This is a genomic window from Nonomuraea sp. NPDC059023 (assembly GCF_042740095.1).
Lineage (GTDB): Bacteria > Actinomycetota > Actinomycetes > Streptosporangiales > Streptosporangiaceae > Nonomuraea.
The window spans coordinates 56100-111964 of sequence record NZ_JBHYIO010000042.1; the positions used below are offsets into that span (position 1 = coordinate 56100).

Genomic DNA, 55865 nt, shown 5'->3' on the forward strand with positions numbered 1-55865 from the left:
ACTGCACGGCCTGGATCAGCAGCCCGGCCACGGCCACGTGTACCAGAGCCCGTCCGCGCGGCCACGGCACCCGCCTGACCAGCGCGTACGCGCCCAGCAACAACCCGGCGACGGCGAACCGGGCGAACATCAGCAGCAGGGGCGGCGCCGCCTTCACCCCCGGGATGCCGGCGATGAACGCGCTGCTCCACAGCACGACGAACACGGCGGGCGCCGGCGACCACCCGGAAGGCCACCGGACCCGCCGCGCGGGCGCGGCCTCCCGCACGGGGGCAGAGGTCATCGCAGGAGTCCTTCCACGAAACACGAACGCGGTTCTCAGGAGGCGTGCAGCGAGGAGCGGCGCAGGTCCCACAGCTCCTCGTCGGAGGTGCACACGCCGACGGCCCCGTGCTTCAGCGCCGCCACCACGTCGTCCGCGCTCTGCACGAACCCCGCGGCCAGGCACGGCACCCCGACCTCCCTGATCTGCCGCTCGACGTGCCGCAGCACCATGGCCGGCATGACCTGCACCAGGTCGGGCTGCGAACGGGTGATGGACTGCAGGCTGCGCCGCAGGTTGGACCGGTCGGTCACGAACACCTTCTGCATGGTCAGCAGCCCCATCCCGGTGGCCCGCTCGATCATCGCCTGCCGGGTGGAGCAGATCCCGACCGCCCCGATCCCCCGCAGGTACGCCAGCGCCCCCGGGTCGTGCCCCAGCCCCGGCGTCGAGTCGATGTTGACGAACCCGATCTTCCCGGCCTCCACGGTCAGCCCGACCGTCGCCGCCAGGTCGCCGAGCGGGATCGAGGCCAGGATGCCGAGCGGCGTGGCGGTGGAGGAGGTGAACCGCTCGGCCATCTCCACGCCGACCAGCGACGCCATGACGGGATGCTCGGCCAGTGCGGCGAGCAGGCGCCGGTCCATGGGGCGCTTGTGGCGAGAGTTCACCGCATCCACCTTAGTGCGCCGTGTTTTCGAAGGGTCCGGGCAGGCCCAGCTTGCCGGGGTTCATGATGCCGCGCGGGTCGAGCGCCCGCTTGAGCGCCACCAGGGTGTTGTGGCCCTCCCCCAGCGCGTCCCGCATGTACGGCGAGCGCAGCAGGCCGACTCCGTGGTGGTGGCTGATCGCCGCGCCGTGCTTGATGAGCACCTCGGCGGCGGCGTCCCAGGCGGCCCGGTACCAGTCCCGCCGCCGGTCGCGTTCGACGTCGCCGCGCAGCGAGAAGTACAGGCAGGCGCCGTCGGTGTAGGCGTGCGACTGGTGCGCGGAGGCGCGCAGGGTGCCGGGTACGGCCTCGATGGCGGCCACGACCTCGTCGTACAGGGTGGGCAGCGCGGCCCAGGGCCCGGCGATCTCGCAGGTGTCGGAGACGAACCCGGGGCCCCTGACGAAGCCGTCCGCGGCCTTGCCGACGATCATCCGCTCGTCCAGCCAGCGGGCGAGGATCGCGTCGCCGTCCAGGGTGACCGACGCGCGTTCCGCGCAGACCTCTTCCGCCACGGCCATGACGGCGTCGACCAGCAGCGGGTCGCCCTCGTCCGCGATGAGCAGCAGGTTGGTTTCCGGATGGCCGAAATGGGTGCCGCTCTCGTGCGCGTCGTACAGGCGCAGCGCGGCCGGGGTGGCGCCGCGCTGCAGGATCTCCCGGCACGCGTCGAGCCCGGCGGCGAAGGTGTCGAATCCGTAGGCGATGCCCGCGGCGTAGTCCGGCAGCCGGTGGGTACGCAGCCGCAGCCGGGTGATGACGCCCAGCGTGCCTTCCGAGCCGATGAACAACTGCCGCAGGTCGGGCCCGACCGCGGCGCGCGGGTAGGTGCCGTAGCTGGCGGTGGTGCCGTCGGGCAGCACCACGTCCAGGCCGACCACCATGTCCTCGATCTTGCCGTAGCGGGTGGAGAGCTGGCCGGCGCCCCGGCAGGCGGCCCAGCCGCCGACGGTGGAGATGGCGAACGCCGACGGCCAGTGCCCGGTGGTGGCGCCGTGGGTCTCCTGCAGTTCCTTCTCGAACAGGTCGCCGAACATGCCCGCCTGCACCTCGACGATCATGGATTCCGCGTCGTAGGACAGGATGCGGTTGAGCCGGCACACGTCCAGCACCACACCGCCGAACACCGGCAGCGCGGCACCCAGGACGTTGCTGCGGCCGGCCGAGACGGTCAGCGGGATGCGGTGCTCGTGGCAGATCCTGACCACGGCGGCCACCTGCTCCTCCGCGTCCACCTCGACCACGACCGCCTCCGGGGTGGCCGGACGGCCGTCGGTCTCGCCGATGGAGGTGCCCGCCCACCAGTCGCGGGTGCGCAGGATCACCTCGTCCCTGTCGGTGTGCACGGCCGCGCCGACCGCCCGCAGCTCCGCCACCACGCTTCCGGGGACCGGCACCACCCGGTCCTGCAGGCTGGCCGGGCCCGTCCCCGGCGGGCAGTCGGCGGCCCAGCGCGGCGGGGTGGGCGCGCCGACCACGTAGTCGCCCCGGTTGAACGGGTGGGTGACGGTCTGCCTGCTGATCATGAAAGTCCCTCCATCAGTACGCTCTTCTCGCGGTCCACGCCGCGTACGTAGTCCTCGAGCTGCCTGGCCACCTCGTCGTCGGACAGTCCCAGTTCGCGCTGGAGCAGCCGGCCCACCTCGGGCGCCGCCTTGACCGACAGGTCGCGGGCGAAGATCCGCATCCGGGTGCGCCGCGACAGTACGTCGTCGACGTTCCTGGCCAGCTCGTACCTGGCCGCGTAGACCACCTCGGCGCGCAGGTACTCGCCGCCCTCGATGAGCGGCCCGGCCAGCGACGGGTCCTCGGCGATCAGGTCGGCGACGAAGCGCGCCTCGGTGCCGTACCGCTCGCCCAGGTGGGCGCCGAGCCCGCCGGTCGCGGTCGTGGCCTCGGCGTCGTAGCCGGCGCCGCCGAGCAACGGCAGCTTGGCGGTACGGCAGCGCGCCTGGCGGCCGAGCACCTTCAGCGCCCGGTCGACCACCAGTTCGCCCATGTGCCTGCTGGTGGTCAGCTTGCCGCCGGTGACCGTGACCAGGCCGAAGGAGTCGGTGGTGATCCGGTGGTCGCGGCTCATGTCGAGCGTGGCGCCCTCCTTGGAGCCGACCAGCGGGCGCAGCCCGGCGAGGGAGCCGACCACGTCGTCCGGGGTGAGCTCGGCGTCGAAGGCGGTGTTGGCGCCGTCGAGCAGGTACCGCATCTCCTCGCGAGTGCACAGCACCTCGTCGGGCGAGCCGTCGTAGTCGGTGTCGGTGGTGCCGACCACGACCACGTCGCCCCAGCGGGTGCAGGTGGCGCGGCGGGCCCGGCCGGGCACCGGTACGGTCACCGTGCCGTCGATCGGCAGCCGGGTCCACGGCACCACGATGTGCACGCCCTTGGCCGGACGCACCCGTGCCCGGTGCGCCGGGTCGGACAGGGCGTCCAGGGTGTCGGACCACACGCCGGTGGCGTTGACGACCACGCCGGCGCGCACCTCGACCGTGCGGCCGTCCACCTCGACGCGGGCGCCGCGCACCCGGCCGCCCTCCTTGACCAGTTCGCGGCAGGTGGCGCCGTTCAGGACGGTGGCGCCGAAGTGGGCGGCGGTCCTGGCGATGGTCAGGGTCAGGCGGGCGTCGTCGGTGCGGCTGTCGTAGTAGAGCAATCCGCCCTTGAGCCGGTCGGCGCGCAGCCTCGGGGCCCTGGCCAGCACCTCGGCCACGCTGAGCCGCCGGTGCAGCCGGCCGATGCGCCAGCCGCCCGCCAGGTCGTACGTCCACAGCAGGCCTTCGAAGGCCTTGGCGACGCGCGCGTCGAACACGCCGTCCTGGGTGAGGATCGGCAGCACGAACGGCAGCCGCCTGACCAGGTGCGGCGCGTTGCGGCGGAAGCGCTGGCGTTCCAGCAGCGAGCGGCGTACCAGCGGCAGGTTGCCCTGCTCGATGTAGCGCAGGCCGCCGTGCACCATCTTGGAGGACTTGGAGGAGGTGCCCGAGGCGAAGTCGTCGCGTTCCACCAGCGCCACGCTCAGCCCGCGGGTGACGGCGTCCAGCGCGGCGTAGCAGCCGGTGATGCCGCCGCCGACGACGAGCACGTCCACCGGCCTTGCGGCCAGCCGCTCGATCTGCGCCTGGCGGTCCAGCCGCAGCGGGGTGCGCCGGATGGCGCTCCTGGTCTCCGATCGGGGCTTGCGTCCTGGAAGCCGGATCACGAGGGGGATTCCTCCTGTACGTACGAGATGTGCCGGGTGAGCAGGTCGCGCCAGCCGGCACGGGCCTCCTCGCGGGCGGCGTCGGGCAGCGTGGGCTCGAAGACGGGAACGTCGCCGAGCCCGGCGAGCGCGGCGGGCAGGTCGGGCCAGAGCTGGGCGCGCACGCCGCCGAGGTAGGCGGCGCCGCGCAGGCTGGCCGTCTCGTTGGCGCGGGCGCGGCGCACCGGCCGCCCGATGAGGTCGGCCTGGGCGGCCATCAGCACGTCGCTGCTGGCCAGCCCGCCGCCGCAGAACAGATCGGTGACCGGCTCGCCCAGCGCCCGCTCCACCCCGTCGAGCAGGTCGCACACCGAGTGCGCGATGCCCTCCAGGACGCCGCGGGCCAGTTCGGCCCTGGTCGTGGACAGGCTCAGCCCCGTCAGCGCGCCGGTGGCCTCGGGTGACCAGACCGGGGTACGCATGCCGGCCAGCGCGGGCAGGAAGCGTACGCGGCTGGGCCCGGGATGCTCGCGGGCGAGTGCGGCGAGCTGGGCGGGCGAGTCGAACAGCCCGATCTCCTCGCACAGCCAGCGCACCGCGGAACCGGTCGTCGCGGCGTAGCCCTCCAGGCTGAACACCGCCGAGCCGCGCGAGCGCCAGCCGACCAGCGTCAGCACCCCCGGCACCGCCCGGCGGTGGGCGGGCGGCCGGTCACCGGCGACGGCGTCCAGGAACGTTCCCGTGCCATGCACGCACATGGCCTGGCCCGGCCGGTGCGCGCCGAGCGCGATCATCGCCGCGTGCTGGTCGCCCATCACGGACAGCACCGGCAGCCGCACGCCGAGCACCGACGGTTCGGTGTGGCCGTAGTCGCCGTCCTCGTCGAGGATGCGGGGCAGGACCTCGCGCGGGCAGCCGAGGAAGCCGGCCCACGGCTCGTACCAGTCGCCGGTCCGCAGATCGTAGGCGCCGGCGGCGACCGCGTTGGTGGCGGACATGACGTGCCGGGCGCCGCCGGTGAGCCGCCACACCAGCCAGGTGTCGATCGACCCGAACGCCACGCGGCCCGCGTCGTGCGCCCGGCGGACGGCCGGGTCGTCGCGGATGACCTCGGCGGCCCACAGCAGCGGGGCGCGCGAGCCGACCGGCCGGCCGGTGTGCTCGATCAGGCGGGCGTCCCAGGCGGGTTCCCACGCGCGCAGCCGGGCGGCGTAACGGCGGTCCTGCCAGACCACGGCGGGGGTGAGCGGCTCGCCGGTGACGGTGTCCCACAGCAGCACGGTGGCGCGCTGGGTGGCGATCGACACGCCGGTGACCTCCACCCCGTGGGCGCGCGCCCACGCCAGGGCCTCCAGGCAGACCTCGGCGGTCTTCTCCCAGATCTCCATGGCGTCCTGCTCGACCCGCAGGTGGTCGGGCGAATGGACGGAGATGGGCCGGTACGCGGGCGGGGCCGCGCTGCCGTCGTCCAGGACGACGGCGGCGCGGGTGCCCGTGGTGCCCTCGTCGACGCTGAGGACGCCGCGCCGGGTTACGCCGGTCATCGGCTCCCGCCTCCGGTCGGCAACGCGATCGCCTCCTCTTCCAGGTTGACCTGCACGCGGGTGGGGTCCCACTTGATCAGCAGGCAGGTGATCAGTCCGGCCAGCGGCACCACCGACAGCACCATGAGGCTGGCGCCCACCCCGATGCCCGCCTGCAACTGCGGGAACAGGTACAGGCCCGCGACCGAGCCGAAGCTGCCCAGCATTCCGGTCACGCCGGTGCCCAGGGTGCGGACGTCACTGCGGTAGGACAGCGCGGCGATCGACTTGCCGTTCGGGCCCGGACCGGCGGAGTGGAAGAAGATGAACAGCGCGGGAAGCAGCGCGGCCAGCGCGATCGGCAGTTCCTTGAACGTCGCGCCCATCACCAGCAGGACCGCGAACACCACCGCGTAGCCGGTCATCGAGCTGACCCGCAGGCCGAGGCGGCGCCCCGCGTAGGCCGACAGGCAGCCGCCGACGATGCCGACCGCGTTGAACGCCATCGACCCGATCGTGGCCTTCTCGAACTCCCTGCCGAACAGCTCCAGGCTGATCACCGGCAGGTACCAGCCGACCGCGAAGTACTGCATGGCCTGGGTGAGGGAGATGACCGTGGACAGCACCGTGCGCGGCAGATACGGCTTGCGGAACAGCACGCCGGCGTCACGCATCCCCACCTGCCGCGCCTGCGGGGCCGTACCCCCTGCCTGCGGGGAGTCTTCCTGTACGGCGAAGCCGTACATGTGCCGCAAGGCCGCGGCGGACTCGCGCAGCCGGCCCTTGGCGGCCAGCCACGTCGGGCTCTCCACCAGGAACGTCAGCTGCAGGATCAGCAGCGCCAGGGCGAAGGCGGCCGAGGAGCCCACCGACCAGCGCCAGATGTCCGCGCCCACGTCGAAACGGTAGAACACCAGCGTGAGCAGCAGGTTCGTGGTGGTGGCCGTGTACCAGACGCCTTGCCAGAAGTTGAGCCTGCCCTTGAGCGAGGCCGGCGTGTACTCGGCCAGCAGCGCCATGGCCACCGCGAAGTCGATGCCGTAGGCGATGCCGACCAGCGCGCGCCCGGCGAAGACGGTCTGGAAGTCGGAGCCGGTCGCGGTCAGCAGCGCGCCGAGCCCGAACACCACCTTGGTCAGGAGCAGCGGCTTGATCCGGCCGATGCGCGCGGCCAGCCAGCCGCCGAACGGGTTGGAGACGATGGCGACGGCCGGCGCCATGGCGGTGAGCAGGCCCACCTGGCCCGGCGAGAGGCCGAGCTGCTTGACCATGGGAGACAGGCCGGCGCCCAGGGCGGCGTTGGAGTAGGCGTCCAGGAACAGGCCCGCCAGGGCGAGGAACCAGATCCAGTTCGCCCTGCGGGGCAGGCTTTTCAGGGTGTCGATGACGTCGGCCGCGTCGGCTGCGTTGCGGATGCGGGTCATCGCGGTGTTCACGGGGGCGTCGCTCATGCCCAGCCGCCTTTCAGGGGGGTGTAGTCCCTTGCCAGCGGTCCGGAAATGACAAAAGCACAGACGAAGACCACTGACAGGGATGTCTTCGTCTGTGCCTGCCGATTGACCGGACACTATTCACCAGGTGTCCGAAATGTCAAGAAAGGGACCGTAAATCGGCCCGCACCATCAGGAGGCCGGCTCCCCCTGATCGCCGGTGGTCCCCGCCGATCCCTGAGCCGTGGCGGACCTGCGGAGCGGCATCCAGAAGGTTCTTTGGCCGATCCGATAAGCCGGGCGGCTCCGGGTTTGGCGATCACCCCAAAGCCGCACACCAGGGAGCGCTCTCACACTGGTGACGTGTTCTTGTCCGAGGTCCTGTGCATTCCCCTCCAGAAAGGAACGGGCAGCCATGCCGGCCACCAGAACCCGAGCGCTCCTGGCCCTCGTCAGCCTCACCGGGCTCCTCGTCACCGCCGCCCCCGCCACCGCGGCCACCTCGGCCCGCTCGGGCGCCGGCCTGAGTGACGCGCTGGACGCGGCCCTGGCCGAGGGCGCCGCCAAGGCGGGCGACCCGGGCGTCCAGGCGGTCATCCTGCGCCACGGCCGGCTCGTCTGGTCGGGCAGGTCCGGCAACGCCGTCGACGCCCCGCCCGCCCCCGTCACCGACGACACGATGTTCGGCTTCGCGAGCTACAGCAAGCTGCTGCTGGCCGCCTACGCGCTCAGCCAGGTCGAGGCCGGCGAGCTCGCCATGGACACCCCGATCAGGGCCTACGTCGGCAACACCGTGCCCGGCTCCGGCGTGGTCACGCTGCGGATGCTGCTCACCCACACCGGCGGCTATCCCGACGTGTACGAATCGCCCGAGCTGGCCCCGCTGATGCCCGGTGGTGACCGGTATCGGCCGGGCGTGCCGTACACGTGGCGGATGATCGCCCGCGGCCTGCGCGCGCCGGTGAACCCCGGCAAGGCGTACAGCTACTCCAACACCGGGTTCCTCATCCTGGCCCATGTGCTGAGCGTGCGCGCGGGCGGGGACCGGAAGCTCACCGCCGCCGTCAACGCCTTCACCGCCCGCGCCGGCTCCGTCGTGCCCGAGGACGGCAGGGTGCTGACGATGGAGCGTAAGCGGTCCGACTACTCCCGCTTCGCCCACGGTTACGAGGACCTCCCCGGCCTGGGGAAGGTCGACATGTTCACCCACCACGGCGACACCGGCATCCCGGCCGACATGTTCGGCCTGCCCTGGGGCGACGGCCTGTTCGCCGGGACCGCGCTCGGCGGCGCCCAGTTCATCGACGCGCTGTACGCGAGGAAACGGCTGCTGAGGCCGGCCACCGTACGGGCGATGATCAAGCCCACCCCGCAGTCCGTCGCGGCGCAGGAGCCCTACGGGATGGCCACGGAGATCTTCGAGGTCGGCGGCCGCTCCTGGCTCGGGCACTCGGGCGCTTACGGCGGGTTCAACACGCTGGGCGGCACGGACCAGGCCCGCGGGGTGACGCTGATGGTCGTGACCAACCGCCTCGGCACCCGCGCCGCCGACACGATCTTCAAGCAACTCGTCAAGGCGTACACGAGCTCCGACGTCAGCTTCCGCAGAACGCCCTGACGCGCATGAAGGAGTCCTCGTCGATGATGTTCTTGACGTGGACGGTCCAGGTCGTCCCGTCCGAGCTCGGGTAGGTGTCGGTGATCAGGTTGCCGCCGCGCGGGGCGGAGTCGCCCCCGCCGCTCAGCACCTTCGACCCCGCCGGGCAGGTGACCGAGGTGTTCGCGCGACCGCCCTTGGCGACCTTGACCGTGTCACTCAGCTGAAGGGACCTGGTGACGCCGCTTCCGCAGATGGTGAAGAGCGTGGTGCGCAGATCCGAGGTCAGGGAGAGGTTGTGGACCGTGCTCTGCCAGTCGTTACCGCCGCCCGGGTAGGAGTCGAGCAGCCTCAGCCCCTGGGGTCCGTCGCTGCCGCCGCCCAGCGTCAGCGAACCCGCCGGGCAGCCGAGCGAGAACTCCTTGCGGGTACGGCCGCGCGGGACGAGCTGGTCCCGCAGGAGGTTGAACTCGTGCCCGGTGATCCCGCTGCCGCAGACCGCGTGCGTGCGAAGAGTGACGGGAAGCAGTTGCGACCCGTTGTGGAAGCTGGTGATCCACCCGTTGTTGTAGATGTCCGGCTTCGAGGAGGTGAGCTCGGCCCCGGTCGGCAGCAGCACGGTGTTCGACTCGCCGCCGCCGAGCACCACGGTTCCCGCCGGGCACCTCGCGAACGACTGCCGGCCGTCGCCCGGGGCGGCGGTGACCGGCTCACCGGTGACGACCTGGTACGTGGCGAGAGCCCGCACCCGCGCCTTCGCCTCGACCGGCGCGGACCCGGCGACGGGGAGCGCCAGGGCCATCGCGGCCGCGCCGAACCGGACACTCAGCATGGACTACCTCCTCGTACGGCGACCAGCCCTTCCCAAGCATGCCCCGCACGTCGCTCTGTCACCGGGAACACCACGGGTAACGTCCGGTAGCAGTTGCCTTACCGGCGGGTCGCGAACGATCGTGTCAGGGGTTCAGGGTGCGGGCGGTCAGGGCGGCTTCCAGGAGGCGGGCCTCGGCGGGGACGGTCAGGTCCAGGCCGGTCAGCGCGGCCACCCGGTGCAGCCGGTAGTCGAGGGTGTTGCGGTGGATGTGCAGGTCCAGCGAGGTCTGGCGGCGGTTGTGGCCTCGTCTGACGTACGCGCGCAGCGTCTCCAGCAGGTACGGGTGCTCGTCCAGCGGGTCCAGTTTGGCCGCCAGGCGCGTCAGGCCGTTGCCGGGGCGGGCGAGCTGGTACTCCACCAGCACGTCGTCGAACCGGTAAAGGCCGGGCGGGCGGCCGAGGCGCTGGACCAGTTCCAGGACCCTGCGGGCCTCCTCGGCCGCCTCCGGGACACCACCCAGGCCGGTGGCCGCGGCGGCGCTGAGCAGCGCGTTGCCGCCCACGGCCGCGGTCAGCGTCTCCCACAGCGCCGCCCCGGCCGAGGGGAGCAGGGCGATGCCCTCGGTGTGGTCGGCCAGGACGAGCGTGCCGGCGTGGGCGTCCAGGGCCGACTGCACCAGTCGCGGGGGCGGCGTCTGGTCGAAGGCGAAGCAGACCACCTCGTGCGCCTGCCCAAGCTCGACGCCCGCCGCGCCGGCCAGCGCCTCGTGCGGGCGGCCGCCGAGAAGGGCGGCCAGCAACGCGCGCCGTACCCTCTTGTCCTCCCCGCTGATGTCCTCAAGCGCCTGCTGGTGGGCCAGGGCGACGGCGGGCATGGCCGTGCGCAGGCAGCCGAGCAGGCCCGCGCCCGCCTCGGCCAGTTCGTGCGGCTCGGCGGCGGCGCCGAGCGCGCGCCACCACGTCTCGGCGCCGATCAGGTACGCGGCCAGCGCCGCCTCCAGCGGGACCCGCTGCTCCGCCCGCCGGGCCGACCACTCGATGAGCCTGGCCAGCTCACCGGGCCCGACCGCGTCCTGGCGGCGTAACGCCCGCAGGAGCAGGCCGAACACGGCCGTGACCGATCGGGTGACCTCGCCTTCCAGCACCTCGCGCGGCAGGTCCCGGTAGAAGGGCAGTTCGGCGGCGCAGCGGGCGACCACCTCGCCGGTGAGCTCGCGGACGCGCGGGGCCATGCGGGTGTGCAGATCTGCCATCAGCGGATCGTCACATTGCACAAACCGCACCGTCAATGATTGCCGCATGTGCGGACTGACGGCGGGCGCCGTCGCGGCCACGATCGAGCAAACCCCCCAGCCTGGAGGACGCCGTGTTCCGCCGCCTGCTCGTCGCCTTGCTGGCGTTAGCCGCCGCCATCACCACCGCCCCCGCCCATGCCGGCGCCGCCTTCCCGTCCGCGGGCGGCGACTGGGGCGCGCCGGGCCCGTACGCGACCGCCGTCGAGATCGGCGCGGTCAACACGCTCTACTACCCGCGCGACATCGCCCGCAGCCCGCTGCGCCACCCGGTGATCGTCTGGGGCAACGGCACCGGGGCCGTGCCGCTCGTCTACCGTGAGCTGCTGCTGCACTGGGCCTCGCACGGCTTCATCGTCTCGGCCGCCAACACGCCCATGTCGAACCTCGGCATCTCCATGCGCGCCGGGATCGACGGCCTGACCGCCCGCGACGCCGACCCGTCCAGCGTCTTCCACGGCCGCGTCGCCCTCGACCGCATCGGCGCCTCCGGCCACTCCCAGGGCGGCGCCGCCGCCATCGTGGTCGGCGCGGACCCGAGGGTGGACACGATTCTGCCGATCCAGCCGGGGCCGCTGGCCGACATCGACGCCGTGCGCGGACCCGCCTTCCTGATGGCCGGGCAGTACGACAGCATCGTCTGGCCCGCGCTCGTCAAGGCCTTCTACAACGACGCCGACCACATTCCGGCCCTGTACGGCGAGGTGAGAGGGGCCGACCACATCACGGTCGCCGGCGACCCGGGCCCGTTCGCGGCGCCGACCACGGCCTGGTTCCGCCTGCAGCTCATGGACGACCCCGAGGCGCGTCCCGTCTTCTACGGCCCGGACTGTGGCATCTGCACCGATCGCCGCACCTGGTCCGACGTGCGCCGCAACCCGCGCGTGCCGTGATCTGACCCCGGCGTCACGCGCTCTTCGTCTCCGACCAGGTCGTGCCGTCTCCCGTGCTTCCTCATACGGCCGGCCTGGTCCCCACACGCCGGACCCTCCTGCGCCGTTCGGCATCACAGAATAGCCCTCTCCATCACCGAACACCGCGGTTGACAATGCTTTCCGGATTCGGACACGCTTGTTCGGTGATGACGAACGAACTGGACAAGCGCTACGAGGTCCGCAGCGTCTCGCGCGCGGTCGAGATCCTGGAGTGCCTGGCCCAGCGCGACGGCCGGACCGTGACCGAGATCTCCCGCGAGGTCGGCGGTTCCAAGAGCGCGACGTTCTCCACCCTGCAGACCCTGGAGATGCACGGCTTCGTGGCCTCCCAGGGCGAGGGCGCCTCGCGCCGCTACCGCCTCGGGCTCGCGCTCGCCCGCCTCGGCGAGAACGCGATGGCCCAGGTGTCGCTGCGCAACCTGGCCCGCCCGGTCCTCGACGACCTGACCGCCGAGACCGGGATGTCCTCGCGCGTGGCGGTTCCCGAGAACGGCTTCGCCGTCATCGTCGGCCGGGTCGACGCCCCCTCCGCGGTCCGCTTCGACCTGCACATGGGCCACCGCGAGGCGCCCCACTGCACCGGCCTCGGCAAGGCCCTGCTGGCGGAGCTGCCCGAGGCCGACTCCGCGCGCATCATCGAGCAGTACGGCCTGCCCGCCCGCACCGCCCACACCATCACCGATCCGGCGGCCCTCGTCGCCGACCTGACCGAGATCCGGCGGCGCGGCTACTCCGTCGACGACGAGGAGGACGCGGAAGGCGTCTTCTGCGTCGGCTCGGCCGTCCGCGACCACCGGGGCGAGGTGGCCGGCGCGATCAGCGTGACCGGCCTCAAGCTCGACCTTCCCGTGTGGCGCATCCACCAGATCGGGGACACCGTCCGCGCGCACGCGGCCCGCCTCACCGCGCTGTACAGCGGACGCTAGGCTTACCCGGCGAACTACGTTTTGCACTACCGAACGGAGTCGCTGTGACCCGCCGCCCCGCCCCCGCCCGCCGTGCGTCGTTCGTGTTCCCGGGCCGCCGCGATGGCTGACCTCGCCGCCGCGCTGCGCGGCGCCGTCCCCGGCCTGACCGTGCTGGACGACGCAGACGTCATGGACTCCTACCGCCGTGACCAGGCGCCCGGCCTGCCCGCCGGGCTGCCGGCCGCGGTCGCCATGCCCGAGGACACCGCCCAGGTGGCCGCCGCCGTCGCCACCGCCGCCGGGTACGGCGCGCCGATCGTGGTCCGCGGCGCGGGCAGCGGCCTGGCCGGGGCGGCCAACGCCGTCGACGGCTGCCTGGTGCTGTCCACCCAGCGGATGAACCGCATCCTGAGCGTCGACCGGGCCGAGCGGCTGGCCACCGTGCAGCCCGGCGTGATCAACGCCGACCTGCGCAAGGCCGTGGCCGAGCACGGCCTGTTCTACCCGCCCGACCCTGGCAGCTACGAGATGTGCACCGTGGGCGGCAACGCCGCCACCAACGCGGGCGGCATGTGCTGCGTGAAGTACGGCGTGACCGGCGACTATGTACGCGGCCTCGAAGCGGTGCTCGCCGACGGCTCGGTGCTGCGCACCGGCGGGCGCACGGTCAAGGGCGTCGCCGGCTACGACCTGACCAGCCTGCTCGTCGGCTCCGAGGGCACGCTGGCCGTCATCACCGAGCTCACGCTCGCGCTGCGCCCGGCTCCGGCGCCGCCGCGCACGATCGTGGCCCAGTTCGACTCGGCCGCGGCGGCCGGGGCGGCGGTGACGGCCGTGCTGGCCTCCGGCGCCGAGCCGTCGATCCTGGAGATCATCGACGCCACGACGCTGCGCGCCATCGAGGAGTGGCAGCCGCTCGGCGTCGAGGCGACCACCGCGGCGATGGTCATCGCCCAGTCCGACTCGCCGCACGAGGAGGACCTGCGGCGCATCGAGGCCGCGTGCGCGGGGGCGAGCGAGGTCATCGTGGCCGACGACGCCGCGGAGTCCGAGATGCTCATGCAGGCCCGCAGGCTCGCCTACCCGGCGCTGGAGCGCCTGGGCGCGACGCTGCTCGACGACGTGGCGGTGCCGCTGCCGAGGCTGGTGGAGCTGATCGAGGGCGTCGAGGCCATCGCGAGGGACCGGGACATGACCGTGGGCCTGTTCGGCCACGCCGGCGACGGCAACATGCACCCGACGGTCGTCTACCCGCACGGCGACGCCGGCGCCGAGGTCCTGGCCTTCCAGGTCTTCGACGAGATCGTCGCCCTGGCGCTGCGGCTCGGCGGCACGGTCACCGGCGAGCACGGGGTCGGCCTGCTCAAGCGGTCCTGGCTGGAGCGGGAGCTGGGCGAGCCGGCCCGCCGTACCCAGCGGGCGATCAAGGCGGCGCTGGACCCGCACGACCTGCTCAACCCCGGCAAGGCCATCGCCTGACCATGGGGCCGGCGCGCGCCGGCCCCATGGTCAGTCCGCCCACTCCTTCTTGCGCGAGAGCGTGAACGCCACCGCCGCGCCGCCCAGCGTCAGCGCGCTGACGACCAGCAGCCCCCACACGGCCGTGCCCGTGGTCTCGCTGATCCACCCGATGGCGTACGGCCCGGCGAACCCGGCCAGGTTGCCCACCGAGTTGATGAACGCCAGCCCCGCCGCGGCGGCCGTACCGGTGAGGAACTTCGGCGGCAGGCTCCAGAACAGTGGCGTGGTGGAGAACAGCGCCGCCAGCCCGACGCTGATCGCCGCCAGCGCCAGCCAGGGCACGTCGCGGGCGGCGACGGCGGCCAGCAGCGCGAGCGCCGTGACGGTCAGCGTGATGCCGGCCTGGCGCGGGATGTTGCCCCGGCGTCTGGCGAAGCGTTCCCAGGGCAGCATGACCAGCGCGGCGAACAGGTTCGGGATCATGACCAGCCAGCCGGTGACGGTCGAGGAGTAGCCGCCCATGCCCTTGACGATCGTGGGCAGCCACAGGCCCAGGCCGTAGGCGCCGAAGACGACGCCGAAGAACAGGAAGATAAGGCTCCACAGCCGGCCGTTCCCGAACACCGCGCCCACGCCGAGGCGGCCGTGGCGCCTCTCGGTGGCCGCCTGTTCCTCGGCCAGGGTGGTGGTGATCCAGGTGCGCTCGGCGTCGTCCAGCCAGCGCGCGTCCTGCGGCCGGTCGGGCAGCCACCGGTAGGTGACGAAGGCCAGCAGGACGGCGGGGATGCCCTCCAGGACGAAGACGAGCTGCCAGCCTTGGAGTCCCCACAGGCCGTGCAGGTCCATGATCCAGCCGGAGATGGGCGCGCTGATCGCGTTGGCCAGCGGGTTGGAGACCGCGAAGATCGCCAGGATCGTGGTGCGGTACTGCTGCGGGAACCAGAACGTGATGTACAGGAGCACACCGGGGAAGAAGCCCGCCTCGGCCACGCCGAGGATGAAGCGCGCGACGGTGAACTGGGTGGCGTCGGTCACGAACGCGGTCGCCACCGCGACGATCCCCCAGCTCACCATGATGCGGGCGATCCACTTGCGGGCGCCGAAGCGCTGCAGCATCAGGTTGCTCGGCACCTCGAACAGCAGGTAGCCGATGAAGAAGATGCCGGCCGCCAGCCCGAAGGCCGACTCGGTGATGCCGAGCGCCGTGGTCATCTCCAGCTTGGCGAAGCCGGCGTTGTTCCGGTCGATGTAGGCGATGAGGTACAGCAGGCCGAGGAAGGGCCCGAGGCGCCACATCGCTTTGCGCATGGCGCTCGCGGCGACGTCTGTGGTGGTCGTCATGTGATGCACTTCCCCACTTGTTCGGTATGACCGAACGCTGTTCTGTGTTGAGGTATGCTCGTAGAACAGCAGGTGAACCGTCAAGAGCTACCGCGGGAGTTTCAGTACGCCGCCCTGCGTGTACCGCGAAAGCTTCGGGCACGGTCAACCCCCTGGTAGATGTGCGCGACAAAGCCACGAACCTAGCCTTCCGTGATGTCGGGCGCGGCCCACCCGCCGCGCCGGTTCCTCTCGGAAAGGAGTTCACCGGTGAGCGTTACCAGGGTGATCGGAGCACTGGCCGTGGCCGCCGGGCTCGCGGCCGTGACGCTGCCCGCGGGTCAGGCGGGCGCCGCCGTTTCCGTGGAAGCCGTGGAGTCGGCCGCCCGTCCGTTGCCTTGCGGGGGCGGTTACGTGCGGATGGCCGCGCCATGGCGGAGCGGGGCGTACATCAAGATCTCCACGATCGCGCACTGCGACCGTTACAGCGGGCCCATCGGGCGCAGCGGGTACGTCGACGCCCGGCTCGACCAGTACCGGGGCCTGGGGGTCTGGCGGAACAAGGCGTACACGCGCCGGCACTTCACCCGCGCGGCCGTCACCCTCACCATGCAGCCGGCCTGGAGATGCTCGGGCGGCAACCAGCTCTACCGCAACCACACCAAGGGCTGGATCGCCCAGGGCGGCAGCGGCACCCGGTCGTTCGGCTACACCGAGCAGCGCCGGATCTCCTGCTGACCCCCGCCGGGGTGCGGCCCGCACCCCGGCACCACTCTCGTGGAGGAGCGCATGGACGCGCGTGTCGTCTTCGGCGTCGTCATCGTCGTGGCCGCGGCGCTGCTGCCGTCCTCGCAGGACACCCTGGCCGCCAAACGGCGCTACGTCGCCGCGGCCGAGGCCGCCTGCCTGGCTGCCGGGCGGCAGACCGACCCGGAACGGTATCCGGTGAGCACGGAGCAGGAGGACGTCGAGGAACTCGACCGCGCGGCGCGGGTCATGCTGGCCACGGTCGAGCGCATCGCGGCGATCCGGCCGCCGGAGGCGGACGCCGCGACGCTGCGTGCCCGGTTCGTCGAGCCGGGCAGGCTGCTGGCCGGTCGGCTCGGCGGCCACGCCGCGCTGGCGCGCGCGGCGCTGGCCGCCGGGGACACGGGAACGGTCCGGAACCTGGTCGAGGCGTCGCTGCGGCCCGATCCGGTGGAGGCCTCGATGCGCACCTTCGCCCTCTCGTACGGCTTCGCCGCCTGCGCGGGAGAACAGCCCTGACCGTGCGGGTTAGGCTGTAGGAACGTAGGCGGGAAGGATTCGATCACCATCAGCGACTCCTTGCCCCTGCCGGACCGGCCCCCGCGGCGCCGGCGCGTCGTCGAGGCGGCGGCGCTGGGTGAGCGCGAGCAGAGCCGGGCGGAGGCCGCCCGGTGGACCTGCCCGCACGGCAGGCACGCCGGGCGCGGCTGCGTCACCTGTTACGAGGAGTCGGCCGAGGACGATCCGGCCCTGCACCTGTGGGAGGTCGCGGCGTGGTTCACCACCGCGCGCCCGATTCCCATCAAGACCCTGCAGGACATCCACCGCCACGGCCGCGGCTTCGGGATCGCCCAGCCGTCCACGCCGCTCGTCTACCTCCTGAGCGGGCAGGTACGGGCGGCTCTGGCGGCGCAGGCGGTGGCGGGCGTGATCGGGTTCCTGCTGCAGAACCGGCACGTCGTCGACGCCTTCACCGTGACCGAGATCCGCGCCACCCACTCCTAGGCACCCGGGCGGAAAACGGCTGGACACCACGACGTTCCCGCTGTTAGCGTGCCGCGAACCGTGAAAGAACCCGAGGAGGTGAGACCCATGAACGCTGCATCGATGTGGGTGCTCCCTCTCGTTGTCACGGTCGAGCGGCTGACGTAGGTGTCGCCGGGAGCGCCTCGACTGGGCGATCCCGAAAGGCGACAACCTATGAACTCCACCTCCGGCATGAGCATGCATGCCGTATCCATCAATCGGGTCGCGCCGGCGCAGTGGCATGCCGTGGAGGACGACCTGACGGTCGGCCGCGGCCACACCTCGCGCAGACCCGACGGGCGGATGTTCCTCAGCATCGACGCGTGGCACGACGCCGCCTTCGACCGGCTCGCCGGCGCCATGCTGGCGGACCTGCCGAGGCCGCTGTTCACGGTGGTCGACGAGCCTGATCTCGACCTGGCGTCCCGGTGGGAGCGAGCCGGCTTCACGATCCGGCGCCGTGAGTGGGAGTGTCTCGTGCCCACCGATCCGCGTATCACGGGACTCGGCACGGCGCCGCCGCCGCCGGACGTGACGATCGTGCCCGTCGGCCGGGCGCAGGAGGGTCCTCTGCGCGCGCTGGACCGCGTGATCCGCGATGAGGTCGAGGCCTCCATCGGCTGGCGGGAGATGCCCGCCGAGATGCCGCCCCGCCCGGACGGCCTCGCCGCGATGAACCCGTCGGAATACGCGGTGGCGGTACGGGCAGAGGCGTACGTGGGAATGGTCCGGGTGACGACGGTGGCCCGGCGGCCCCAGTGCAGGCGGATCGGGCTGATCGCGACCCGGGCCGGCCAGCAGCGCCGCGGCATCGCCAGGGCGCTGCTCGCCCATGTCCTGGGTTCCCTGCACCGGTGCGGGATCGAAACCGTGTCAGCCGACGTGAACGAGTCCAACCCGGCCGCCGTCGCCCTGATCGAGAGCATCGGCGCCCGGCGCGTGAACAGCAACCTCGAACTGGTGCTGCGCTGACACCGTCAGCGCGACCGGACAAGGATGAGAACTTTGGCAAGAACAGCAGGTGGCATCGAAGTCGAAGGCACCGTCGTCGAATGCCTGCGCAACGCCACCTTCAGAGTCGAACTCGAGAACGGGCACAAGGTTCTGGCGCACATCAGCGGGAAGATCCGGAAGAACTACATCAAGATCTTGCCGTACGACCGCGTGCTCGTAGAGCTCAGCCCGTACGACCTCAGCCGCGGCAGGATCCTCTACCGCTACCGGACATAGCAGGTCACGTGCAGCGGGCGTCGATCCAGGCGGCCGCCCGATCGATGAGGTCACGCTGGTTGCGCGGATCGTCCAAGCCATGCCCCTCATCGGGATAGATCAGGAATCGCACGTCGACACCACGCCGGCGCATCGACGCGGCCAGGTAGCGCCAGCTGAAGCTCTCGGCCGGACCGCCGACCGCCTGGCCGCCCGCCACGAACAGCGTCGGCGTGGTGATGGCGCGTGCCCGATGGGTGGCGCTGTTGCGAAGGACCCGATCGTCATCGTGCTGCCAGGGAGGCCCGCCGAACTGCCACTCCTGCATCTCCGACCCGGTGCCGCCGATGGCGGTCGGCGCGTAGAAGTGCTCCGCCCAGCCGTCGTTGAGCGCGGCCGCCTTGAACATCGACGTCTGCGTCAGCAGGTAGCAGCCCGTGTCCGCGCCCGCGCTGAACCCGGTGAGCGCCAGCCTGTCCGGGTCGGCGATTCCGGCCTCGACCAGCGCGCGCACGCCGCTGATGACGTCCAGCCCGTCGCGCTCGGCGAAGTCGCCGGCCTTCTTGGCCTCGGTGACCGCCTCCCACCCGGGGATCGCGCTGCTCCGGTAGTCGGGCAGGAACACGGCGTACCCCTTGCCCGCCCACAACTGCCACTCCACCGGCGAGGAGGTCAGCAGGGCGCCGCCGGTGAGATGGACCCCGCCTTCGGGGCCGCCGTGAACGTCCACCACCGTGGGACACCGCCTACCCGGCTCGTATCCCGCAGGCAGCAGCACCAGCCCGTGCAGCCTCAGCCCGTCCGCACCGTGCCATGACACCTCGTGGAAGGTCCCCAGCAGCATGCCCGCGGGCGCCGGTCTGATGGTCGTCACGGTCTGCGGCGCGCCTGCGGCCCGGCCCTCCGCGACCGGGATGATCTCGACGTGCTCCCCGCCGTACACGTCGTACAGGACCCGGGCGACACGCGTGCCATCAGGCGAAACCATCACCCCCGTGGCGTCGCCGCGCCCCGGATGCAGGGGTGCGGCCTCCGCCTTGCCGAGGGCGTCCACGACCGCGTACGTCTCCTGGAACACCTTCGCCTTGCCGCCGGCGTAGAGCGTGCCGTCCGCCGCCCACTGCAACCGCCCGCCCACGCAGGCGCCGACCGGAACGCGGCGCGGCGTCCCGCCGCTCACCGCGACGATCCCCAGATCCATGTACGCGGGCGAGGCCACCTCATCCCGCGCGTACTCGAACGCGGCAAAAGCACCGTCCGGCGACACCACCACCTCCGACGGCTGCCCGCCCGGGTCGTCCAGCAGCAGGCGGCTCTGCCCGGACGTCACCGACACCACCCACAGGTACGTGTTCGTCTCGATGCCCTCGTCCCCATAAGTCAGCATCAGCACCTCATCGGTGCCCGGCACCGGCTCGAAGGACTCCACCGCCGGTCTGGTCGTCAGCAGCTTGACCGGCTCCGCGTCACCGTCCAGCGACCGCACGAACACGTCGGACTCCTCATGCTCGCGCAGGAGCGCGTCCACGACCTTGGCGCGGGTGCCCTTGAGCCGGGCCGGATCGACGGTCCGGGTCACCGCGTACACCAGAGACAGCCCGTCACCGCTCCACCCGAACACGGCCGCCGGGCGCAGCCCCTTCACCACGACCGGCCGGCCACCGCCGACCGGGACCACCCGCACCTGCCCGTCGCGTCCCCGGTAGGCGACCCTGCCCCGATCCGGCGACAACACGGCCTCCGTCCCCGCCGCGAGCGACCGGCTCGCCGCGGAGGCGGTGTCCTTGATCTCGATGTACGGCGTGCCGTCCGCATCCCGGTAGGCCACCAGCAGGCGGCGCGAATCGGCCAGCCAGGCGAGCCGTACCGGATCCTCCCTGCGCCGCCCATAACGCTCGACCAGCCAACGGCTCGTCACCGCCCTTCTCCCCCGCCGCTCCGGCCTGCCGAAGGTCACCGGCGGCCCGATCTCCATCGTCATGGCTCCATTCTGATCATGGATGGGGTGCTTCCGTTATCCTTAGGGTGTAAAGAGATCTTGGGTGAGGGAGTCAGGATGACCGTCTACGCAGGTCAGGGTGATGCCCGCCGTACCATGGCGTTGTTGTGGGGAACCGAGGAGCGCAAGGAGGCGCGGCCGGGACCCAAGCCGGGGCTGAGCGTCGGGGTGATCGTCGCGGCCGGGATCGAGGTCGCGGACGCCGAGGGCATGGCGGCGCTGTCGATGCGGGCGGTCGGCGAGCGGCTGGGGCGGACCGCGATGGCGCTCTACACCTATGTGCCGAGCAAGACGGAGCTGGTCGACCTCATGTACGACCGGGCGCTGGGCGAGTTGCCCACCTCCTACCCGGTGGACGAGGGGTGGCGGAGCGCCGCCGTCGCGTGGGCGCATGATCTGCGGGAGTTCTTCGTCCGGCATCCGTGGGTGCTGCAGGTGTCGCAGGCGCGGCCGGTGCTGGGGCCGAACGAGTTCGCGATGATCGACACCGTGACCGGGATCCTGCGCGGGACCGGGCTGCCGCCCGAGCGGCTGCGGGGGGTGGTGGCCGCGCTCATGGACGTGGTGCGCGGGGCGGCCAGGACCGTCGCCGAGACCCGGCAGGCGCCTTCGGCCACGGGGGTGTCCGACGAGGAGTGGTGGCGGGCGCGCTCCGCGCTGCTGCTGGAGGTCGCGCCCGACTTCGCCGGCCGTTTCCCGTCGGTGTCGTGGCTGGAGCGGGGCGACGCCGTGCCCGCCGAGGACGGGGCGGTGCCCTACCTGGAGCAGGTGGCGCGGCGCACGTTCGCCACCAGCCTCGGCACGCTGCTCGACGGCGTCACAGCCCGGTGACGCGCATGGTGACGTTGAGCCGCCCCCGCAGGCCGACGGCGGGATCGGCGGTGCCCGGGTAGACCTTGGGCACGCCGTGGTAGGCGAAGCGCGAGGGCCCGCCGAAGACGAACAGGTCGCCCGATTCCAGCCTGACGTCCGTGTACGGCCGGCCGCGCGTCTCGGTGTTCCCGAACCGGAACAGGCACGCGTCCCCGATGCTCAGCGAGACCACGGGGGCGTCGGAGCGTTCGTCCTTGTCCTGGTGCATGCCCATCCTGGCCTGGTCGTCGTAGAAGTTGATCAGCGCGGTGTCGGGCGTGTATCCGGCGGCGAGCTCCGGCAGACCGGCGCCGGTGAGGGCGCGGCGGCCCAGTTCCACCATCCAGCCGGGGAACTCGGCCACCCGGCGGCCGTTCACGTCGTCGGCGGTGCGCGTGTACCGGTACGGCTGCCAGTGCCAGCCCACGCACACGGTCCGCACCGACATGACGCCGCCTCTGGGCAGCACCGTGTGCCGGATGGGGACCGGGCCCGTCGCCCACTCGCGGCAGGCGGCCACCAGCGCGCGCTGTTCGTCCAGCCCCAGCCAGCCGGGCACGTGCACGGCGCCGGGGGCCACCTCGCGCGGCGGGAGCGGCATCATCGCAGGTGCGCCAGGGTCTCGCGGAGTTCCCGCTCCAGGATGGCGCCGGCGGCGCCGGCGTCACCGCCCGCGACCGCCTCGACCAGGGCGGCGTGGGCCGCGTCGCCGTGGCCGCGCTCGTGGGCGTGGACGTCCAGCAGGCCGAGCAGATCGATCAGGCCCGCGCGCAACGCGGGGACGAACTCGGCGAACAGGTCGGTCAGCACCGGGTTGTGCGCGGCGGCGACCACGGTCGCGTGCAGGGCGATGTCGGCGTCGATGAACCGGGCGTCCGGCTCTCCCCCGCCCGCCGCGACCTCCCGGCGGACGGTCAGGGCCGTTCTCAGCGCGGTGATGTCGGCGTCGGTGCGGCGCACGGCCGCGAGCCGTGCCGCCTGCACTTCGACGAGCATGCGCACCTCGTAGACGTCTCCGATGGCCGCCCGCCGCAGCCGGGCCGGCCAGTCCTCCTGTGCCTCCGTCGCCAGGACGAACACCCCCGACCCCTGCCGGGGTTGCACCAGCCCGGCTCCGGCCAGCGCCCGGAGGGCCTCGCGCACGGTCGAGCGGCCCACGCCGAGCTGGGCGGCGAGCGTGGTCTCGCCCGGGAGCCTGGTGCCCACGGGCCAGCGACCGGCGGCGATCTCCTCGCGCAGCGCCTGGGCGGCCTGCTCCACGAGGGGGCTCGGGCGGAGGGCGCCGAGCGGCATCGTTCACCTCTCAGGTTGTCTGAGGAGTTGGTTTTGTGTCACTATACCCGGCATGTCGTACACCGGGCTTCTTCTCGGCTGCCGCGGCGGGGCTTGATCCAGACCGGCACCCCGCCGCGGGGTGCCGTGCTGCCGGTCTCTCCCTGGCAGGACGACGACAGAGGAAGAACCCTGTGAATCCGCAACGCCCGAGCGGCATGCCGTACCGGAAATATCGGCCTATTCAGGAGCGAGTCGAGATACCGCCGACCGAGCGCCGCTGGCCCGGGAACCGGATCGAGACCGCGCCCCTGTGGGTCCCCGTGGACCTGCGCGACGGCAACCAGGCGCTGGCCGAGCCCATGGACACCCCGCGCAAGCGCCGCATGTTCGACCTGCTGACCGGCATGGGCTACAAGGAGATCGAGGTCGGCTACCCGTCGGCCAGCCAGACGGACTTCGACTTCGTGCGGCATCTGGCCCAGGACGGAGATGTTCCCGACGACGTGACGGTCGTGGTCTTCACCCCGGCCAGGCATGACCTGATCGAGCGGACGTTCGCCTCGATCGAGGGGCTGCCGCGCACGGTCGTGCACCTGTACACCGCCACCGCGCCGGTCTGGCGGGACGTGGTGCTCGGGCGCGGGCGCGAGGAGGTGCACGCCATGATCCGGCGGGCGGCGACCCAGATGGCGCGGCTGGCGGACGGCACGACCCGGTTCCAGTTCTCGCCCGAGGTGTTCAACCTGACCGAGCCCGATTTCGTGCTGGAGATCTGCGACGGCCTGACCGAGCTGTGGGACGCCTCGCCCGACCGGCCGGTGATCCACAACCTGCCCGCGACGGTCGAGGCGGCCACCCCGAACGTGTACGCCGACCAGATCGAGTACATGCACCGCAACCTGTCCAGGCGCGACTCGGTGATCCTGTCGGTGCACCCGCACAACGACCGCGGCACCGGCGTGGCCTGCGCGGAGCTGGCGGTGCTGGCCGGGGCGCAGCGGGTGGAGGGGTGCCTGTTCGGCAACGGCGAGCGTACCGGCAACGTGGACCTGGTCACGCTCGCGCTCAACCTGTACGCCCAGGGCGTGGACCCGATGATCGACTTCTCCCGCATCGACCGGGTCCGCGAGGTCGTGGAGCACTGCAACCGCATCCCGGTCCACCCCCGCCACCCCTACGGCGGCGAGCTCGTCTACACCGCCTTCTCCGGCACTCACCAGGACGCCATCAGCAAGGGCCTGGCCCGCCACACGGGCGGGCACTGGGAGGTGCCCTACCTGCCGATCGACCCGGCCGACGTCGGCCGCACGTACGAGGCGGTGATCCGGGTCAACAGCCAGTCCGGCAAGGGCGGCATCGCGCACCTGCTCAGGACCGGCTACGGCCTGGACCTGCCCGCCCGGCTGCGCGCCGACTTCTCCCAGGTGGTGCAGCGGGCCACCGACGCCAGCGGGCGCGAGGCCACGCAGGAGGACCTGTGGGAGCTGTTCGCCGCCACCTACCTCACGCCGGGCCGCGCGGGGTCGCCCCACGACTCCCACGAGCCGGCAGAGGTCGAGATCCTGGAACTCACCACTCAGGAGAACCCCGCCGCCGCCTATGCCGAGTGCCGGGTGAACGGGGCCACCTGGTGGGGCGCCGCCGCCCCGGGCACCTCCGCGCAGGCGGTGCGGTCGGCGGTCAACCGGGCCCTCGCGTCCGCTCCGCCCGCTCCGTGAGATAGCGCTGCTCGGGCAGGCTGGTGGTACGGCGGGCCGCCTCGCGATAGGCGTCGTGGGCCGCCGCCGCCTCCCCCGCCAGCTCCAGCAGGTGCGCCCGCACCGCGTACAGCCGGTGGTTGGCGGCCAGCGGCTCGGCCAGCGCGTCCACGAGCTCCAGACCGGCCCGCGGCCCGCGGACCATGGCGACGGCGATCGCGTGGTTGAGCCGCACGACCGGGTTGTCCGACACCCCGGCGAGCAGCTCGTACAGGGCGAGGATCTGCGGCCAGTCGGTGTCGTCGGCCTTGGGCGCCTCGTCGTGGACGGCGGCGATCGCGGCCTGCAGCTGGTAGGGCCCAAGGGCGGTCCCGGCCAGCGCGCTGCTGACCAGGTCGACGCCTTCGGCGATCATCGCCCGGTCCCACAACGAGCGGTCCTGCTCGGCCAGCGGGATCAGGCGGCCATCGGCGTCGGCGCGGGCGGGCCGCCTGGCGTCGGTGAGCAGCATGAGGGCCAGCAGCCCGGCGACCTCCCCGTCAGCCGGCAGCAGCCGGCGCACCGCGCGGGTCAGCCGGACGGCCTCGGCGGTCAGGTCGGTGCGGTGCAGGTCGGGGCCGGAGGTGGCGGTGTAGCCCTCGTTGAAGATCAGGTAGAGGACGTGCAGGACGACGCGGAGCCGTTCGGCCCGCTCGCCTTCCGGCGGCAGCGTGAACTGCGCGCCGGCCGTCCTGATGCTCTGCTTGGCGCGGCTGATGCGCTGGGCCATCGTGGCCTCGGGCACCAGGAAGGCGCGGGCGATCTCGGCGGTGGTGAGGCCGCCGACGGCGCGCAGCGTGAGCGCGAGCTGCGAGGGGGCCGACAGCGCCGGGTGGCAGCACAGGAACAGCAGCGTGAGCGTGTCGTCCCGGTCGGGGATCTGTTCCTCGGGCTCGGGGCCGGCCCAGGCGGAGACCGTCTCCTCTCTGCGGCGCCGGGACGCGTCGCTGCGTACCTGGTCGATGAGGCGGCGCGAGGCGACGGTGACGAGCCAGGCGCGCGGGTTGTCGGGCAGACCGCGCTCGGGCCACTGGACCGCGGCGTCCAGCAGCGCCTCCTGGACGGCGTCCTCGCACGCGTCGAACTGCTCGTAACGGCGCACGAGCACGCCGAGGACCTGAGGCGCGAGCTCGCGCAGCAGGTCCTCGACGTGCCTCACCTACTCGACCTCGCCGACGACCGGGCGGATCTCCATGGCGCACAGCGCGGCGTCCGGCCAGCGGGCGGCGATCTCCGTCGCACGCTCCATGCTGTCGACGTCGACGGTGATGTACCCGGCCATGAGCTCCTTGGCCTCCAGGAACGGGCCGTCGGTGACGACCGGCACGCCGTCCCTGACCTTGACCGTGCGCGAGCCCTCGGACAGCGCCATGCCGCCGACGAACTCGCCGGACTCCTGCAGCTCGCTCATGATCTCGTTGACCTTGGCCATGACCGTGTCCATGTCCGCGTCGATGGCCTTGCGCGACTCGGCGTTGTTGTAGATCAGCAGCATGTATTTCATGCACGTGCTCCTCTCGTGTCACCCCTGAGTCGGAGCGAAGCCGCGGGTCTCTACATCCACCAGGGAGAATACTCACAGATCATGGCTGGACTGTGACGAGACGCGCCTCGCGCAGGGTGTGCGCCCACCAGCTGAGCCGCTCCAGCATGTGGTTCAGCTCGGCGTTGCAGGTCGCGGTGGCCTTGGGCCAGGTGCCGTCGGCGGCGAAGAGCTCCCAGTAGCAGGGCAGCGTGACCGCTTCGCGGATGCCCACCGCGTCGAGTTCGGTGAAGACCTGGCGGAGCTGGCTGATCGCGTGGTGGCCGCCGGACTCGCGGCCGTAGCCGACGAAGGCGACGGGCTTGGCGCGCCACTCCTCGTAGTACCAGTCGATCGCGGTCTTCAGCGGGGCGGGGAAGCTCCGGTTGTACTCGGGGGTGACGACGGCGAAGGCGTCGGCGGCGGCCAGGCGCGGGGCCAGGGCGGCGACCCGCGGCGGCAGGGGCTCGTCGGGGTCGGTGAGGTCCTGCGGCAGGCGGGTCTCGGCCAGGTCGACGAGGTCGATCTCCAGGTCGGCGCGGCGCCTGGCCTTGGCGGTCAGCCAGGCGGCGACGGTCGGGCCGAAGCGGCCGTGCCGGGTGCTGGCGACGATGACGGCGAGCCGGATCACGGCTGGATGTTGAGGTTGAGGCGGAACATGTTGCCCGGGTCCCAGGCGCGCTTGACCTCGCGCAGCCGGCCCAGATTCGCCGCGGTGTAGGCGTTGGCGATGCGCGCCGGGTCGTTCGAGAAGTTGAGGAAGGACCGTCCGACGGCGTACGGCAGCGCCACGGGCTTGGTGACGATCACGGAGAACTCGGTGTCCCGGTGACTGGCCGGCCCGGCGCCGGGCCCCGGATCGGCGATCGCCCCGCCCCAGTGGCGCACCTCCACGGCGGCGCCGTCCACGTCCGCGGCGGTCTCCAGGACCTCGTCCGGCAGGCTCTTGTACAGCTCCAGCGTGACCGCGGGGTTGCCGCCCATGGCCGCCGAGGCGAAGGGGATGACCCGCAGGTCGTCCTGGATGACCGTGCCCATGCGGCGCAGCAGCGGCTCGACCGCCGCCCGGTCCGGGCCCATGGCCTTGATCACGAAGGTCCGCTCCCTGGTCAGGACGGCCGCGGTGCTCAGCTCCGGCGGCGCGGCGGCGGCCCAGTCGCGATAGGCGGCCAGCTGGGCGGCGGCGTCGGTGACGGCGAAGGTGACGGCGCCGGCGCAGACCTCGGCGACCGGGTACAGCCGGAACTCCAGCGAGGTCACCACGCCGAAGTTGCCGCCGCCGCCGCGCAGGGCCCAGAACAGCTCCGGGTTGTGCTCGGCGTCGGCGGTGACGATCCGGCCGTCGGCGGTGACGACCTGGGCGCTCAGCACGCTGTCGGCGGCGAAGCCGTACCTGCGGGCCAGCCAGCCGAGGCCGCCACCCAGCGTGTAGCCGGTGACGCCGACCGTCGGGGAGGAGCCGGACAGCGGCGCCAGCCCGTACGGCGCGGCGGCGGCGAGCACGTCGGCCCAGACGGCGCCGGGGCCGACGGTGGCGGTGCGGCGGTGCGGGTCGACCGTGACGGTGTTCATGTCGGTGGTCTTCAGCAGCAGCCCGCCGTCGGAGGCGACGTGCGTGCCGTGGCCGGTCGCCTGGACCGCCAGCGGGAGCCCGCGCCCGCCGGCCGCCAGCACCGCCATGCGGACGTCGTGCGCGGTGAAGGCACGGGCCACGAGGGCGGGACGGGCGTCCATGTCCGGCCGGAACGGCTGGCCGCGCTGCTCGTCGTAGCCGCTCTGGCCGGGCAGGTAGGCGGTGAAACCGAGGTCGGTGGTGAACGTCTGCTGCGTCATGGCCTTACTGTGCGCCTCGGCGTTTACGGAATCTTTCTCATCCACTTACGGTGGCCCTTATGCGTTTCGGCATTTTGGGACCCCTGACCGTATGGACTTCCGGCGGCCGGCCCGTCAGCGTGCCGGGACTCAAGGTGAGAGGCCTGCTCAGCGACCTTCTCGTGCACGCGGGCCGGCCGGTCCCCGCCGACCGGCTCGTGGACGACCTGTGGAGCGACGACGAACTGCCCGGCAACCCGTCGGCCGCGCTGTCGGTGAAGGTGTCCCAGTTGCGGAGGATCCTGGAGGACGCCGAGCCCGGCGGGCGCGACCTCGTCGCGAACACCCCCGCTGGCTACGTGCTCAGGGGCGAGAGCGACGCGGCGTCCTTCGAGTCGCTGCTGGCCGAGGCGGCGGCCGCCGGGGAGCCGAGGGCCCGCGCCGAGCACCTGGCCGAGGCGCTGGCGTTGTGGCGGGGTCCGGCGTTCGCCGACTTCGCCGACCACGACTTCACCCGCGCCGCCGCCGCGCGCCTGCACGAACTGCGGCTGACCGCCCGCGAGGACCAGGCGGAGGTACGGCTCGCGCTCGGCGAGCACGCGGCGCTCGCCGCCGAACTGGGCGACCTGCTGACCGAGCACCCGCTGCGCGAACGGCTGCGCGCGGCCCACATGCGCGCCCTGTACCGCTCGGGCCGTCAGAGCGAGGCGCTGGCCAGCTACGAGACGCACCGCGAGGTGCTGGCCGAGGAGCTGGGCCTGGATCCTGGCCCGGATCTGGCCGCGCTGCAGCAGGCCGTACTGGTGCAGGATCCCGCGCTCGCCGCCCCGGCGGCGAGCGCGACGGCGGGCCCCGCCCGGCCGAAGGGCAACGTCCCGGCGCCGCTGGGCGCGCTCATCGGCCGTGAGGAGGCCGTCGCGGAGATCCTGGCCAGGGCCGGGGAGGAGCGTCTGGTCACGCTCACCGGCCCCGGCGGCGTCGGCAAGACGCGGCTGGCCGTCGAGGTGGCGGGCCGGATGTCGGCACCCGACGGGGTGTGGCTGGTGGAGCTGGCCGCGGTGGACCGTCCCGGCGACGCCGACGCGGTCGCCAGGCTGGCCGAGGCGATCGGCGTCGTGCTGAGCCTGCAGGGAGCCGGCGACCCGGTCGAACGCCTGGCCGAGACGCTGCGCTCGCGCCAGGCCGTCCTGGTGCTGGACAACTGCGAGCACGTGATCGACCCGATCGCCGAACTGGCCGGGCGGCTGCTGTCCCGCGCACCCGGCCTGCGGCTGCTGGCCACCAGCCAGGAGCCGCTCGGCCTGGCCGGTGAGCTGGTGTGGAGCGTGCCGCCGCTGCGCGTGCCCGGCCCCGGCGAGGCGGCCGAGCGCGTACGGCAGGCCGCCGCGGTCCGCCTGTTCGTGGAACGGGCCGCCGCCGCCGACCGGCGCTTCTCCCTTGACGACGAGGACGCCGCGGCGGTCGCGGTGCTGTGCCGGCGGCTCGACGGGATCCCGCTGGCCCTGGAGCTGGCCGCCACCCGGGTGCGGGCCCTCGGCGTGGGCGGGGTCGTGGAGCGGCTGGACGACCGGTTCCGGCTGCTGGCCACCGGGCACCGGGGCGCGCCGCCGCGGCAGCAGACGCTCATGGCGATGATCGACTGGAGCTGGGAGCTGCTCGGCGAGCAGGAGCGGGCGGTGCTGCGGCGGCTGGCCGTGCACGCGGACGGCTGTTCGATGGAGGCGGCCGAGGAGGTGGGCGGCGCGGGCGGGCTCGACGTGCTCGACCTGCTCGCCCGGCTCATCGACCGGTCGCTGGTGAGCGTGCACGAGGGGCGCTACCGGCTGCTGGAGTCGGTGGCCGCCTACTGCGTGGAGCGGCTGCGAGAGGCGGGCGAGCTGGAGGAGCTGCAGGCCCGGCATCACCGCTACTACACCGGGCTGGCGGTGCGGGCGGAGCCGTACCTGCGCGGGGGTGAGCAGCGGCGGTGGCTGCGGCGGCTGGACGCCGACGCGGCCAACCTGCGCGCGGCGCTCGGCCACGCGGTCAGGAACGGCGCGGCCGGCGACGCGCTCGCGCTGGCCGGGGCGCTCGGCTGGTACTGGTTCCTGCGGGGCCGGCTGTCGGAGGGCGTGCGCTCGCTGACGGCGGCCCTGGCCCTGCCCGGCGGCGCGCCCCTGCAGCGGGCGGTCGCGCTCGCCTGGAAGACGGGCCTGGAGTTCTTGCACCAGCCGGAGGCCACGGGCGAGGCGGCCGGGCGGGCGGCGCTGCGGGCGGCGGCGCTCGACGCCTTCGGCGCGGACGGGCCGCAGAAGGCACGGGCGCGGTGGTTCCTGGCCTACACCTCGGTCGACCTGGGCGACATGGCCGCGGCGGAGGAGCTGGCCGCGGCGGCGCTGCCGGTCTTCGAGGCCCACGGCGACGAGTGGGGCACGGCGGCCGTGCGCGCCCTGCGGGCCAAGCTCGCCCATGTGCGCGGCGACGTCGCGGGGATCGAGCGCGACGCCGAGATCAGCCGGGCCGCCTTCGCCCGGCTGGGCGACCGCTGGGGGCTGATGGAGGCCAACGGCTGGCTCGGCGGCGCGGCCGAGCTGCGCGGCGAGGCGCGCGAGGCGGAACGGCTGCAGCGCGAGGGACTGCGCATGGCCGAGGAACTGGAGCTGTGGGTCGAGGTCGCCGGGCGGATGGGCTGGGTCGGCTGGCTGGCCCACCAGCGCGGCGACCACGACGAGGCCGTCGCGATGTGCGAGCGCGGCTTGGAGCTGGCGAAGTTGCAGGGCCACCACCCCTCGCAGGTGCTGGCCGCCATGTCGCTGGCCTTCGCCGCCCGTCAGCGGGGCGAGCTGGAGCGGGCCGACGCGCTGCTGCGCGAGATCCGCGCGCTGGCCTCTCCCGGGGACGAGGTCGCCGAGCCGCCGCCGTACCTGCCGCTCGTGCTGGCCGAGCAGGCGTTCGTGGCCGAGGGGCGCGGCGACGCGCGGCGGGCGCTGCGGCTGAGCCTGGCCGCGCTCGACGCCTCCGAGGCTCTGCGCGACGAGCTCGGCTTCCCCCTCGGGCAACTCGCCCTGGCCACCGCGCTGACCGCCTGCGGGTGCCCCGAGCAGGCGGCGGGGCTGGTGGCGATCCACGACGAGCTGCGCGAGGGCACCCCGGTGAGCACGGCCGAGCGGCGGGACTACGACCGCCTGGCGGAGCGGCTGCTGGCCGAGCTGGGTGAGGAGCGCTACAAGGCGGCGCGGGCCACGGACCGGACGAGAGAAGACCTGATCAATGCGGCACGAACCATGCCGCAATAAGCTCTAACGTGGGGTTTCATGAAAGCACTTTCGTGGCCTGAGGTCAGTGCGCGGCGGTTGTTGCGTCAGGGACTGGCCGACCCGGTCAAGGACGCCTCCCCGGCCGACCTCGCCTCGGCGATGGCCGGCGTCCACGCCCAGGTGCTGTCGGCGGGCGAGCACTCGCTGGCCCTGCGCCTGGACGGGGCGACCAGGACCGACGTGCAGAAGGCCCTGTGGCAGGACGGCGGCCTGGTCAAGACCTACGGGCCGCGCGGCACCGTGCATCTGCTGGCCACCCGCGACCTGCCCATGTGGGTGGGCGCGATGTCCACGATCCCGGCCGTGCACAACAGCTTCCCCGACGCGATACGGCTGACGCCCGGCCAGACCGAGGAGGTCGTCGAGGCGCTGCGCCGGGTGCTGACCGGCGCCGTGCTGACGATGGACGAGCTCAGCGAGGCGGTCGTGGCCGAGACGGGCCCGTGGGCCGGTGACAAGGTCATGCCCGCCTTCCAGGACATGTGGCCGCGCTGGCGGCAGGCGGTGGCCCACGCCGCCCACCGCGGCGCGTTGTGTTTCGGCCCGAACCAGGGCAGGAAGGTCACCTTCACCGCCCCTCCCGCGTTCGAGCCCGCCCCGGGTCGCGGGGCGCTGGCCGCGGCGTACCTGCACGCGTACGGCCCGGCCACGCCGCAGCAGTTCGCCCGCTGGCTGGGCACGCCGGTCGGCTGGGCGAGCCAGGCGTTCGGCGAGCTGGAGCTGGAGGAGGTTGCCTACGAAGGAGGCAGCGCATGGGTGCTGGCCGGTGACACCTCGGCCCCGGCCGCTCCGGCGCAGGGGGTGCGGCTGCTGCCGTACTTCGACGCGTACACGATCGCCGGGCAGCCGCGTGAGCTGCTCTTTCCCGGTCGCGCGTTCGAGCGGGCGCTGGCCAGGGGGCAGGCGGGCAACTACCCGCTGGTCCTGCTCGACGGGGTCGTCGGCGGGGTGTGGCACCAGAAGCGCTCGGGCAGGAAGATCGCGGTCACCGTGGAGACGCTCGAACCCCTCTCCCCCGCCCACCGCGACGAGCTCGACGAGCAGGTCGCCCGGCTCGGCGAGATCATGGAGGGCACGCCCGCGCTGACGCTCGGCCAGGTCACCGTGGGGCCGCACGCATAACCCGCACGGATAATCCGCACGCATAACCTGGACGCCATGGACTCCATGATCCGGGTCAGGGACGCCCGCGAGCACAACCTGCGCCATGTCGACCTCGACGCCCCTCGCGACGAGATCGTGGTGTTCACCGGCGTGTCCGGCTCGGGCAAGTCGTCGCTGGCCTTCGGCACCGTCTACGCCGAGGCCCAGCGCCGCTACCTGGAGTCCGTCGCCCCCTACGCCCGCCGCCTCATCGAGCAGGCCGGCGCGCCCCAGGTGGGCGACATCACCGGCCTGCCGCCCGCGGTCGCGCTCCAGCAGGCGCGCGGCGGCGGCAGCACCCGCTCCTCGGTCGGCACCGTCACCCACCTGTCGAACGTGCTGCGCATGCTGTTCTCCCGCGCGGGCGACTACCCGCCGGGCGCCGCGCCGCTCGACTCCGACGCCTTCTCCCCCAACACCCCGGCCGGCGCCTGCCCGCACTGCCACGGGCTCGGCACCGTGCAGGAGGTCACGGAGGAGAGCCTGGTCCCCGACCCGTCGCTGAGCGTGCGCGAGGGCGCCATCGCCGCCTGGCCGGGCGCCTGGCAGGGCAAGAACTACCGCGACATCCTCGCCGAGCTGGGCTTCGACGTGGACCGGCCGTGGCGGGAGCTGCCCGCCGAGCAGCGCGAGTGGATCCTCATGACCGACGAGCAGCCCGTCGTCACCATCCACCCGGTCCGTGACGCCTCCCGGATCACCCGGCCCTACCAGGGCACCTTCGCCAGCGCCAAGCGCTACGTGCTGCACACCTACGCCACGACCAAGAGCGCCGCGCTGCGCGCCAAGGCGGAGCGGCACCTGGTCTCCTCACCGTGCCCGGTCTGCGCGGGGCGGCGCCTGCGGCCGGAGGCGCTGGCCGTACGGTTCGGCGGAAAGAACATCACGCAGCTGGCCGCGCTGCCGCTCACCGACCTCGCCGAGGCCCTCGCCGCCGACCCCGGCCTGGACGGCGCGCGGGCGCAGGCCGCGCACGCCCTGGCCGAGAATCTGCGCGGCCGCATCGAGACCATGGCCGAGCTGGGCCTCGGCTACCTCAGCGCCGACCGCACGACCACCACGCTGTCGGCGGGCGAGCTGCAGCGGCTGCGGCTGGCGACGCAGCTGCGCTCGGGCCTGTTCGGCGTGCTGTACGTGCTCGACGAGCCCTCCGCCGGCCTGCACCCGGCCGACACGCGCGCGCTGGTCGCGGCCCTGCACCGGCTGCGCGCGGCGGGCAACTCGCTGTTCGTGGTGGAACACGACCTCGAGGTGGTACGGCAGGCCGGCTGGATCGTCGACGTCGGCCCCGGCCCCGGCGAGCACGGCGGCCGGGTCCTGTACTCGGGAAAGGTGCCGGGCCTGGCCGGCGTCGAGGAGTCGGTCACCCGCCGCTACCTGTTCGGCAGTCCCCCGGCCGCCAGGACGCCCCGCGTGCCGTCGGGCTGGCTGGAGCTGCGCGGCGTCACCCTGCACAACCTGCGCGAGGTGGACGCGAGCTTCCCGCTCGGCACGTTCACCGCGGTGACCGGCGTGTCGGGCTCGGGCAAGACGACCCTGGTGACGCACGTGCTGACCGCCGCGGTGGAGGCGTACCTGGCCGGCGAGGAGCCGGCGGTGAAGGCGAGCGGCCTGGAGCAGGTGGCCCGCCTGGTACGCGTGGACCAGAAGCCGATCGGCCGTACGCCGCGCTCGAACCTGGCGACGTACACGGGCCTGTTCGACGCGGTGCGCAAGATGTTCGCCGCGGCCCCGGCGGCGCGCGAGCGCGGCTACGATGCCGGGCGCTTCTCCTTCAACGTGCAGGGCGGGCGCTGCGAGAACTGCCAGGGCGAGGGCGAGATCTCCATCGAGATGCTGTTCCTGCCGGGGGCCGCCGCGCCGTGCCCGGTCTGCCACGGCCGCCGCTACAACGCCGAGACGCTGGAGGTCCGGGTCGACGGGCGGTCCATCGCCGACGTGCTGGACCTCACCGTGGACGCGGCCCGCGAAGCGCTGTCCGGCCTGCCCGCCGCCGCCCGCAGCCTGGACACGCTGGCCGAGGTGGGACTCGGCTACCTGCGGCTCGGGCAGCCCGCCACCACGCTGTCCGGCGGCGAGGCGCAGCGGGTGAAGCTGGCGGGCGAGCTGCAGCGCGTCCGCCGCGACCACACCCTGTACGTGCTGGACGAGCCGACCTCCGGCCTGCATCCGGCCGACGTGGACCGGCTGATGGCCCAGCTCGACGGGCTGGTGTCGGCGGGCAACACGGTGGTGCTGGTGGAGCACGACATGGACGTGGTCGCCCGTGCCGACTGGGTCGTCGACCTCGGCCCCGGCGGCGGCGCGGCGGGCGGCCGGGTGGTGGCGGCGGGCCCGCCGCGCTCGGTCGCCGGCGCCGAGGCCTCCGTCACGGCTCCGTTCCTGGCGGCGCGGCTGCGGCCCGCTCCGGATGCCGCTGCCGGGCGGGGGTGAGCAGCGCCGCGGCGGCGATCGCCAGGCAGCTGACCCCGGCGAAGACGAACACCGGCGTCGAGCCGAACCGGCCCGCGCCCCAGGTCAGCGCCGCCGCGCCCAGCGGCCCCAGCGAGTAGTGGATGGTCCAGAACGCCGAGGTGACCCGGCCGAGCAGGTGGCTGGGCGTGACCTGCTGGCGCAGCGACAGGCTGCAGATCCCGGCCACGCTCACGCAGGCCAGGTAGAGCCCCATGGCGGCGCCGATCCCCCACACGGTGCCGACGAAACCGATGGCGCCGATCGCCAGCCCGGCGGCGGCCAGCGCGCTGACCCACGTGGGCCCGAACCCGAGCCGCCCGCGCAGCCGGGTCACCAGCGTCGCCCCGATCATCGTCCCGACCGCCCCGATGCCGAGGACGACGCCGATGACGGCGTCCGGCTGGCCCAGGTCGTGCTTCAACCGGAAGATCACGATGTCGGTGAGCCCGAGCGTCAGGAAGATGAAGAACGACAGCAGCACCGTCAGCGCCCGCAGCACCGGCTGCCGCCACAGGAACACCGCCCCGGCCACCAGTTCCCGCCAGGGCGCCCCGTGTACGGCGGGCCGTTCGTGCCGGGCGAGCCGGACCAGGTACACGCCGACCGCGGACAGGGCGAAGCCGACGGCGTTGATGCCGATCGCGGCCGTGGGCCCGAGCCAGCCGGCCACGACGCCGGCCAGCATCGGGCCGAGCACGCTGGCGGCGGCGGCCGTGGCGTACAGCTTGCCGTTGGCCTCGGTGACGCGGTCCTCCCCGACCAGGGTGGGCACGGAGGAGACGTACGCCACCTGGAAGACCATGCCCACGGCGGCGGCCAGGGGCAGGACGGCGTATAGGAGCCAGATTTTGGGGCCGCTGAGCCAGGCCAGCGGGATGGTGGCGTACAGGACGCACCGCACGACGTCGCAGCCGATGAGCAGCTTGCGGCGGTCGAAGCGGTCGACGGCCACGCCGGCGAAGATCCCGGCGATGACGCCGGCGGCGCCGGAGACGCCGGTCAGCAGGCCCATCTGGGCGACGGAGCCGGTGACGTTGAGGATGAGGAGCGGGACGGCGATGATCGCGAAGGAGTCGCCGGCGACCGACAGCGTCTGGGCGCCCCAGAAGACCGTGAAGTCGCGCCGACGCCATAAGGGGCGCAGGTCCGCCTGGGTGTCCTCGTGCATAAAGCTCCTACAGGTCGAACTGGTACTGGTGCGTGTTGCGGTGGGCCCGGTAGCCCAGGCGCTCGTTGACCGCCAGCATGTGGACGTTGTCCTCGGCGGTGTCGGTCTCGACCTCGGCCAGGCCGGGATGCTCGGCGCGTAACCTGCGCACCATCGTGGCCTTGAGCCAGAGACCCAGGCCGTGGCCGCGATGCGCGGGCACCACCGCGGTGTCGTACTGCGCGGCCCGGCGGCGCTCCCCCGCCCTGATCACGATCTCGGTGTAGGCGGCCATCGTCTCGCCGTGCAGCGCGGCGAGGGTCAGCAGGGTGTCGCCGCGATCGGCCAGCACCTTGGCCATCTCCCTGACGGCGGCGGCGTCCCAGCGGCGGGCGCCGTAGTCCATCTCGCCGGTGGGCATGTCGTTCATGGCGTTCTTGGCCTCGGCGAAGGCGCCGGCCAGGCCGTCGGGGACGGTTCCGGTCCAGAACGCCAGGTCGTAGCCGGGCCGCGGGGTGTCGGCCGCCCGGCAGTCGGCCTTGGCCAGGTCGAGCAGCAGGTGCCGGAGCGTCAGCACGAGCCGCAGGCCGCGGGCCGCGCAGAAGGCGTCCCCGGGACCGTCCGCGGCCACCGCCGTGATCATCGACCGCCGCCGCTCGGCCCGCGCGGCCGACACCGCCGCCGCCAGCAGCAGCGACCCGGCGCCGCCGCGCCGCCGCTCAGGGCGTACGTGCAGGTCGAGCTCGCTCAGATGGTCCATGCCCGGCGCGTCGAACAACCGCAGCGCCGCCACCCCGGCCACCGGCCCGCCGGGCTCGGCCGCCATCCAGACCAACCGGCGGCTCCGTAACGGCGGCACGGTCAGCTGGGCGCGCGTGGGCACCGGCTGACCTGGAAGATCGTGCCCCAGCGACGCGGCCATCACCCCGTGCCACGCCTCGGCCTGCTCCGCCGACACCTCCGCCGACGGTGTTCCCTGGATCTTGTACGGCATGCCGACCACCCTAGGCCGCGCCTGCGTCAGGTGGTGGCCACGGGGGCGAGAGCGGGGCGTTTGGCGGTGCGCCCGTCGCCGGAGGACCGGCCGCGCAGCCGGCGGCCGATCCAGGGTCCGACGAAGCCGGCCAGCCAGCGCGTCTCCGTCGCGACCACCCGCCACGCGGCGGGCGCGGGCAGCGGCGGCAGGGGCTGCGTCCAGGCGTCGTCGCTGCCCGGCAGCTCCAGCACGTGGGCGAATCCGGCGGCGAAGCGGGTATGGCCCTCGGGACTGGCGTGGATGCGGTCGCTGCTCCACATCCGCCGGTCGGTGACGAACGCGAACGCGTGGGCGTCGAGGACGGTGACGCCGTGGCGGGCGGCGGCCCGGCGGACGCGGTCGTTGAAGTCGAGCACCCGCGGGGCCAGCCGGCGGATGAGCGGCGAGAGTTTGCCCAGGTCGGGGTAGGTGACGGTGACGACGCGGGCGCCGGAGGCGGTCAGGGCGGCGAACATGTCCTCCAGGACCCCGGCGGTCGCGGCCGCGCTGAAGCCGGGCCGGATGAGGTCGTTCATGCCCGCGACGACCGTGACCAGGTCGGGGCGCAGCGCCAGCGCCGCCGGCACCTGCTCGTCGCGGACCTGGGCGGCCAGCCGGCCGCGTACGGCGAGGTTGGCGTAGAGCAGGTCGGGGTTGTGGCGGGCAAGGTGCTCGGCCAGGCGGTCGGCGACCCCGCGGTGGCCGCCCAGGCCGTCGTCGTCGCCGACGCCTTCGGTCATGCTGTCGCCGAGCGCGACATAGCGCTGGTACGTGCTCACCCCCAGACCGTATCCCTGACCGCGGCCAGCACAGCGTGAAGGGTACGCAGAAAGCCCATTGCATAGGAAGGTTTCCTAATTAATACTGCGATCAACGCAGTTCAGAGCCCCCTGGAGGTTTGTATGCCCCGTCGCGCGCTCGCTCTCACCACGGCCGCGCTGGCCTGTCTCGGCGCCCTCGCCGTGAGCACCGCCCCCGCACGGGCCGCGGGCCCGATCGACGTCGTCATGAGCCCGCTCTCCCTCGGCGAGTACTGCGCCGCCAAGGTCAACTCCAGCTCCATCGTCGGCTTCTACAACGGCAGCCTCGGCTGCTACCGGTACGCCTCCAGCCTGGTCTACCTCGGCAGCGGCAGCCCCTCGGCCGCCTGTCAGTACTACAACCCCACCTACACCTACCTCGGCTACGCCCAGGGCGGCGCCCAGTCCCTGGTCTGCAAGTACTCGGTCTAGGGTCTCAGGACTCCGCGTTCAGGTAGCGGCCCGGCGAGGTCCCCACGGTGCGGCGGAAGGCGGCGAGGAACGCGCTTGCCGTCGCATACCCCACCGCCCGCGCCACCGCGGAGACGGGCCGCCCTTCCGCGAGCAGCGGGAGGGCGGCCCGCAACCGCAGATGCGTCCGCCAGCGCTCGAAGCTCATCCCGGTGTCCTGGACGAACAACCGCGTGAGCGTACGCCGGCTCACCCCCGCGGCCCGCGCGTGCGCCTCCAGGCCGCGCGCGTCGGCCGGATCGGCGATCAGCGCGTCGGCCACGGCCCGCACCCGCTCCTCACGCGGGCGCGGCACGTCGATGGGCAGCGCGGGCAGCGGCCGCAGCAGGTCGAGCACGACCGCCTCGGCCCGCAGTCGCGGACCGTCGGCCAGGTCGTCGCGCCCCAGGTAGGTGAACAGATGGGCCAGCAGCCCGTCCACTCCCACCGGCGTGGGCTCCGGCCAGTCCAGGGTGCAGCGCTCCGGCGCCAGGTAGAGGCCGCACAGCACCGCGTCACGGGTCGCCCCGGTGCGGTGCTCCACCCCGGCCGGTATCCACAGCGCGACGGTCGGCGGCAGCACCCAGTAGGAGTCGCCCACGGCCACCCCGACCACCCCGCGCCGCGTCCAGGCGATCTGGTGGTGCGTGTGGGTGTGTGGCGGGATCCACTCCCCCGACGACAGCGGGAAGTGCCCGACCACGATCGCGCCGACGCCGGGTGGCACCTCGGTCTTCATGCGGGCCAGCCTATGTCCTCAGCGCGCTATCAACTGGCCCCATCGCGGATTGCGGCCATCGGCGGCCCGCGCCTAGCGTCGTCGGATGACGAAGAAAACCCCCGCACTGGCCGTTCTGTGCGTCGTGCAGTTCATGCTCGTCCTCGACGACACCGTGGTGAACGTCGCCCTGCCCGCCATCCGCGGCGAACTCGGCTTCTCCGCCGCCGGGCTGTCCTGGGTGGTCAACGCCTACTTCCTCGCCTTCGGCGGCTTCCTGCTGCTGTCCGGGCGGGCCGCCGATCTGCTGGGCAGGCGGCGGGCGTTCCTCATCGGGGTGGCCGCGTTCGGCGTGGCCAGCCTGGTCTGCGGCATCGCCCAGGAGCCGTGGCAGCTGGTGGCGGCCAGGTTCGCGCAGGGCATGGGCTCCGCGCTGGCCAGCCCGGCCGCGCTGTCGCTGATCACGTTGATGTTCCCCGGCGAGGGCGAACGCGCCAGGGCGGTCGGCGTCTGGGGCGCCATCGCGGCCCTGGGCGGCACGATGGGGCTGGTGATCTCGGGGGTGCTGACCGATCTGACGTCGTGGCGCTGGATCTTCCTGATCAACCTGCCCGTGGCGGCGCTGGCCCTGGTGCTCGTCCCCCGCCTGGTCGGCGAGAGCCGGGCCGCGCGCGGGGCCCGGCTGGACGTCCCCGGCGCCCTGCTGGGCACCGCGGCGGTGCTCGCGCTGGTCTACGGGCTGCTCCAGGCCGAGCACGCGGGCTGGGTCTCGGCCGCCGTCCTGCTCCCGCTGCTGCTGGCCGTGCTGCTGGCGGCGGCCTTCCTGGCGGTCGAGTCCCGTACGGCGCAGCCGCTCGTGCCCCTGGCGTTCCTGGCGGTCCGCATCCGGGCCGTGGCCAACCTCGCGACCCTGCTGTTCTCGGCCGCCTTCTACGCGATGGCCTTCCTGCTGATGGTCCACCTGCAGACGCGGCTCGGGTACAGCCCGCTGGTGGCCGGGGTGGCGTACCTGCCCTACGGGGGCGGGATCCTGGCCGGGATGTGGCTGTCGTCCCGCGCGGTGACCCGGTTCGGGACGCGGCCCGCGCTCCTGGTCGCGTTGACGGTCAGCGCGGCCGGGCTGCTGCTGTTGTCCGGGGTGGCACCCGGTGACGCCTATGCGAGCGGCGTCCTGCCCGGGATGCTGGTCACCAGCCTCGGCTGCGGCCTGAGCCTGCCCGCCCTGACCACCGCCGCCGTCTCGGGCACCACCTCGGAGGACGCCGGGGTCGGCTCGGCCGTCCTCACCTCGGTGCAGCAGGTCGGCGGGGCGGTGGGCATCGCGCTGCTGGTGACGCTGGCCGCCCAGCGCGGCTACGCGTTCGCCCTGGTCATCTGCGCCGCCCTGGTCGTGCTCGCCGCCGTCCTCGTCGCCACCGCCCTGCGCTCCAGCCGGTACGGCCGGCGCACGAAGACCCTTGAGAACCCCGGCCTCCACTGACGGACGCCGCTGGGAGCCGGTGTGGCGCCGTCCGGCGCGGGATGGCGCGGGATGGCTGCCGCCGGGCGCGGGGCGGCTGCCGCCGGGCGCGGGAGTTCGACCGCTGGGCGCAGCCGGCCGGATCGGGTCGGCTGGGCGGGGGGCGGTCCGCGTACAGGTGGCCGAATCGCACACCGCTCCAGCGAGGGGGACGAGATGATCGAACTGAGCACGTTCAGCCTGCCGGAGGCCATCACCGGGACGCGGGCGGACCTGGAGCTCGGCCGTACCATGATCGCGGCGTGGCGCAGGGACGGCATCTTCCAGGTCGCCGCCACCGCGCCCCAGCACGAGACGGCGCTCGCGGCGTTCGAGGCGAGCAGGGAGTTCTTCTCCCTGTCACTGCCGGAGAAGTCCAGCTATGTCAGCGACCTGAGCTACAGCGGCTACGTCGCCTCGGGCGAGGAGGTCACCGCGGGCGAGACCGACTACTCCGAGATCTTCACCGTCTGCCCGGACGTGCCGGTGCACGACGCGCGGGTACGCGAGCGCTGGCCCTGCCACGGCCCCGTGCCCTGGCCGGGCCCGCACTACCAGCGGCGGATGGAGACGTTCACGGCCGCGCTCGGCTCGATCGGCGACCGGCTGCTGCGGCTGGCGGCCCTGGGTCTCGGGCTGGGCGGGCCGGACACGCTGACCGCGCACACCACGGGCGGCTGGCACCACATGCGGGTACTGCGCTTCCCGCCGCGCTCCGCGCGGACCGCGCGCGGCATCGGCGCCCACACCGACTACGGCCTGCTGGTGATCGCCGCGCAGGACGAGGTCGGCGGCCTGTACATCCGGCCGCCGGTCGAGGGCGAGAAGCGGCCGCGCAACTGGCTGGAGGCGGAGAGCACCGCCGGCCTGTACGAGGACGAGCCGCCGTGGATCTTCGTCCGGCCGGTGCCGCGGGTGTTCACCGTGTTTCCCGGCGACATCCTGCAGTTCCTGACCGGCGGCTACCTGCTGTCCACGCCGCACAAGGTGGCGCTGGCCGATCGTGAGCGGTTCGCGATGGCGTACTTCCACGAGCCGAGCTTCGGCCGCTCGCTCGAGGACCCGTGCGGCGGCCCGCCGCTGCACTACGGGACGCACTTCACGAACATGTTCATGCGCTGCTACCCCGGACGCGCCGCCACCCGGCGCATCCACGAGGAGGGACGGCTGGCGAGGCTGCGCGAGCCGTACCCTAGCTGAGGCGGACGGCCCGCCGGGCTACGGCGTCAGCACGACCTTCCCGGCGACGGTGCCGGACTCGGCCAGCCGCAGGGCGTCGGCGACCCGGGCCAGGGGCAGCTGGGCGGCGATCCGGGCGGTGATGTCACCACGCTGGAGCGCGGCGAAGACCTGGGTGAGGTCGGCGCGCAGCCGCGCCCGGAACCGGTCCTTGGCCAGGGCGTGCCCCGCCCAGGCGTTGTAGAAGTACGCGTGGCGCCGGTTGGGCAGGGCGTTCCACAGCCAGACCCGGCCGAGCAGCTTGAGAACGGGCCACTGCTTGGACCCCTCGTCGTCGCGGGTGGAGGCGCTGCCGTAGGAGACGAGGGTGCCGCCGGGGGCGAGCAACCGCCAGGAGTCGACGATGCCGCGCCCGCCGACGTGGTCGAAGACGGCGTCCACCCCGCCGGGGGCGAGTTCGCGCACGCGCGCGGCGACGTCGCCGGCGCGGTAGTCGACGGGCACGACGCCCTGGGCCCGCAGGGCGTCGTGGTGGCGGGCGGAGGCGGTGCCGATGACGTGGACGCCCGCGGCCCGCGCGAGCTGGACGAGCACCGAGCCGACGCCGCCGTTGGCGCCGTGCACGAGGATGGTCTGCCCGGCGCGGACGCGGGCCTTGCGGTGCAGCATCTGCCAGGCGGTGATGCCGTTGACGACGAGGGTCTCCGCCTGCGCGGCGCCGATCCCGTCGGGCACCGGCACCACGTCCGCCGCGTCCACGAGCACGTGGCTGGCCCAGCCCCCGACCTTGACCAGCGCCGCGACCCGGACACCGGCCAGACCGGGCTCCACGCCCGCGCCGGTGTCCACCACCGTGCCGACCAGGTCGTAGCCGGGCACGAACGGGAACGCCGGCTGGTCGTAGTAGCGCCCGCGGCGCATCTGCTGCTCGGCGAAGGAGACGCCGGTCGCCTCCATCCGGATCAGAACCTGACCGGGTCCGGCGACGGGCACCTGCCCGTGCCGGATCCGCAGCCCCTCCGGCTCGACCTTGCCCGGCAGGACGACCTCGACGAGTTCCTCGGCGCCCATCGCAACCTCCGTTACTAGATCTCGTGTTTGTTAGAACCTATAACAACACGGCGGGAGGCAGGTGTCAACCAGTCGGTCAGGCCAGGGCCGGGATCTCGATCTTGGTGTGGTCGGCGGGGGCCGTCAGGCAGGGGAGCACGGCGTCACCCCGTTCCAGGCGTTCGCCCATGGACGAGGCGAGCCGCACCGTGCGCTCGATCTCGTACGCGTCGCCGGCCCGCGGCGTCACACGGAGCCGGAGCAGCCAGACGTAGCGGCCGTTGTGCTTGTTGCCCGTCTCCTCGGCCCCCAGCACCGCCGCCTCACACGGCACCGCCGCCGCGCGCTCCTCCGGCGTGAAGGTCACCAGCGCGGCCGACTCCAGGCTCGCGAACGAGATGGACCCCATGGTGAGCACCCCCGCGCCCAGGAAGAGGATCGCCGCGCCGGCGTACGCCCCCACCCGGGTCTGCGGCTTGCGCCGCAACCTGACGAACAGGATCACGCCGACGAGCGCGGCGATGGCGGCGCAGGTGCCGAAGACGATCGATCCCAATGCACTTCCCTCCGTTCCGAGGCCGCCAGTCGATCAGTCATCGCTTGCACGGCGGCTGCAGCCCGCTCTCAGCCGCTGAGGGCCGCGGCCCGCCGGGCGTCCAGTTCGTGCTGGAGGCGGTCCACGTCGCGGGCGTACGGGCGGTAGAGGAGCGTGAGGTACGCCCCGTTGGCCAGCATCAGCAGGACCAGAATCCACAGGAAGACCTGCTTGAGCCCGAAGACGTCGCCGAGGAAGCCGGCGCCGAGGCTGAAGGCGGCCCAGCCGATCGCCTCGAAGATCGAGATGTAGATGGCGAAGGCCGCGCCCCTCAGCTCGGGAGGCGTGATCGCCATGACCATCGGCCGGTTGATGCCGGGGTTGACGCCCTGCGTGGCGCCCATCAGCCCGAAGAACGCCGCGAACGGCACGATGGACGCGAACGCGATCTGGGTGCCGAGGAAGGCGGCCGCCGCGAAGCCGAACTGGGCGGCCTGCAGCACGGCGACCAGGCCGTAGCGAGGGCTGCGCCGGGCGGCCCAGTCGCCCAGGAAGCCGCCGGCCACGTTGCCCAGGAAGTAGCCGACGCCGAACGGCAGCAGCACGATGGAGGCCACGGCGGTGCTGAAGCCGTACACGTCGACGAGGAAGACCACGCCGAACGCCCCCACGAGCAGGTGGCCCGACAGCAGACGGGAGCCGAGCAGGATGCCGAAGCTGGGGATGCGCAGCAGCGCCAGCGCCTTGGTCCAGGTGAGCCTGGACTGGGCGGCGCGCACCTCGGGGTCGAGGTCGGCGAGCTGCCGCTCGGCGGCCCCGATGCCCGGGTCGCGAAACCACAGCCAGATGCCGATGCCGAGCAGCACGTTGAAGGCGCCGATGCCCCACAGCCCCCAGCGCCAGCCGTCGCCGACGTTGGCGAGCTGGCCCTTGACGGGACCGAGGACCGATCCGGCCAGCGCGATCACGCCGTAGAGCAGCCCGACGGCCTTTCCGCGCGCGGAGCCGTCGAACAGGTCGCCGATGATCTCGGTGATGATCGGGTGCGCGGCGGCGTACCCGGCGGCGAGGATGGTGTAGAAGATCAGCAACTGGGCGAAGTTCTGGGAGAAGCCGGCGGCGATGCCCCACACGCCCCACAGCCCCGTGGCCACGACGAGGACGTTCTTGCGCGACCAGCGGCGGGCGACCCACACCCACAACGGCCCCGTGAACACACCGACGATCTTGCCGGCGGCGGTGAGGATGCCGAGCGCGCCGAGCGAGAGCCCCAGCGACTGCCGGATCACCGGGAAGAGACTGTTGACCAAGCTGGCTTCGGTGCTGTCGACGAGCATCGCGCCGCCCAGCAGCGACAGCTGGCGCCATCGTCCGCGGATCTCGGCGGGCGCTTGTTGGGTAGCCTGAGACATCACGCCACCTCTTTCTGCGAGGAGGAGGAAAGGTGTTCGCCGGTGACGGGGTGGCCGCCCCGTCACCGGCTCAGAGCTCGGCGAGCTCTTCCGCGATCGCGCGGAGTCTGGGAGGTGGGAGCAGCCCGCCGGCCATCGCCGCGACGTCGATCAGCGGGGTGGCGCCGAGCATCTGCAGCAGCTCGGAGTCGACGATGCCGGGCACGTGCCTGCGCAGGACCTCGACGGCGACCGGGTCGGCGATCAGCGCCTTGACCGGGGTGCGCAGCGACAGCCTGCCCTCGGGGTAGTCCTCGGGCCGGGGAAGGGGCTGGGCGCTCCGCTCGGCCCGGTCGAGCTGGGCGCGTACGAGGAGGTGTTCCTCCGTGACCGCGCCGGTGACGGGGAGCCCGAGCCGCTCGAACTGGCCGGCGGGCGCGTCGCCGGCCCGCATCAGCTCGACCAGCAGACCGGCCATGCGCAGCTCGGCCGCGTCGTCGACGAGGGGCGCGCGCTGCTCGGGGTCGGTCTCCAGGTCGAACAGGAGCGTGCCGAAGTGGTGGGCGTCGACGAAGGTACGGCCCGCCACCCGGATCGTGCGCACCCCCTTGGTGAAGGCGAACGGCTCCGCCAGCTCGATGTTCGCCAGCTCGGCGGGCGAGAAGCGGCCGCGCATGTGCGTGGGCATGAGGGTGTGCTCGTGCAGGGGCTCGTTGGCGGCAGAGGCGGGCGCGCGCATGTAGACGTAGCGGCCGTCGGTGACGTTGACGTGGCCGCCGTGGATGCCGAAGAGGCCGGCCCGCCTGGTGGTCCCGGAGTTGAGGGGGATGCCCTGCATGTCGGCCGGCCGGTCGAGGCCGAAGTACTCCAGCAGCGTGGGCGCCAGGTCGATGGTCTGCACGAGCGCGTCGCGCCGCTCGCCCGCGGCGGCGGCGCGCGGGTCCCACACGAACAGCGGCAGGTGGACCAGCTCGTTGTACCAGGGCTGGACCGACTTGCCCCACCAGCCCTTCTCCCCCAGCAGCAGCCCGTGGTCGGTGCAGACGATCAGCAGCGTGTCCTCCCACAGGCCCAGCTCGTCCATGGTGTCCAGCACCCGGCCCAGGGAGTGGTCGCACATCGACAGCAGGGCCGCGTACTCGTAGCGGGCGTGGTCCACCTGCCGCGGCGTCTCGGTCACCCGCTTGTAGTCGGGCCAGTCGAAGTGCGGGCCGTCGTAGTCGTGCGGGTAGAGGTCCTTGTACCGCTTGTGGGTGAAGAAGGGCTCGTGCGGGTCGAAGGTCTCGATCTGGACGAACCAGCGGTCCTGCGCGGCGTTGGTCCTGACGAACTCCAGCCCGGCGTCGAAGGTCAGCGTCTGCGGGTGTTTCGCCTCGGTGTCCATGTACGGGCGGTTGACCCAGTCCTGACGGTAGATCGTGTGGCGCACGCGCTTGAGGTCCTCGGGCGTCTCCGGATCGGCCACCCGGCCCTTCCACGGATCGCCCTCCTGGCCGCGGAAGAACTCCCAGGTGTTGTAGCGGCCGTGATAGGTGGCGCCGCCGTCCTCCCAGTAGTGCGGGTGGTCGCTGACCAGGTGCGTGTAGACGCCGTTCTGCTTGAGCAGTTCCGGCATCGAGTCGTCGAACGGCTCCAGCGGGCCCCAGCTTCGGTGCAGGAAGTTGTAGCGGCCGGTGTGGATCTCGCGGCGGGCCGGCATGCACGGCATCGAACCGGCGTAGCAGTTGTCGAAGCTCACCGCCCGCTCGGCCAGCCGGGCGAAGTTCGGCGCGTGCGTCCAGTCTCCGCCGTAGGGCGGCAGCATGTGCCGGTTCAGGCTGTCGAACATCACCATGATCGCTTTCATCGGGCCTCCAGCCACGTCCGCGTCTCCTCCAGCCACGCCACCCACGCGTCCATGGCGGCGGCGCCGTAGTCGTGCATGCGGTCGAAGACCTCCTGCGCGCTCGCCTGATCGAGCTGGGGCAGCGCGTTCTCGAAGCGCAGGGTCCTGTCGCGGTGCCGGCTGCGGGCGACCTGCTCGTACCGGTAGGCCAGCTCGACGCGGAGCATCTCCAGCGCCGCCTGCCGGTCGAGCGCCACGGCGAAGCCGAACCGGGCGGTGAAGTCCGCGTCCTGGAAACGGCTCGACGGCTCGTAGGGCGAGCGGACCCACTCCAGCAGCACCCGCTCGCCGTGGGGGGTCAGCCGGTAGACCTTCGCGTCGGGCCGGCCCTCCCGCGGGTCGACCTCGAACTCCACCCATCCGTCGGCGACCATCCGGGCCAGCAGCCGGTAGATCTGGCTGTGGTGGGCGCGCGAGCGGACGAACTGCCCCTCCACCTCCAGCCACTTGCGCAGGTCGTAGCCACTGAACGGGCGGCCGGCCAGCAACGCCAGCAGGACGTACTCGAACCTCAACGAAGTCTCCTATGTGCAGATGCACTTATGTGAGTTGATTCATATACTCCTGCCATGGAGCCGTCAATGCCCTGTTGCACGCCGGTGGCGGGACAGACCACCGGCCCCCACGCCCTCCCGGCCCCCTCACCGGTCCCGATCGCCCACGACGACGTGGCGCTCCCCGGCGGCACGTTCCTCATGGGCGACGCCTTCGGCGAGGGCTATCCCGCCGACGGGGAGACCCCGGTCCATCCGGTACGGCTGGCGCCCTTCCCGATGGACGCCACCGCGGTCACCGTCGCCATGTTCGAGGCGTTCACCCGGGCCACCGGCTACCGCACGGACGCCGAGCGGGCCGGCCACTCCGCGGTCTTCCGCCTGGCCGTCGCCGCCACCCGCGCCGACATCCTCGGCTTCGACCCGGAGGTTCCCTGGTGGGCCACGGTCGCCGGGGCCGACTGGCGCCACCCCTTCGGGCCGCTGTCGGAGGCCGAGCCCGGCCACCCCGTCGTCCACGTCTCCTGGAACGACGCCGCCGCCTACTGCGCATGGGCGGGACGGCGCCTGCCGACCGAGGCCCAGTGGGAGTACGCCGCCCGCGGCGGCCTGTCCCAGCGCCGGTTCGCCTGGGGCCAGGAGCTCACGCCCGGCGGCCGGTGGATGTGCAACATCTGGCAGGGCTCGTTCCCGCACGACAACACCGGCGAGGACGGCTGGCTGGCGACCGCCCCCGTCCGCTCCTTCCCCGCCAACGGCTACGGACTGTATGAGATGGCCGGAAACGTGTGGGAATGGTGTGCCGACTGGTTCTCCGCCACGGCCTACGCCGATGCCGCGCGGGCCGACCCGGAAGGCCCGCCCGCCGGTGAGCGGAAGGTGATCAGGGGCGGGTCGTACCTGTGCCACGACTCCTACTGCCACCGCTACCGCGTCGCCGCCCGCTCCGCCGGCTTCCCCGGCTCCAGCAGCGGCAACTGCGGATTCCGCACGGCAGGGCCGGCGTAGACCCGACCGGCATGGAGCCGAACCTCCACCCGGCCGTGGCACTCCAACCCTGCGTACGGCACGCGACCACCGGAAGGAAGAACGCCATGAAGATGCTCATCGCTGCCCTGGCCGGCGGGGCGCTGCTGCTCTCGGGCACCCCCGCGCTCGCCTCCGGGCCCACCCTCGGACCGTACGGCGTCGGCAAGCTCAAGCTCGGAATGACCGCCAAGCGGGCCAAGGCCACCGGAACGGTCGTTCTCAAGTGGCGCGACAAGCACAGCAGCTGCTCCGGCTGGGATCTGAAGGCCCATCCGACGGGCAAGAACAGCGTCGGGCTCTACATCTCCAAGAAGCGCGGCGTGGCCGTCATCTTCGCGGGCAAGGGCATGAGAACGCCGGAGGGCATCGGGATCGGCGCCACGATGCGGCAGATCAGGCGGGCCTACCCGAAGGTGAGGACACCGCGCGGGCTGAACCCGTACGTCCGCGTGCCCGGCAACCCCAAGGCGTACTACACCTTCTTCGTCGGTAAGAAAAAGCTCGAACAGCTGTCGATCGCCGTGGTCTGGCAGGACTGCGTGAGCTAGCCGAGGGCCCGGCCGGAGCCGGGCCCTCGTGGGACTACATGGGCTGCCAGAGCGCGAAGAGGTTGGTGGGCTCCCAGCCGACCTGGGAGGTGTGCCCCTGCCTGCACCGGTAGGTGATGCCCTGGTAACGCACCATGGCACCGGTCTGGTAGCTGACGCCGGGCGCCCACTCGGGTGTGCCGCCGGTGTAGGTCACGCTGGGCGTGGGCGTGGCCGTCGGGGTGGGGGTCGCCGTCGGGCTGGGAGTGGCCGTCGGAGTGGGAGTCACCGTCGCGGTCGGGGTCGCGGTCGGGGTGCCGGCGCAGGCGCCCAGGTCGCGCCACACGTCGTTGGTGCCGGGCTGGTTGCCCTGCGTCCACCAGCGGGCCTCATAGGCACGGCCGTTGTGGGAGACGCGCTGGCCGCCGTTGTACACCTTCCCGGCCTCCCACGCCGGATCGGTGCAGGTGCCGCCGGTCGGCGTGACCGTCGGGGTCGGCGACGGGGTCACCACACCCCCGCCGCGGGCCAGGTCCTGGACCACGCCGTAGCTCTTGCCGCCGAAGGTGACGGTGAAGTTGTTCGGGCCCGGCGCGGGCAGGTAGTAGACGTAGTCCATGGTCACCGAGGCGCCGGGGGCGAGCGTCTGCCAGGTGGGCAGCTTCACCGAGACGCGGTGGTAGTCACCCTTGAGCCCGCCGATGTTGTTGGCCCCGGTGTGCTCGCTGCTGATCACCCGCAGCCCGAACCCGGACTGGTCCTTGGCGTTCGGCGGCGAGGCGGTCGCGTAGTCCCACTGGAACTCGGTGCCGCCGGGCAGCGTGAACGCCGACCTGTTGGTGATCTTGAGCTTGGGGCTGATCGGGTAGTTGCTGTCGCCGACGGGGAACTGCTCCGCGGCGAAGCCCACGTCGATCTTCTCCGCGGGCAGCGCCGTCTTCGCCCTGGTCGCGGTGTACGGCGCCGCCGTCTTGAGCGTGTCGTGCACCAGCGTGGTCAGCGTGTCGCCCATGAAGTACTCGCTGCCGGTCCACTTGTAGTCGCCGGCCAGCTCCCAGATCATGATGCCGCCGAGGCCCTTGTCCCTGACGTACTCGGCCTTGGCCTTGAGCGACTGCTCGTCCTCGGTGGACAGGAACACCTTCTTGCCGCTGTTCCAGAGCCACGGGGCGACGAGGGTGGTGTCGTAGTTGCGGGTGTAGGTGCCGGTGATGCCCTCGGTGACGCCGTACGCGCCCAGGTAGGAGCCGGCGATGCCGCGTTCGAGGTTCTTGGCGTGCCACATCGGGTTGGACCCGGCGCCCACCTCGCGGCCGTTCTCCTTGTCGTGCCACAGGTTGTCGATGCCGGTGGCGCCGTCGCCGCAGGTGGTCAGGCCGGTCGGGCACGTGGTGCCGACCGACTTGCCCCACAGGCCGGAGGTTCCGCCGGTGACGTTCTTCCAGCCGCGGGTGTAGTACGGCACGCCGATGTTGATCCGGCCGGGCGGCAGGGCGCCGCGGTAGTAGTGGTAGGACCAGTCGGTGTTGAGGTAGCCGATGCCGCCGTACTGGGAGGTGGTGTAGACGCCCCACTTGGCCAGCTCGGCGTCCTTGCCGTCGTCGTAGAGCGCGGCGTTCGGGCCGACGAACTCGTTCCAGGCGCCGTGCAGGTCGTAGGACATGATGTTGAGGAAGTCCAGGTACTGGGTGACCTGGAAGGTCTCCATGCCGCGCAGCAGATACCCGGAGGCGGGCACGGCCGCGGTGAGCTGGTAGTACTTCCCGTCGGCCGCGGCGGCCCTGTCCAGCCGGTCGCGCAGCGTCTTCATCAGCGCCGCGTACCCCTGCATGAGCCGGCCGCGCCGGGCGTTGGCGATCTGCCAGTCGGCCGGGTTGCCGGCGTCCTTCATCGAGGTGGGGTACTCGTAGTCGATGTCGACCCCGTTGAAGCCGTACTTCCGGATGAAGGCGACGGCGGAGTCGGCGAAGGTGTCGATCGCGGCCTGGCTGTCGGTCATCGTGTAGAAGCCGCCGGAGGCCACCCGGTTGCCGTTCGCGTCGAGGTACCCGCCCGTCTCGGCCCACCCGCCGACGCTGATCAGCGTCTTGACGTGCGGGTTGGCCCTCTTGAGCGTGGTGAGCGCGTTGAAGTGCCCCTTGTACGGCAGGGCCGGGTCGTTGCCCGCCAGGTCCAGCCCGGTGGCCGGGTTGGTGGCCGAGTCGGCGCCCACCGAGATCTTGTTGTCCGCGCCCACGTGGGCGAAGGCGTAGTTGATGTGCGTGATCTTCGACCACGGGATGTTCTGGGCGAGGTAGGCGGGCTGGCCGTTCCCGCCGTGGCGCCAGCCGGTGAAGTAGCCGATCACACGGCGCGGATGGTTCGCGCCCATGCTCTCGCGGCCCTGCTCGTCGTAGGCGGAGCAGTAGGGGACGCTGACGCCGGGCGTTCGGTGGAGCCCGTCGGGGCGGCAGGTTTCGTGGTCGACGGCCGCCGCGGCGGATCCGGCGAGGGTCGCCGCGACCAGGGCCATCGAGGCCGCCACGGCGGCTAAGGACAGACGCGCTCGCTTACGCATGGTTCGCCATCCAAGGGGGGTGATAATGCGCTCTTGTGCGCGAAGGTAGGCGCTCTCACCAGGTGCGTCAACGCTTTCTTTTAGGAAAGTTTCCAAATAATTCAGCGGTCAGCAGCGCCCGAGCCACCACCATCCGCCGGCCAGCTCGAAGGACGGGCACAGGCTCGTGCCGAACCCGTCGTAGGGACCCGCCTCCGGCCGCCCGGTGAAGTGCCCGTATCCGACGGCGTCGTCCGGAACGCCGATCCAGTCGGGCACGAACCGGACCGGCCGCCCGCCGCTGGTGCCGATCACCGCGACGCGGCAGTTGGCCGAGACGAAGCAGATCCCGGCCGGCAGTTCGGCCCCGTAGTACTCCCCCTCCGGGACCCGCGTCTCGGCGGCGACAGCGAAGGCCGGCCGTTCCACCCAGAACCGCACCCGGGCCCGCGCCTGCGGCTCAAGATGCAGGAAGAGCGCCCCGCCCAGACCGGCCAGCGCCAGCAGGGCCGTGGCCACCACCGGCCAGCGGCGCGCGTCCCGCCCGGCCCGCCAGATCGCCAGGCCGAACAACGTCACCAGCAGTACGAGGATCAGGGCCAGCAGCGGCAGCGCCAGGATCCAGAACCGCGTCACCAGCCAGCCGGTGTGCAGCGCGACGCCGAGCGCGATCACGGCCAGCGGGACGGCCGCCAGGACGGGTTTGGAGATCACCGGCCCACCTTAGAACCGCCGCGTGCAGGATTCTGCGGGAAGATGTGCGGATCACGCGCACGTTGATCCCCGGGCGGCGGCTGCGGTCGCCACCCGGGGACGCCTCACACGGCACGCACCGCGGCCGACGCCTACGAAGCCCTCGGCCGCGCGTCGTCGATGAGCGCGAACACGGCCCCCGAGACGTCGGCCACCAGAGCCATCCGTCCGGTGGAGACGTCGATGGGATCGCCGATCACCGATCCGCCGAGGTCGGTCACGCGTACCACCGTCGCGTCCGTGCCCACGGCCGGATCGACCGCGAAGTACACGAGCCAGTACGGCAGGACGTAGGACTTGTCCGCGTGACGGCCCAGCCGGGTCTGCCCGCCGGCCGACCAGACCGTGTAGTCGAAGTGCCGCCCGTCGCCGATCTGCCGCTGCTCGTAGCCGAACAGCCGCCCGTAGAACGCGTCGATGCGCCCGCCGTCGATGGTACGCAGCTCCGCCCAGGTCAGCGTGCCCGGCCTGCCCACGCCGAAGCCGCCGAAGCCGCCGGCACCGTCGGCGCGCCACAGGCCGAAGACCGCGCCCGCCGGGTCGGCGGCGACGAGCGCCTCCCCCTGCCCGGGAGCCAGGTGCGGGCCGAAGACGATCTGCCCGCCGGCCTCCTCGATGCCCTTGGCCGCCGTCTCCACGGCGCCGGCGTGCACGTAGAGCGTCCATACGGCCTGCTCGCCGTCGCGGACGCCGGCCACGACGTCACCGTCGAGCTCGGCGTAGACGTAGTCGCCCGCCGGCGCATAGGTCCAGCCGAAGAGACCGGAATAGAAGTCGCATGTCGCCGCGCGATTCGCGGTGGCGATGTCCACCAATGCGGGTGCGCCGGAAACGACCGGACTGAGCACGCGTACCCCTCCTCATTCCTGTCCGTGCTGACTCATGGATCGGCGACTCCGAGAAGCGCGCGGAGCTGCCGCAGGACAACGACGCGCAACCGGCCGGCGTCGAAGTAGTCATGGTCGAGGACGCGCGGGATGACCAGCCCGTCAAGCAGCGCGATGAGCGCCGTCACCACGTCCTCGACGTCGTCGGCCACGTGGAACTCGCCTTGTTCGACGCCGTCGCGGATGGCCTCGGCGAACGGCCGCCGGTAGCGCTGCTGCAGGCTCACGCTGTGCGAACGCAGCTCGGGATCGTGCACCGCCGCGTGCCAGAACTCCATCAGCATGCGCCAGGTGCCGATCGGCATCGGCGCCAGCCCTCCGTCCACGAGCGCGACCAGGCGCAGCCACGGCGTCGGCTCCTGATGGCCCGCCTGCTCCAGGCGGGCGACCTCCCGTTCCGTGGAGTGGTGCAGCGCCTCGACGAGCATGTCGTCACGCGAGCCGAAGTAGAACTGCAACGTGCTCACCGCCACCCCCGCCATCTTGGCGACGTCGGTGAAACGCGTGTGCTCGTAACCGCGCTCGGACAGGACGGCGACGACCACGTCGAGCACCTCTGCCCGGCGGCCACCGCCGACCCTGCGGCGGCGCGAGGGGACGGATGTTGAACTCACGCCGCGATCGTATCTCCGTACGGTACGGCTCACCAGTACGAGAAATCGTATGGCTGTCCGGCTTACCCGCTCACACCACCTCGAAGGTGCTCATCATGGCCATGTCCTCGTGTTCCAGGTTGTGGCAGTGCATGACATACCGGCCGCGGTAGCCGGTGAAGCGGGTGATGATCTCCACGGTCTGCGTCTCGCGCAGCTCGACCGTGTCCTTCCAGGCCGGCGGGCCCTCGGGGCGCTCGCCGCCGGCCGACAGCACCTGGAAGGGCGCCAGGTGCAGGTGCACCGGGTGGGAGACGTCGCTGGTCAGCCGCCAGATCTCGACCTGGCCGAGCTTGGGCCTGGCATCGACGCGGCGTACGTCGAAGGGCTTGTCGTTGATCATCCAGCCGGTGTGGCCGTGCAGGGTGCCGCTGGTGAAGGAGAAGTCGCGGGTCACCGCGGCCGTGGCCGGGTCGAGGCGCTCGATCCGGGAGAGCGTCTGGGGGATCGCGGAGTCGTCACGAGCCTCGCGGGCGACGGTGAACCGCATCACCCGCGCCTGCGGGCCCTCCTCGCCGAGGAGGTTGCGCAGTTCGACGTGCTCGCCGACGCGGTAGGCGGCGAAGTCCACCACCACGTCGGCCCGCTCGCCCGGCGCCAGCCGTACCTGCTCGACGGGGTGGGGGGCGGCCAGCAGGCCGCCGTCGCTGCCGATCACCACCATCTTGCCGCCGGGCGGCAGGGCGAGCTCGTAGGTGCGGGCGTTGGAGCCGTTGAGCAGCCGCAGCCGGTAGCGGGCCCGGTCGACCGCGAGATCCGGCCACGGGGCGCCGTTGACCAGGATGACGTCGCCGAGCAGACCGCCCATGAACGCCTCGCGGGCGCCGGGCCCGTTGTCGCGCACCGGGTAGGGCATGGTGCCGTCGGTGTGGAAGGCGCGGTCGCAGATCATCAGCGGCACGTCGCGCTCGCCGGAGGGCAGCGGCAGCGCCGCCTCCTCCTCGTCGCCCACCAGGAAGAACCCGGCCAGGCCGCGCCAGACCTGCGGGCCGGTGTGGTCCATGGTGTGGTCGTGGTACCAGAGCGTGGCCGCCCGCTGCTCCAGCGGGAAGACGTAGTCGCGCTGGGTACCCGGCGCGACCAGGTCGGTCGGGAAGCCGTCGGACTCCGGCGGGGTGTGCCCGCCGTGCAGGTGGGTGACGGTCGGCGCGCCCAGCGTGTTGCGCACGCGCACGACGGTCCGCCGGCCGCTGCGCGCCCGGACGGTGGGGCCGGGGAACTTCCCGTCGTAGCCCCAGATCGGGGTGCGCAGGCCGGGCAGGATGTCCGCCTCGGCCGCGCGCTGGACGAGCTCGTAGTAGTCGGTGGTGCCGTCGCTGCGGTACGGCTTCGCCACCGGTGGCAGCGGCAGCGGAACGGCGAACGGCCGGGGCAGCGGGGCCGTACTGGCGAGGATCTTGGGCAGCGGGGTGCGCCCGGTCAGCGAACACCCCGGGACGCCCAGCGCCGCGACCGCCCCCAGACCGAGCAGCCCCAGCGCCCGCCGCCGCGAGACGTTCACGCCGCCGCCGCGGCGGGGCGGCGGTCCGCCCAGATCTGGACGGTCTGGATCAGGCTGCCGCCGAACATCAGCACGCCGAGCGGCACGTGCAGCGTCTTCATGTGGGCCATGCCGAGCGCCATCTGGGCCAGGGTCAGCACCAGCATGCCGGCGGCGGGCCCGATGGCCGCGCGCCGGCGCGCGACGAGGGCGGCGACCAGGTTGACCAGCACGACGAGCGCCACCGCGATGGCCGTGACACTGTGCGCGGCCCGCCCGCCGGGCGAGGACAGCAACATGCCGGCGGTGACCGCCTGGAGCAGCAGGACCAGGGTCTGCAGGGTGAGCGTGATGCGCAGGAACCTCATGCCGGAAATCTTCATCCAGCCCCGGCTACGCGGACGTCCCACCAGCGGTGATGCGGCGCCTACTCCCCCGGTACGAGTTCCGGGCCACCCGCTACAGCCGGGGCGGTACCCGGCAGACTGGTGGGCATGGGCGAGCATCGGCTGGCGGGCGGCAGGGTCAGCGGCGCGGTCCGGGTCGGGCGGACCGTACGGCGGCGTCCCGGCTACTACGGCGACGCCGGGTTCGTCCGCGACCTGCTCGGCTTCCTGGAGCGGGCCGGGTGGGACGGGGCGCCGCGGTATCTGGGCGTGGATGAGCAGGGGCGCGAGACGCTCTCCTTCCTGGACGGGCATGTGGCGTGGGCGCCGGAGCAGCCCGAGGCGGTCGGCGCGGACGCCAGCCTGGCGCGGGCCGGCGAGCTGACCAGGCAGTTGCACGACCTGACCGCCGGCAGCCCGCTGGCGGGCGCGGGCGAGGTGGTCTGCCACAACGACCTGTGGCCGGGCAACATCGTCTACCGCGACCTCGGGCGGGGACTGCGGCCGGTGGCGTTCATCGACTGGGACCTGGCCGCGCCGGGCGCGCGGATCCACGACGTCGCCCGGCTGTGCTGGCAGTACGCGGGCTGGTGGGACGGTGCCGACCCGGCCGAGGCGGGCCGGCGGGCCCGGGTGATCTGCGACGGCTACGGCCTGGCCGACCGCGCCGAGCTGACCGAGACGGTGCTGTGGTGGCAGGACCGCTGCCGGCGGGGCATCGCGGCGGCGGCCGATGCCGGGGACCCCGCGATGGTGAGCCTGCGGGAGGCGGGAACGGTCGAGCAGGTCAAGGCCTCCCACGCCTGGGTACGCCACCACCGCGCGGCCCTCGACCGGACACTGGGCTGACCCGGCGCCCGGCCAGGCAGGGGCGGCCCGGCGTGGATGGCCCGGTGTCCGGCCGGGCGTGGGTGGCCCGGCCGGACACCGGTGAGTGGCCCTGCCGGGCTGGGGAG

At 72.7% G+C, this 55865-nt stretch carries 51 protein-coding genes (1 of these 51 only partly in view); 20 read left to right on the forward strand and 31 right to left on the reverse strand.

The genetic code is table 11. The features are described from left to right. The 6 genes in view from ACFWYW_RS47955 to ACFWYW_RS47980 are tightly spaced (at most 35 nt apart) and all read right to left on the reverse strand, a layout consistent with a single transcriptional unit that may run on beyond the window. Positions 1-283, reverse strand: partial view of a DMT family transporter gene (locus tag ACFWYW_RS47955; protein WP_379623429.1) — the beginning only. 626 nt of this gene lie to the left of the window's left edge; only the first 283 of its 909 coding nucleotides appear in the window; the start codon lies at positions 281-283; its stop codon lies beyond the left edge, outside the window. 35 nt (positions 284-318) lie between these two features. Further along, entirely contained in the window at positions 319-933 is a 615-nt protein-coding gene (locus ACFWYW_RS47960) for a glycerol-3-phosphate responsive antiterminator (RefSeq protein WP_379623427.1), read from the reverse strand. 10 nt (positions 934-943) lie between these two features. Then, positions 944-2497, reverse strand: a complete 1554-nt coding sequence (locus ACFWYW_RS47965) for an FAD-binding oxidoreductase (protein ID WP_379623425.1) — start codon at positions 2495-2497, stop codon at positions 944-946. Continuing rightward, positions 2494-4167 (reverse strand): FAD-dependent oxidoreductase, encoded by a 1674-nt coding sequence (locus ACFWYW_RS47970; RefSeq protein ID WP_379623423.1) that lies wholly within the window; start codon positions 4165-4167, stop codon positions 2494-2496. The genes ACFWYW_RS47965 and ACFWYW_RS47970 overlap by 4 nt, the downstream gene beginning before the upstream one ends. Continuing rightward, positions 4164-5690, reverse strand: coding sequence for an FGGY family carbohydrate kinase (locus tag ACFWYW_RS47975; protein WP_379641301.1), 1527 nt, complete (start codon positions 5688-5690; stop codon positions 4164-4166). The genes ACFWYW_RS47970 and ACFWYW_RS47975 overlap by 4 nt, the downstream gene beginning before the upstream one ends. Further along, positions 5687-7120 (reverse strand): MFS transporter, encoded by a 1434-nt coding sequence (locus tag ACFWYW_RS47980; protein ID WP_379623419.1) that lies wholly within the window; start codon positions 7118-7120, stop codon positions 5687-5689. The genes ACFWYW_RS47975 and ACFWYW_RS47980 overlap by 4 nt, the downstream gene beginning before the upstream one ends. 394 nt (positions 7121-7514) lie before the next feature. Between ACFWYW_RS47980 and ACFWYW_RS47985 the strand changes: the two genes are divergently transcribed. Continuing rightward, a complete protein-coding gene (locus ACFWYW_RS47985) occupies positions 7515-8717 on the forward strand; it encodes a serine hydrolase domain-containing protein (protein ID WP_379623417.1) in 1203 nt (400 codons plus the stop codon). Here the strand turns inward: ACFWYW_RS47985 and ACFWYW_RS47990 are convergent. Next, positions 8695-9528, reverse strand: coding sequence for a hypothetical protein (locus tag ACFWYW_RS47990; protein ID WP_379623415.1), 834 nt, complete (start codon positions 9526-9528; stop codon positions 8695-8697). The two genes, ACFWYW_RS47985 and ACFWYW_RS47990, sit on opposite strands and share 23 nt — an antisense overlap. Positions 9529-9652: 124 nt before the next feature. Continuing rightward, on the reverse strand, positions 9653-10762 hold the full coding sequence (locus ACFWYW_RS47995) for a PucR family transcriptional regulator (protein WP_379623413.1): 1110 nt from the start codon (positions 10760-10762) through the stop codon (positions 9653-9655). Between the two features lie 113 nt (positions 10763-10875). Between ACFWYW_RS47995 and ACFWYW_RS48000 the strand changes: the two genes are divergently transcribed. The 3 genes from ACFWYW_RS48000 to ACFWYW_RS48010 all read left to right on the forward strand — a co-directional run bounded on the left by ACFWYW_RS48000 (position 10876) and on the right by ACFWYW_RS48010 (position 14123). Further along, positions 10876-11694, forward strand: a complete 819-nt coding sequence (locus ACFWYW_RS48000) for an acetylxylan esterase (RefSeq protein ID WP_379623411.1) — start codon at positions 10876-10878, stop codon at positions 11692-11694. Positions 11695-11882: 188 nt separating this feature from the next. Beyond that, positions 11883-12662, forward strand: coding sequence for an IclR family transcriptional regulator (locus ACFWYW_RS48005; RefSeq protein ID WP_379623512.1), 780 nt, complete (start codon positions 11883-11885; stop codon positions 12660-12662). Between the two features lie 102 nt (positions 12663-12764). After that, complete coding sequence (locus ACFWYW_RS48010; protein WP_379623409.1) at positions 12765-14123, forward strand: FAD-binding oxidoreductase; 1359 nt, start codon at positions 12765-12767, stop codon at positions 14121-14123. A gap of 30 nt (positions 14124-14153) precedes the next feature. Here ACFWYW_RS48010 and ACFWYW_RS48015 read toward each other — a convergent pair whose 3' ends face one another. After that, positions 14154-15446 (reverse strand): MFS transporter, encoded by a 1293-nt coding sequence (locus ACFWYW_RS48015; protein WP_379641302.1) that lies wholly within the window; start codon positions 15444-15446, stop codon positions 14154-14156. Positions 15447-15695: 249 nt separating this feature from the next. On the opposite strand from ACFWYW_RS48015, the gene ACFWYW_RS48020 reads away from it, so the two are divergent. The 5 genes from ACFWYW_RS48020 to infA all read left to right on the forward strand — a co-directional run bounded on the left by ACFWYW_RS48020 (position 15696) and on the right by infA (position 18428). Beyond that, positions 15696-16163, forward strand: a complete 468-nt coding sequence (locus tag ACFWYW_RS48020; protein WP_379628285.1) for a hypothetical protein — start codon at positions 15696-15698, stop codon at positions 16161-16163. 51 nt (positions 16164-16214) lie between these two features. Continuing rightward, complete coding sequence (locus tag ACFWYW_RS48025; RefSeq protein WP_379627344.1) at positions 16215-16691, forward strand: hypothetical protein; 477 nt, start codon at positions 16215-16217, stop codon at positions 16689-16691. Positions 16692-16751: 60 nt separating this feature from the next. After that, positions 16752-17177, forward strand: coding sequence for a hypothetical protein (locus tag ACFWYW_RS48030; RefSeq protein WP_379627346.1), 426 nt, complete (start codon positions 16752-16754; stop codon positions 17175-17177). Between the two features lie 195 nt (positions 17178-17372). Further along, positions 17373-18170 carry a GNAT family N-acetyltransferase gene (locus ACFWYW_RS48035; protein WP_379627348.1) on the forward strand — a complete coding sequence of 266 codons (798 nt, stop codon included), beginning with the start codon at positions 17373-17375 and terminating at the stop codon, positions 18168-18170. Between the two features lie 33 nt (positions 18171-18203). Beyond that, positions 18204-18428, forward strand: a complete 225-nt coding sequence (gene infA / locus ACFWYW_RS48040; protein WP_379627350.1) for a translation initiation factor IF-1 — start codon at positions 18204-18206, stop codon at positions 18426-18428. A gap of 4 nt (positions 18429-18432) precedes the next feature. Here the strand turns inward: infA and ACFWYW_RS48045 are convergent, their stop codons facing one another. Beyond that, a complete protein-coding gene (locus ACFWYW_RS48045; RefSeq protein ID WP_379627352.1) occupies positions 18433-20388 on the reverse strand; it encodes a prolyl oligopeptidase family serine peptidase in 1956 nt (651 codons plus the stop codon). Between the two features lie 75 nt (positions 20389-20463). Here ACFWYW_RS48045 and ACFWYW_RS48050 point away from each other — a divergent pair, with 75 nt between their 5' ends. Further along, on the forward strand, positions 20464-21237 hold the full coding sequence (locus ACFWYW_RS48050; protein WP_379627354.1) for a TetR/AcrR family transcriptional regulator: 774 nt from the start codon (positions 20464-20466) through the stop codon (positions 21235-21237). Here the strand turns inward: ACFWYW_RS48050 and ACFWYW_RS48055 are convergent. Both ACFWYW_RS48055 and ACFWYW_RS48060 read right to left on the reverse strand, forming a co-directional pair. Continuing rightward, positions 21224-21862, reverse strand: coding sequence for an alpha-ketoglutarate-dependent dioxygenase AlkB family protein (locus tag ACFWYW_RS48055; RefSeq protein WP_379627356.1), 639 nt, complete (start codon positions 21860-21862; stop codon positions 21224-21226). The two genes, ACFWYW_RS48050 and ACFWYW_RS48055, sit on opposite strands and share 14 nt — an antisense overlap. After that, positions 21859-22551: a FadR/GntR family transcriptional regulator gene (locus ACFWYW_RS48060; RefSeq protein ID WP_379627358.1), complete on the reverse strand. Its 693-nt coding sequence runs from the start codon at positions 22549-22551 to the stop codon at positions 21859-21861. Before ACFWYW_RS48060 ends, ACFWYW_RS48055 begins: the two co-directional genes overlap by 4 nt. Positions 22552-22748: 197 nt before the next feature. Between ACFWYW_RS48060 and ACFWYW_RS48065 the strand changes: the two genes are divergently transcribed. Further along, complete coding sequence (locus tag ACFWYW_RS48065; protein ID WP_379627374.1) at positions 22749-24251, forward strand: 2-isopropylmalate synthase; 1503 nt, start codon at positions 22749-22751, stop codon at positions 24249-24251. On the opposite strand, the gene ACFWYW_RS48070 is transcribed toward ACFWYW_RS48065, so the two are convergent. The 4 genes from ACFWYW_RS48070 to ACFWYW_RS48085 form a co-directional block, all read right to left on the reverse strand. Then, a complete protein-coding gene (locus ACFWYW_RS48070; RefSeq protein WP_379627360.1) occupies positions 24214-25428 on the reverse strand; it encodes an RNA polymerase sigma factor in 1215 nt (404 codons plus the stop codon). The genes ACFWYW_RS48065 and ACFWYW_RS48070 overlap by 38 nt on opposite strands. Further along, positions 25429-25773 (reverse strand): YciI family protein, encoded by a 345-nt coding sequence (locus ACFWYW_RS48075; RefSeq protein ID WP_379627362.1) that lies wholly within the window; start codon positions 25771-25773, stop codon positions 25429-25431. Positions 25774-25852: 79 nt separating this feature from the next. Next, positions 25853-26422, reverse strand: coding sequence for an NADPH-dependent FMN reductase (locus tag ACFWYW_RS48080; protein ID WP_379627364.1), 570 nt, complete (start codon positions 26420-26422; stop codon positions 25853-25855). Beyond that, positions 26419-27624 carry an FAD-binding oxidoreductase gene (locus ACFWYW_RS48085; protein ID WP_379627366.1) on the reverse strand — a complete coding sequence of 402 codons (1206 nt, stop codon included), beginning with the start codon at positions 27622-27624 and terminating at the stop codon, positions 26419-26421. The genes ACFWYW_RS48080 and ACFWYW_RS48085 overlap by 4 nt, the downstream gene beginning before the upstream one ends. Positions 27625-27683: 59 nt before the next feature. Between ACFWYW_RS48085 and ACFWYW_RS48090 the strand changes: the two genes are divergently transcribed. Genes ACFWYW_RS48090 through uvrA form a run of 3 tightly spaced genes read left to right on the forward strand, consistent with a single transcriptional unit; the run spans position 27684 to position 34475 of the window. Next, positions 27684-30878, forward strand: a complete 3195-nt coding sequence (locus tag ACFWYW_RS48090) for a BTAD domain-containing putative transcriptional regulator (protein ID WP_379627368.1) — start codon at positions 27684-27686, stop codon at positions 30876-30878. A gap of 18 nt (positions 30879-30896) precedes the next feature. After that, entirely contained in the window at positions 30897-32021 is a 1125-nt protein-coding gene (locus ACFWYW_RS48095) for a winged helix DNA-binding domain-containing protein (RefSeq protein WP_379627370.1), read from the forward strand. Positions 32022-32057: 36 nt separating this feature from the next. Beyond that, positions 32058-34475, forward strand: coding sequence for an excinuclease ABC subunit UvrA (gene uvrA / locus ACFWYW_RS48100; RefSeq protein WP_379641304.1), 2418 nt, complete (start codon positions 32058-32060; stop codon positions 34473-34475). On the opposite strand, the gene ACFWYW_RS48105 is transcribed toward uvrA, so the two are convergent. From ACFWYW_RS48105 to ACFWYW_RS48115, 3 genes are read right to left on the reverse strand one after another with little or no spacing between them, the layout of a single operon-like run. Beyond that, entirely contained in the window at positions 34411-35664 is a 1254-nt protein-coding gene (locus ACFWYW_RS48105) for an MFS transporter (protein ID WP_379627130.1), read from the reverse strand. The two genes, uvrA and ACFWYW_RS48105, sit on opposite strands and share 65 nt — an antisense overlap. Before the next feature lie 7 nt (positions 35665-35671). Beyond that, entirely contained in the window at positions 35672-36637 is a 966-nt protein-coding gene (locus tag ACFWYW_RS48110) for a GNAT family N-acetyltransferase (RefSeq protein WP_379627128.1), read from the reverse strand. Between the two features lie 26 nt (positions 36638-36663). Next, entirely contained in the window at positions 36664-37437 is a 774-nt protein-coding gene (locus ACFWYW_RS48115) for an SGNH/GDSL hydrolase family protein (protein ID WP_379627126.1), read from the reverse strand. Between the two features lie 123 nt (positions 37438-37560). Here ACFWYW_RS48115 and ACFWYW_RS48120 point away from each other — a divergent pair, with 123 nt between their 5' ends. Then, positions 37561-37890, forward strand: coding sequence for a hypothetical protein (locus tag ACFWYW_RS48120; RefSeq protein WP_379627124.1), 330 nt, complete (start codon positions 37561-37563; stop codon positions 37888-37890). 4 nt (positions 37891-37894) lie between these two features. Here the strand turns inward: ACFWYW_RS48120 and ACFWYW_RS48125 are convergent, their stop codons facing one another. After that, positions 37895-38647: an AraC family transcriptional regulator gene (locus ACFWYW_RS48125; protein WP_379627121.1), complete on the reverse strand. Its 753-nt coding sequence runs from the start codon at positions 38645-38647 to the stop codon at positions 37895-37897. Positions 38648-38732: 85 nt separating this feature from the next. Between ACFWYW_RS48125 and ACFWYW_RS48130 the strand changes: the two genes are divergently transcribed. Beyond that, on the forward strand, positions 38733-40106 hold the full coding sequence (locus ACFWYW_RS48130; protein WP_379627119.1) for an MFS transporter: 1374 nt from the start codon (positions 38733-38735) through the stop codon (positions 40104-40106). 195 nt (positions 40107-40301) lie between these two features. Then, positions 40302-41324, forward strand: coding sequence for a 2-oxoglutarate and iron-dependent oxygenase domain-containing protein (locus ACFWYW_RS48135; RefSeq protein WP_379627117.1), 1023 nt, complete (start codon positions 40302-40304; stop codon positions 41322-41324). A gap of 18 nt (positions 41325-41342) precedes the next feature. On the opposite strand, the gene ACFWYW_RS48140 is transcribed toward ACFWYW_RS48135, so the two are convergent. The 5 genes from ACFWYW_RS48140 to ACFWYW_RS48160 form a co-directional block, all read right to left on the reverse strand. After that, positions 41343-42374: a medium chain dehydrogenase/reductase family protein gene (locus ACFWYW_RS48140; RefSeq protein WP_379627115.1), complete on the reverse strand. Its 1032-nt coding sequence runs from the start codon at positions 42372-42374 to the stop codon at positions 41343-41345. A gap of 76 nt (positions 42375-42450) precedes the next feature. After that, entirely contained in the window at positions 42451-42909 is a 459-nt protein-coding gene (locus ACFWYW_RS48145; RefSeq protein ID WP_379627113.1) for a hypothetical protein, read from the reverse strand. A gap of 68 nt (positions 42910-42977) precedes the next feature. Continuing rightward, the gene (locus tag ACFWYW_RS48150; protein WP_379627110.1) at positions 42978-44300 is read right to left on the reverse strand and encodes an MFS transporter; all 1323 of its coding nucleotides are present in this window, start codon (positions 44298-44300) and stop codon (positions 42978-42980) included. Between the two features lie 70 nt (positions 44301-44370). After that, on the reverse strand, positions 44371-46125 hold the full coding sequence (locus ACFWYW_RS48155) for a sulfatase (protein ID WP_379641305.1): 1755 nt from the start codon (positions 46123-46125) through the stop codon (positions 44371-44373). Next, on the reverse strand, positions 46122-46679 hold the full coding sequence (locus tag ACFWYW_RS48160) for a PadR family transcriptional regulator (protein WP_379627108.1): 558 nt from the start codon (positions 46677-46679) through the stop codon (positions 46122-46124). The genes ACFWYW_RS48155 and ACFWYW_RS48160 overlap by 4 nt, the downstream gene beginning before the upstream one ends. 54 nt (positions 46680-46733) lie before the next feature. Between ACFWYW_RS48160 and ACFWYW_RS48165 the strand changes: the two genes are divergently transcribed. After that, complete coding sequence (locus ACFWYW_RS48165) at positions 46734-47666, forward strand: formylglycine-generating enzyme family protein (protein ID WP_379627106.1); 933 nt, start codon at positions 46734-46736, stop codon at positions 47664-47666. 86 nt (positions 47667-47752) lie between these two features. Next, positions 47753-48235 carry a hypothetical protein gene (locus tag ACFWYW_RS48170; RefSeq protein ID WP_379627104.1) on the forward strand — a complete coding sequence of 161 codons (483 nt, stop codon included), beginning with the start codon at positions 47753-47755 and terminating at the stop codon, positions 48233-48235. A 34-nt stretch (positions 48236-48269) separates the two neighbouring features. On the opposite strand, the gene ACFWYW_RS48175 is transcribed toward ACFWYW_RS48170, so the two are convergent. The 6 genes from ACFWYW_RS48175 to ACFWYW_RS48200 form a co-directional block, all read right to left on the reverse strand. Further along, on the reverse strand, positions 48270-50771 hold the full coding sequence (locus tag ACFWYW_RS48175; RefSeq protein WP_379627102.1) for a chitinase C-terminal domain-containing protein: 2502 nt from the start codon (positions 50769-50771) through the stop codon (positions 48270-48272). Between the two features lie 108 nt (positions 50772-50879). Further along, entirely contained in the window at positions 50880-51464 is a 585-nt protein-coding gene (locus ACFWYW_RS48180) for a hypothetical protein (protein WP_379627100.1), read from the reverse strand. Between the two features lie 131 nt (positions 51465-51595). Beyond that, positions 51596-52351 (reverse strand): hypothetical protein, encoded by a 756-nt coding sequence (locus ACFWYW_RS48185; protein ID WP_379627098.1) that lies wholly within the window; start codon positions 52349-52351, stop codon positions 51596-51598. 32 nt (positions 52352-52383) lie between these two features. After that, positions 52384-53004 carry a TetR/AcrR family transcriptional regulator gene (locus ACFWYW_RS48190; protein ID WP_379627096.1) on the reverse strand — a complete coding sequence of 207 codons (621 nt, stop codon included), beginning with the start codon at positions 53002-53004 and terminating at the stop codon, positions 52384-52386. Between the two features lie 70 nt (positions 53005-53074). Next, complete coding sequence (locus ACFWYW_RS48195) at positions 53075-54544, reverse strand: multicopper oxidase family protein (RefSeq protein WP_379627094.1); 1470 nt, start codon at positions 54542-54544, stop codon at positions 53075-53077. Beyond that, complete coding sequence (locus ACFWYW_RS48200) at positions 54541-54891, reverse strand: hypothetical protein (protein ID WP_379627092.1); 351 nt, start codon at positions 54889-54891, stop codon at positions 54541-54543. The genes ACFWYW_RS48195 and ACFWYW_RS48200 overlap by 4 nt, the downstream gene beginning before the upstream one ends. A 126-nt stretch (positions 54892-55017) precedes the next feature. On the opposite strand from ACFWYW_RS48200, the gene ACFWYW_RS48205 reads away from it, so the two are divergent. Beyond that, positions 55018-55758, forward strand: a complete 741-nt coding sequence (locus ACFWYW_RS48205; protein WP_379627090.1) for a phosphotransferase — start codon at positions 55018-55020, stop codon at positions 55756-55758. Positions 55759-55865 lie beyond the last annotated feature (107 nt).

Bases quoted from the DNA above. Each gene is read 5' to 3' on its own strand.
- ACFWYW_RS47965 (WP_379623425.1), bottom strand. From the start codon at position 2,497: ATGATCAGCAGGCAGACCGTCACCCACCCGTTCAACCGGGGCGACTAC.
- ACFWYW_RS47975 (WP_379641301.1), bottom strand. From the start codon at position 5,690: ATGACCGGCGTAACCCGGCGCGGCGTCCTCAGCGTCGACGAGGGCACC.
- ACFWYW_RS47980 (WP_379623419.1), bottom strand. From the start codon at position 7,120: ATGAGCGACGCCCCCGTGAACACCGCGATGACCCGCATCCGCAACGCA.
- ACFWYW_RS47985 (WP_379623417.1), top strand. From the start codon at position 7,515: ATGCCGGCCACCAGAACCCGAGCGCTCCTGGCCCTCGTCAGCCTCACC.
- ACFWYW_RS47990 (WP_379623415.1), bottom strand. From the start codon at position 9,528: ATGCTGAGTGTCCGGTTCGGCGCGGCCGCGATGGCCCTGGCGCTCCCC.
- ACFWYW_RS47995 (WP_379623413.1), bottom strand. From the start codon at position 10,762: ATGGCAGATCTGCACACCCGCATGGCCCCGCGCGTCCGCGAGCTCACC.
- ACFWYW_RS48005 (WP_379623512.1), top strand. From the start codon at position 11,883: ATGACGAACGAACTGGACAAGCGCTACGAGGTCCGCAGCGTCTCGCGC.
- ACFWYW_RS48010 (WP_379623409.1), top strand. From the start codon at position 12,765: ATGGCTGACCTCGCCGCCGCGCTGCGCGGCGCCGTCCCCGGCCTGACC.
- ACFWYW_RS48015 (WP_379641302.1), bottom strand. From the start codon at position 15,446: ATGACGACCACCACAGACGTCGCCGCGAGCGCCATGCGCAAAGCGATG.
- ACFWYW_RS48025 (WP_379627344.1), top strand. From the start codon at position 16,215: ATGGACGCGCGTGTCGTCTTCGGCGTCGTCATCGTCGTGGCCGCGGCG.
- ACFWYW_RS48035 (WP_379627348.1), top strand. From the start codon at position 17,373: ATGAACTCCACCTCCGGCATGAGCATGCATGCCGTATCCATCAATCGG.
- ACFWYW_RS48045 (WP_379627352.1), bottom strand. From the start codon at position 20,388: ATGACGATGGAGATCGGGCCGCCGGTGACCTTCGGCAGGCCGGAGCGG.
- ACFWYW_RS48050 (WP_379627354.1), top strand. From the start codon at position 20,464: ATGACCGTCTACGCAGGTCAGGGTGATGCCCGCCGTACCATGGCGTTG.
- ACFWYW_RS48055 (WP_379627356.1), bottom strand. From the start codon at position 21,862: ATGATGCCGCTCCCGCCGCGCGAGGTGGCCCCCGGCGCCGTGCACGTG.
- ACFWYW_RS48060 (WP_379627358.1), bottom strand. From the start codon at position 22,551: ATGCCGCTCGGCGCCCTCCGCCCGAGCCCCCTCGTGGAGCAGGCCGCC.
- ACFWYW_RS48065 (WP_379627374.1), top strand. From the start codon at position 22,749: ATGCCGTACCGGAAATATCGGCCTATTCAGGAGCGAGTCGAGATACCG.
- ACFWYW_RS48075 (WP_379627362.1), bottom strand. From the start codon at position 25,773: ATGAAATACATGCTGCTGATCTACAACAACGCCGAGTCGCGCAAGGCC.
- ACFWYW_RS48085 (WP_379627366.1), bottom strand. From the start codon at position 27,624: ATGACGCAGCAGACGTTCACCACCGACCTCGGTTTCACCGCCTACCTG.
- ACFWYW_RS48090 (WP_379627368.1), top strand. From the start codon at position 27,684: ATGCGTTTCGGCATTTTGGGACCCCTGACCGTATGGACTTCCGGCGGC.
- ACFWYW_RS48095 (WP_379627370.1), top strand. From the start codon at position 30,897: ATGAAAGCACTTTCGTGGCCTGAGGTCAGTGCGCGGCGGTTGTTGCGT.
- uvrA (WP_379641304.1), top strand. From the start codon at position 32,058: ATGGACTCCATGATCCGGGTCAGGGACGCCCGCGAGCACAACCTGCGC.
- ACFWYW_RS48105 (WP_379627130.1), bottom strand. From the start codon at position 35,664: ATGCACGAGGACACCCAGGCGGACCTGCGCCCCTTATGGCGTCGGCGC.
- ACFWYW_RS48110 (WP_379627128.1), bottom strand. From the start codon at position 36,637: ATGCCGTACAAGATCCAGGGAACACCGTCGGCGGAGGTGTCGGCGGAG.
- ACFWYW_RS48120 (WP_379627124.1), top strand. From the start codon at position 37,561: ATGCCCCGTCGCGCGCTCGCTCTCACCACGGCCGCGCTGGCCTGTCTC.
- ACFWYW_RS48125 (WP_379627121.1), bottom strand. From the start codon at position 38,647: ATGAAGACCGAGGTGCCACCCGGCGTCGGCGCGATCGTGGTCGGGCAC.
- ACFWYW_RS48130 (WP_379627119.1), top strand. From the start codon at position 38,733: ATGACGAAGAAAACCCCCGCACTGGCCGTTCTGTGCGTCGTGCAGTTC.
- ACFWYW_RS48135 (WP_379627117.1), top strand. From the start codon at position 40,302: ATGATCGAACTGAGCACGTTCAGCCTGCCGGAGGCCATCACCGGGACG.
- ACFWYW_RS48140 (WP_379627115.1), bottom strand. From the start codon at position 42,374: ATGGGCGCCGAGGAACTCGTCGAGGTCGTCCTGCCGGGCAAGGTCGAG.
- ACFWYW_RS48150 (WP_379627110.1), bottom strand. From the start codon at position 44,300: ATGTCTCAGGCTACCCAACAAGCGCCCGCCGAGATCCGCGGACGATGG.
- ACFWYW_RS48155 (WP_379641305.1), bottom strand. From the start codon at position 46,125: ATGAAAGCGATCATGGTGATGTTCGACAGCCTGAACCGGCACATGCTG.
- ACFWYW_RS48165 (WP_379627106.1), top strand. From the start codon at position 46,734: ATGGAGCCGTCAATGCCCTGTTGCACGCCGGTGGCGGGACAGACCACC.
- ACFWYW_RS48170 (WP_379627104.1), top strand. From the start codon at position 47,753: ATGAAGATGCTCATCGCTGCCCTGGCCGGCGGGGCGCTGCTGCTCTCG.
- ACFWYW_RS48175 (WP_379627102.1), bottom strand. From the start codon at position 50,771: ATGCGTAAGCGAGCGCGTCTGTCCTTAGCCGCCGTGGCGGCCTCGATG.
- ACFWYW_RS48200 (WP_379627092.1), bottom strand. From the start codon at position 54,891: ATGAGGTTCCTGCGCATCACGCTCACCCTGCAGACCCTGGTCCTGCTG.
- ACFWYW_RS48205 (WP_379627090.1), top strand. From the start codon at position 55,018: ATGGGCGAGCATCGGCTGGCGGGCGGCAGGGTCAGCGGCGCGGTCCGG.